General features: G+C 41.6%; 53 protein-coding genes, 1 pseudogene and 2 riboswitches (2 of these 56 cut by a window edge). Of the genes and pseudogenes, 34 read left to right on the top strand and 20 right to left on the bottom strand.

Features of this window, described 5'->3' with window-relative positions; translation table 11 throughout:
• A protein-coding gene (locus ABWV72_RS00545) for an aldehyde dehydrogenase family protein (RefSeq protein WP_353368321.1) crosses the window boundary here: on the top strand, nucleotides 1-545 show its 3' end. Its footprint begins 886 nt before the window's first position; 545 of the gene's 1,431 nt are visible here — the last part of the coding sequence; the start codon falls outside the window, past its left edge; it ends in the stop codon at nucleotides 543-545.
• Between the two features lie 39 nt (nucleotides 546-584).
• On the opposite strand, the pseudogene ABWV72_RS00540 reads toward ABWV72_RS00545, so the two are convergent.
• Nucleotides 585-749, bottom strand: a pseudogene (locus ABWV72_RS00540) (IS3 family transposase); the annotation flags it as partial.
• A 208-nt stretch (nucleotides 750-957) separates the two neighbouring features.
• A riboswitch (TPP riboswitch) is annotated at nucleotides 958-1,080 on the top strand.
• A gap of 169 nt (nucleotides 1,081-1,249) precedes the next feature.
• Here ABWV72_RS00540 and thiC point away from each other — a divergent pair.
• Genes thiC through thiH form a run of 6 tightly spaced genes read left to right on the top strand, consistent with a single transcriptional unit; the run spans nucleotide 1,250 to nucleotide 7,881 of the window.
• Nucleotides 1,250-3,214, top strand: coding sequence for a phosphomethylpyrimidine synthase ThiC (gene thiC / locus ABWV72_RS00535; protein WP_353368320.1), 1,965 nt, complete (start codon nucleotides 1,250-1,252; stop codon nucleotides 3,212-3,214).
• A 3-nt stretch (nucleotides 3,215-3,217) separates the two neighbouring features.
• Entirely contained in the window at nucleotides 3,218-4,903 is a 1,686-nt protein-coding gene (gene thiE, locus ABWV72_RS00530) for a thiamine phosphate synthase (protein ID WP_353368319.1), read from the top strand.
• Nucleotides 4,903-5,793, top strand: a complete 891-nt coding sequence (locus ABWV72_RS00525; RefSeq protein ID WP_353368318.1) for a HesA/MoeB/ThiF family protein — start codon at nucleotides 4,903-4,905, stop codon at nucleotides 5,791-5,793. The genes thiE and ABWV72_RS00525 overlap by 1 nt, the downstream gene beginning before the upstream one ends.
• Nucleotides 5,790-6,005, top strand: coding sequence for a sulfur carrier protein ThiS (thiS, locus tag ABWV72_RS00520; protein WP_353368317.1), 216 nt, complete (start codon nucleotides 5,790-5,792; stop codon nucleotides 6,003-6,005). Before ABWV72_RS00525 ends, thiS begins: the two co-directional genes overlap by 4 nt.
• Before the next feature lie 3 nt (nucleotides 6,006-6,008).
• The gene (locus ABWV72_RS00515; RefSeq protein ID WP_353368316.1) at nucleotides 6,009-6,779 is read left to right on the top strand and encodes a thiazole synthase; all 771 of its coding nucleotides are present in this window, start codon (nucleotides 6,009-6,011) and stop codon (nucleotides 6,777-6,779) included.
• Nucleotides 6,766-7,881 (top strand): 2-iminoacetate synthase ThiH, encoded by a 1,116-nt coding sequence (thiH, locus tag ABWV72_RS00510; protein ID WP_353368315.1) that lies wholly within the window; start codon nucleotides 6,766-6,768, stop codon nucleotides 7,879-7,881. The genes ABWV72_RS00515 and thiH overlap by 14 nt, the downstream gene beginning before the upstream one ends.
• Nucleotides 7,882-8,294: 413 nt before the next feature.
• Here the strand turns inward: thiH and mutH are convergent, their stop codons facing one another.
• The gene (gene mutH / locus ABWV72_RS00505; protein WP_342808319.1) at nucleotides 8,295-8,978 is read right to left on the bottom strand and encodes a DNA mismatch repair endonuclease MutH; all 684 of its coding nucleotides are present in this window, start codon (nucleotides 8,976-8,978) and stop codon (nucleotides 8,295-8,297) included.
• Nucleotides 8,979-9,107: 129 nt separating this feature from the next.
• Between mutH and rppH the strand changes: the two genes are divergently transcribed.
• The 7 genes from rppH to ABWV72_RS00470 are packed head-to-tail and all read left to right on the top strand — an operon-like array spanning nucleotide 9,108 to nucleotide 16,421.
• Nucleotides 9,108-9,629 (top strand): RNA pyrophosphohydrolase, encoded by a 522-nt coding sequence (rppH, locus tag ABWV72_RS00500; protein ID WP_216049032.1) that lies wholly within the window; start codon nucleotides 9,108-9,110, stop codon nucleotides 9,627-9,629.
• A gap of 13 nt (nucleotides 9,630-9,642) precedes the next feature.
• Nucleotides 9,643-11,931 (top strand): phosphoenolpyruvate--protein phosphotransferase, encoded by a 2,289-nt coding sequence (ptsP, locus tag ABWV72_RS00495; protein ID WP_216049031.1) that lies wholly within the window; start codon nucleotides 9,643-9,645, stop codon nucleotides 11,929-11,931.
• Complete coding sequence (locus ABWV72_RS00490; protein WP_216049030.1) at nucleotides 11,932-12,732, top strand: sulfite exporter TauE/SafE family protein; 801 nt, start codon at nucleotides 11,932-11,934, stop codon at nucleotides 12,730-12,732.
• Nucleotides 12,733-12,740: 8 nt separating this feature from the next.
• The gene (lgt, locus tag ABWV72_RS00485; protein ID WP_216049029.1) at nucleotides 12,741-13,571 is read left to right on the top strand and encodes a prolipoprotein diacylglyceryl transferase; all 831 of its coding nucleotides are present in this window, start codon (nucleotides 12,741-12,743) and stop codon (nucleotides 13,569-13,571) included.
• Nucleotides 13,572-14,405 (top strand): thymidylate synthase, encoded by an 834-nt coding sequence (locus ABWV72_RS00480; protein ID WP_353368314.1) that lies wholly within the window; start codon nucleotides 13,572-13,574, stop codon nucleotides 14,403-14,405.
• Between the two features lie 12 nt (nucleotides 14,406-14,417).
• Entirely contained in the window at nucleotides 14,418-15,461 is a 1,044-nt protein-coding gene (locus ABWV72_RS00475; RefSeq protein ID WP_353368313.1) for a response regulator, read from the top strand.
• A 6-nt stretch (nucleotides 15,462-15,467) separates the two neighbouring features.
• Complete coding sequence (locus tag ABWV72_RS00470) at nucleotides 15,468-16,421, top strand: sensor domain-containing diguanylate cyclase (protein WP_216049026.1); 954 nt, start codon at nucleotides 15,468-15,470, stop codon at nucleotides 16,419-16,421.
• Between the two features lie 67 nt (nucleotides 16,422-16,488).
• Here ABWV72_RS00470 and ABWV72_RS00465 read toward each other — a convergent pair whose 3' ends face one another.
• The 5 genes from ABWV72_RS00465 to rapA all read right to left on the bottom strand — a co-directional run bounded on the left by ABWV72_RS00465 (nucleotide 16,489) and on the right by rapA (nucleotide 22,928).
• Complete coding sequence (locus ABWV72_RS00465; RefSeq protein ID WP_216049025.1) at nucleotides 16,489-17,844, bottom strand: AmpG family muropeptide MFS transporter; 1,356 nt, start codon at nucleotides 17,842-17,844, stop codon at nucleotides 16,489-16,491.
• 99 nt (nucleotides 17,845-17,943) lie between these two features.
• Nucleotides 17,944-18,267: a hypothetical protein gene (locus ABWV72_RS00460; protein ID WP_216049024.1), complete on the bottom strand. Its 324-nt coding sequence runs from the start codon at nucleotides 18,265-18,267 to the stop codon at nucleotides 17,944-17,946.
• A gap of 172 nt (nucleotides 18,268-18,439) precedes the next feature.
• On the bottom strand, nucleotides 18,440-19,330 hold the full coding sequence (locus ABWV72_RS00455; protein WP_353368312.1) for a DUF3530 family protein: 891 nt from the start codon (nucleotides 19,328-19,330) through the stop codon (nucleotides 18,440-18,442).
• 23 nt (nucleotides 19,331-19,353) lie between these two features.
• Complete coding sequence (locus tag ABWV72_RS00450) at nucleotides 19,354-20,052, bottom strand: RluA family pseudouridine synthase (RefSeq protein ID WP_353368311.1); 699 nt, start codon at nucleotides 20,050-20,052, stop codon at nucleotides 19,354-19,356.
• 35 nt (nucleotides 20,053-20,087) lie between these two features.
• Entirely contained in the window at nucleotides 20,088-22,928 is a 2,841-nt protein-coding gene (gene rapA / locus ABWV72_RS00445) for an RNA polymerase-associated protein RapA (protein WP_353368310.1), read from the bottom strand.
• A 396-nt stretch (nucleotides 22,929-23,324) separates the two neighbouring features.
• Between rapA and ABWV72_RS00440 the strand changes: the two genes are divergently transcribed.
• Nucleotides 23,325-24,722 carry a PhoH family protein gene (locus tag ABWV72_RS00440; RefSeq protein ID WP_353368309.1) on the top strand — a complete coding sequence of 466 codons (1,398 nt, stop codon included), beginning with the start codon at nucleotides 23,325-23,327 and terminating at the stop codon, nucleotides 24,720-24,722.
• Between the two features lie 187 nt (nucleotides 24,723-24,909).
• On the opposite strand, the gene ABWV72_RS00435 is transcribed toward ABWV72_RS00440, so the two are convergent.
• The 3 genes from ABWV72_RS00435 to ABWV72_RS00425 form a co-directional block, all read right to left on the bottom strand.
• Nucleotides 24,910-25,863 (bottom strand): transglutaminase-like domain-containing protein, encoded by a 954-nt coding sequence (locus ABWV72_RS00435; protein ID WP_353368308.1) that lies wholly within the window; start codon nucleotides 25,861-25,863, stop codon nucleotides 24,910-24,912.
• 81 nt (nucleotides 25,864-25,944) lie between these two features.
• Nucleotides 25,945-27,342, bottom strand: coding sequence for a siroheme synthase CysG (gene cysG / locus ABWV72_RS00430; protein ID WP_216048984.1), 1,398 nt, complete (start codon nucleotides 27,340-27,342; stop codon nucleotides 25,945-25,947).
• A 142-nt stretch (nucleotides 27,343-27,484) separates the two neighbouring features.
• A complete protein-coding gene (locus ABWV72_RS00425; protein WP_216048983.1) occupies nucleotides 27,485-29,212 on the bottom strand; it encodes a DEAD/DEAH box helicase in 1,728 nt (575 codons plus the stop codon).
• Between the two features lie 319 nt (nucleotides 29,213-29,531).
• Between ABWV72_RS00425 and prsT the strand changes: the two genes are divergently transcribed.
• The gene (prsT, locus tag ABWV72_RS00420) at nucleotides 29,532-32,273 is read left to right on the top strand and encodes an XrtA/PEP-CTERM system TPR-repeat protein PrsT (RefSeq protein ID WP_353368307.1); all 2,742 of its coding nucleotides are present in this window, start codon (nucleotides 29,532-29,534) and stop codon (nucleotides 32,271-32,273) included.
• Nucleotides 32,274-32,984: 711 nt separating this feature from the next.
• Here the strand turns inward: prsT and ABWV72_RS00415 are convergent.
• Together ABWV72_RS00415 and tolC are read right to left on the bottom strand one after the other, a co-directional pair.
• A complete protein-coding gene (locus ABWV72_RS00415) occupies nucleotides 32,985-33,818 on the bottom strand; it encodes an ion transporter (protein WP_353368306.1) in 834 nt (277 codons plus the stop codon).
• Between the two features lie 125 nt (nucleotides 33,819-33,943).
• On the bottom strand, nucleotides 33,944-35,281 hold the full coding sequence (tolC, locus tag ABWV72_RS00410) for an outer membrane channel protein TolC (RefSeq protein WP_216048980.1): 1,338 nt from the start codon (nucleotides 35,279-35,281) through the stop codon (nucleotides 33,944-33,946).
• A 365-nt stretch (nucleotides 35,282-35,646) separates the two neighbouring features.
• Between tolC and nudF the strand changes: the two genes are divergently transcribed.
• The 7 genes from nudF to ABWV72_RS00375 all read left to right on the top strand — a co-directional run bounded on the left by nudF (nucleotide 35,647) and on the right by ABWV72_RS00375 (nucleotide 42,211).
• Nucleotides 35,647-36,273: an ADP-ribose diphosphatase gene (gene nudF, locus ABWV72_RS00405; protein ID WP_502902100.1), complete on the top strand. Its 627-nt coding sequence runs from the start codon at nucleotides 35,647-35,649 to the stop codon at nucleotides 36,271-36,273.
• Nucleotides 36,260-36,706, top strand: a complete 447-nt coding sequence (locus ABWV72_RS00400; RefSeq protein ID WP_216048978.1) for a DUF1249 domain-containing protein — start codon at nucleotides 36,260-36,262, stop codon at nucleotides 36,704-36,706. Before nudF ends, ABWV72_RS00400 begins: the two co-directional genes overlap by 14 nt.
• Nucleotides 36,707-36,717: 11 nt before the next feature.
• Entirely contained in the window at nucleotides 36,718-37,473 is a 756-nt protein-coding gene (locus ABWV72_RS00395) for a metallophosphoesterase family protein (protein WP_353368304.1), read from the top strand.
• Nucleotides 37,474-38,049, top strand: a complete 576-nt coding sequence (locus ABWV72_RS00390; RefSeq protein WP_353368303.1) for a YqiA/YcfP family alpha/beta fold hydrolase — start codon at nucleotides 37,474-37,476, stop codon at nucleotides 38,047-38,049.
• 178 nt (nucleotides 38,050-38,227) lie between these two features.
• Nucleotides 38,228-40,117: a DNA topoisomerase IV subunit B gene (gene parE / locus ABWV72_RS00385; RefSeq protein ID WP_216048975.1), complete on the top strand. Its 1,890-nt coding sequence runs from the start codon at nucleotides 38,228-38,230 to the stop codon at nucleotides 40,115-40,117.
• A 59-nt stretch (nucleotides 40,118-40,176) separates the two neighbouring features.
• Complete coding sequence (locus ABWV72_RS00380; protein WP_342805285.1) at nucleotides 40,177-40,686, top strand: prepilin-type N-terminal cleavage/methylation domain-containing protein; 510 nt, start codon at nucleotides 40,177-40,179, stop codon at nucleotides 40,684-40,686.
• A 205-nt stretch (nucleotides 40,687-40,891) separates the two neighbouring features.
• On the top strand, nucleotides 40,892-42,211 hold the full coding sequence (locus ABWV72_RS00375; RefSeq protein ID WP_353368302.1) for a hypothetical protein: 1,320 nt from the start codon (nucleotides 40,892-40,894) through the stop codon (nucleotides 42,209-42,211).
• On the opposite strand, the gene ABWV72_RS00370 is transcribed toward ABWV72_RS00375, so the two are convergent.
• Nucleotides 42,206-42,541: a hypothetical protein gene (locus ABWV72_RS00370; protein WP_353368301.1), complete on the bottom strand. Its 336-nt coding sequence runs from the start codon at nucleotides 42,539-42,541 to the stop codon at nucleotides 42,206-42,208. The genes ABWV72_RS00375 and ABWV72_RS00370 overlap by 6 nt on opposite strands.
• Before the next feature lie 190 nt (nucleotides 42,542-42,731).
• The gene (locus tag ABWV72_RS00365; RefSeq protein ID WP_216048971.1) at nucleotides 42,732-43,061 is read right to left on the bottom strand and encodes a hypothetical protein; all 330 of its coding nucleotides are present in this window, start codon (nucleotides 43,059-43,061) and stop codon (nucleotides 42,732-42,734) included.
• 122 nt (nucleotides 43,062-43,183) lie between these two features.
• Here ABWV72_RS00365 and ABWV72_RS00360 point away from each other — a divergent pair, with 122 nt between their 5' ends.
• The gene (locus ABWV72_RS00360) at nucleotides 43,184-43,372 is read left to right on the top strand and encodes a hypothetical protein (protein ID WP_216048970.1); all 189 of its coding nucleotides are present in this window, start codon (nucleotides 43,184-43,186) and stop codon (nucleotides 43,370-43,372) included.
• Here the strand turns inward: ABWV72_RS00360 and epmB are convergent, their stop codons facing one another.
• The gene (gene epmB / locus ABWV72_RS00355; protein WP_353368300.1) at nucleotides 43,373-44,398 is read right to left on the bottom strand and encodes an EF-P beta-lysylation protein EpmB; all 1,026 of its coding nucleotides are present in this window, start codon (nucleotides 44,396-44,398) and stop codon (nucleotides 43,373-43,375) included.
• Between the two features lie 32 nt (nucleotides 44,399-44,430).
• On the opposite strand from epmB, the gene efp reads away from it, so the two are divergent.
• The 4 genes from efp (at nucleotide 44,431) to ABWV72_RS00335 (ending at nucleotide 47,859) form a co-directional block, all read left to right on the top strand.
• A complete protein-coding gene (gene efp / locus ABWV72_RS00350) occupies nucleotides 44,431-45,000 on the top strand; it encodes an elongation factor P (RefSeq protein WP_216048968.1) in 570 nt (189 codons plus the stop codon).
• Between the two features lie 52 nt (nucleotides 45,001-45,052).
• Nucleotides 45,053-46,030: an elongation factor P--(R)-beta-lysine ligase gene (epmA, locus tag ABWV72_RS00345; protein ID WP_353368299.1), complete on the top strand. Its 978-nt coding sequence runs from the start codon at nucleotides 45,053-45,055 to the stop codon at nucleotides 46,028-46,030.
• A gap of 174 nt (nucleotides 46,031-46,204) precedes the next feature.
• Nucleotides 46,205-47,344, top strand: coding sequence for a GGDEF domain-containing protein (locus tag ABWV72_RS00340; protein WP_353368298.1), 1,140 nt, complete (start codon nucleotides 46,205-46,207; stop codon nucleotides 47,342-47,344).
• Nucleotides 47,341-47,859: a GNAT family N-acetyltransferase gene (locus ABWV72_RS00335; protein WP_353368297.1), complete on the top strand. Its 519-nt coding sequence runs from the start codon at nucleotides 47,341-47,343 to the stop codon at nucleotides 47,857-47,859. The genes ABWV72_RS00340 and ABWV72_RS00335 overlap by 4 nt, the downstream gene beginning before the upstream one ends.
• A 23-nt stretch (nucleotides 47,860-47,882) precedes the next feature.
• Here the strand turns inward: ABWV72_RS00335 and ABWV72_RS00330 are convergent, their stop codons facing one another.
• A complete protein-coding gene (locus tag ABWV72_RS00330; RefSeq protein WP_216048964.1) occupies nucleotides 47,883-48,482 on the bottom strand; it encodes a peptidylprolyl isomerase in 600 nt (199 codons plus the stop codon).
• A 12-nt stretch (nucleotides 48,483-48,494) separates the two neighbouring features.
• Nucleotides 48,495-49,634: a methyltransferase gene (locus ABWV72_RS00325; RefSeq protein WP_353368296.1), complete on the bottom strand. Its 1,140-nt coding sequence runs from the start codon at nucleotides 49,632-49,634 to the stop codon at nucleotides 48,495-48,497.
• Between the two features lie 24 nt (nucleotides 49,635-49,658).
• On the opposite strand from ABWV72_RS00325, the gene ABWV72_RS00320 reads away from it, so the two are divergent.
• Both ABWV72_RS00320 and ABWV72_RS00315 read left to right on the top strand, forming a co-directional pair.
• Nucleotides 49,659-50,279 (top strand): alpha-ketoglutarate-dependent dioxygenase AlkB family protein, encoded by a 621-nt coding sequence (locus ABWV72_RS00320; protein ID WP_216049205.1) that lies wholly within the window; start codon nucleotides 49,659-49,661, stop codon nucleotides 50,277-50,279.
• 140 nt (nucleotides 50,280-50,419) lie between these two features.
• Nucleotides 50,420-50,743: a BolA family protein gene (locus ABWV72_RS00315; RefSeq protein ID WP_216048962.1), complete on the top strand. Its 324-nt coding sequence runs from the start codon at nucleotides 50,420-50,422 to the stop codon at nucleotides 50,741-50,743.
• A gap of 67 nt (nucleotides 50,744-50,810) precedes the next feature.
• Here ABWV72_RS00315 and ABWV72_RS00310 read toward each other — a convergent pair whose 3' ends face one another.
• Genes ABWV72_RS00310 through ABWV72_RS00300 form a run of 3 tightly spaced genes read right to left on the bottom strand, consistent with a single transcriptional unit; the run spans nucleotide 50,811 to nucleotide 53,582 of the window.
• Nucleotides 50,811-51,719, bottom strand: coding sequence for a cobalamin-binding protein (locus ABWV72_RS00310; RefSeq protein WP_353368295.1), 909 nt, complete (start codon nucleotides 51,717-51,719; stop codon nucleotides 50,811-50,813).
• Between the two features lie 2 nt (nucleotides 51,720-51,721).
• Nucleotides 51,722-52,750, bottom strand: a complete 1,029-nt coding sequence (locus ABWV72_RS00305) for a FecCD family ABC transporter permease (protein ID WP_303499165.1) — start codon at nucleotides 52,748-52,750, stop codon at nucleotides 51,722-51,724.
• Nucleotides 52,743-53,582: an ABC transporter ATP-binding protein gene (locus ABWV72_RS00300; RefSeq protein WP_353368294.1), complete on the bottom strand. Its 840-nt coding sequence runs from the start codon at nucleotides 53,580-53,582 to the stop codon at nucleotides 52,743-52,745. Before ABWV72_RS00300 ends, ABWV72_RS00305 begins: the two co-directional genes overlap by 8 nt.
• Before the next feature lie 127 nt (nucleotides 53,583-53,709).
• Nucleotides 53,710-53,862, bottom strand: a riboswitch (cobalamin riboswitch).
• A 113-nt stretch (nucleotides 53,863-53,975) separates the two neighbouring features.
• Here ABWV72_RS00300 and ABWV72_RS00295 point away from each other — a divergent pair.
• The 4 genes from ABWV72_RS00295 to fabV all read left to right on the top strand — a co-directional run.
• Nucleotides 53,976-54,515 carry a TRAP transporter small permease subunit gene (locus ABWV72_RS00295; protein ID WP_342805271.1) on the top strand — a complete coding sequence of 180 codons (540 nt, stop codon included), beginning with the start codon at nucleotides 53,976-53,978 and terminating at the stop codon, nucleotides 54,513-54,515.
• The gene (locus ABWV72_RS00290; protein ID WP_342805270.1) at nucleotides 54,515-55,873 is read left to right on the top strand and encodes a TRAP transporter large permease; all 1,359 of its coding nucleotides are present in this window, start codon (nucleotides 54,515-54,517) and stop codon (nucleotides 55,871-55,873) included. Before ABWV72_RS00295 ends, ABWV72_RS00290 begins: the two co-directional genes overlap by 1 nt.
• A gap of 19 nt (nucleotides 55,874-55,892) precedes the next feature.
• Nucleotides 55,893-56,990, top strand: coding sequence for a TRAP transporter substrate-binding protein (locus tag ABWV72_RS00285; RefSeq protein ID WP_216048959.1), 1,098 nt, complete (start codon nucleotides 55,893-55,895; stop codon nucleotides 56,988-56,990).
• Between the two features lie 160 nt (nucleotides 56,991-57,150).
• Nucleotides 57,151-57,671 carry the 5' end (the start) of an enoyl-ACP reductase FabV gene (gene fabV, locus ABWV72_RS00280; RefSeq protein ID WP_216048958.1) on the top strand. 658 nt of this gene lie beyond the right edge of the window, so only the first 521 of its 1,179 coding nucleotides appear in the window; the start codon lies at nucleotides 57,151-57,153; its stop codon lies off the right edge, out of view.

Below are 57,671 nucleotides of genomic sequence, written 5' to 3'. Positions count from 1 at the left end.
ATGCTGATTTTAAAAAGCGTTACGTCGAAAAAGTCGCGAATTTGGTGCATGGCGATCCGCTAAGTGAAGATACATTTATCGGCCCTATGATTTCAGAATCTGAAGCAACTCGTCTTGATGACTGGATTGCCGAAGCCAAATCTAAAGGTGCTAGTGTATTATGTGGTGGCAAACGTGACGGAGCTATGCTGCAGGCAACTGTCTTAGAAAACGTACCAAGCGATGCCAGCATTAGCGCTGATGAAGCCTTTGGCCCAGTGTCAATTATCGCTCCTTTTAGTGATTATGACGATGCTCTAGAAGAAATTAACAATAGCCAATTTGGCCTGCAAGCGGGTGTTTTCACGCGAGATATCTATAAAGCGCATAAAGCATGGGATGTGTTAGATGTTGGTGGTGTCGTAATTGGTGATGTTCCAAGTTGGCGAGTAGACAACATGCCATATGGTGGTGTTAAAGAGTCTGGATTAGGTCGTGAAGGTATTCGCTTTGCTATTGAAGACATGACAGAGCTACGTTTGATGGTATTGAGAACGCCTCAATAATTGTATAATTAAGTGACTAGTCCTGAAATAGGTTGATTCTTATTTCATTTGAAACGCCCGGTGAATTTCATCGGGCGTTTTGTATTTAACGGCCAAGTGTCGTCGTCGACTATGCTATGTCTCAACAAGTTCAGCCAGCATAACCTTTGCTTGCTCGAGATTTTGTGGTTTGTAGAGTAATAATTCGCCTTTCCCATTTGGTCGACAACCGCCAATTTAAAACCGCGGAAATAGTCACCTCGAGTAGTCTTAACGGAAATTTCATTGCACTGTCCCAAACCAATTTGAAAAGTGTCAACAGTATTTAGGACGGCTCACACAGCGTAACCCTAACTTCGCCGTTGTTTTTGGGAGGGAAGTTTATTGCTCACTGGTTCTACTTGTTAAATCAAATGAATGTGTTTATATTACTGCACTCTTGTCGGAGTGCTAGCACGATTTAGTTGACTAAGTTGTGTGGGCTGAGACCGTTTATTCGGGATCCGTTGAACCTGATCGGGCTAGTACCCGCGAAGGAAACAAGCGTAACGCTGTAACCATTAAGGCGCTTTTATTGCGGCTTAATCTTACCGCTTATTTTGCCAATTGGGGAGCTATTCTAGGTTGTTAGACGCAATCTGCCCTTATTAAGATAATTGGCGCTTTTCAACACCAAACCTCTCCAGACAAGCAACTTCATTTTTTAACAATATGAGAGATTGCTAATGTCAAATCGTCGTCAAACTCGCGCTAATGCGAAACAATTTATAGATAACTTTACACCTTTTTCCTACCCCAATTCGAACAAAATACATTTATCAGGCAAGCAACACGATATTCGTGTGGGTATGCGCGCAATAACACAAACAGATACGATTTTAGGTGGTAGTAAAGAGGCCCCTATCACCCAACAAAATCCGGATATTCTGGTGTATGACTGCACAGGGCCCTATTCGGATCCTAAGGCTCAAATCAATTTACACCAAGGTTTAAACAAACTGCGTCGCGACTGGATCCTGCAACGGCAAGACGTTGAACAGTTAAAGCAAGTCAGCTCTGAGTTCAGTCAAGAGCGCATCGCCGACGATGGTTTCGAGCACTTGAGGTTCAACCGCTCAGTGAAACCATTAAAAGCCAAATTTGGCAAACGTGTAACTCAAATGCACTATGCCAAAGCGGGAATCATTACTCCAGAAATGGAATATATTGCAATCCGTGAAAATATGGCCAGAGAAGATGTAACAGACCCTGTTTTGCGTCAAAAAGCCCAAGGTAATGCCTTCGGTGCTCTAGTGGGACAACCTATCACCGCAGAATTTGTGCGCCAAGAAGTAGCACGAGGACGTGCCATTATCCCAGCCAATATTAACCATCCTGAATCCGAACCTATGATCATTGGACGTAATTTTTTAGTTAAAGTGAATGCCAATATTGGAAACTCTGCGGTTACTTCTTCCATCGAAGAAGAAGTTGAAAAATTAGTTTGGTCAACACGCTGGGGAGCTGACACAGTAATGGACTTATCCACGGGACGCTATATCCACGAAACCCGTGAATGGATTATTCGTAATTCCCCTGTCCCTATTGGCACAGTTCCTATTTACCAAGCGCTGGAAAAAGTAAATGGCGTGGCCGAAGACCTCACATGGGAAGTCTTCCGTGACACATTGATAGAACAGGCTGAGCAAGGAGTAGACTACTTTACTATCCACGCTGGGGTATTGCTGCGTTACGTACCAATGACCGCGAAGCGCTTGACGGGCATAGTGTCACGGGGCGGTTCGATTATGGCGAAATGGTGTTTATTCCATCACCAAGAAAGCTTTTTATATGAGCATTTTCAGGAAATCTGCGAAATATGCGCCGCCTATGATGTCTCTCTGTCATTAGGCGATGGTATGCGCCCTGGGTGTATCGCCGATGCTAACGATGAAGCACAATTTTCCGAGTTAGAAACCTTAGGCGAGTTAGTCAAAATAGCTTGGCAATATGACGTGCAAACCATAGTTGAAGGCCCAGGCCACATTCCAATGCAATTGATCAAAGAGAACATGGACAAACAATTGCAAATTTGTAGCGAAGCGCCTTTTTATACCCTTGGCCCGCAAACAACCGACATAGCTCCAGGCTACGATCACTTTACCTCTGGCATTGGCGCAGCGATGATAGGTTGGTATGGGGTAGCCATGTTGTGTTATGTCACTCCTAAAGAGCATTTAGGGTTACCCAATAAGGAAGATGTTAAACAGGGTTTGATTGCCTATAAAATTGCTGCTCATGCGGCTGATGTGGCCAAGGGCCACTTAGGCGCACAAATCCGCGACAATGCGCTATCGAAAGCTCGTTTCGAATTCCGTTGGGAAGACCAATACAACCTTGGTTTAGATCCCGATACTGCAAGACGTTATCACGACGAAAGCTTACCCCAAGAGTCTGCCAAGGTGGCACATTTTTGTTCCATGTGCGGGCCTAAATTCTGCTCCATGAAAATTACTCAAGACGTGCGCGAATATGCCGCCAAACAACAAGTTCAGATAGAGCAAGATGCCTCACGTTTGCAATTGAGCAAAGCTGGATTGAGTCCGCAGGAAATAGCATCTGCAATGCTTCAAAAATCGAAAGAATTTAAAGCCCAAGGTGCTCAGGTCTATACCCCCATCAATGAACAAACCGTTCGGGAGTCTGAATAAATCATGGGTGTTTATGTAAGCACGAACATCGACTCGAATAAGTTGCAGTCTGCTACTCGCCCCATTGTTTGGTCTATTGCTGGCTCAGATAGTGGCGGTGGCGCTGGCATTCAGGCTGATAGTCTAACCATTAACGACTTGGGAGGGCATGCATGCACAGTTGTGAGTGCCATCACCGCTCAAAACTCACAACACGTTCAAGGGATCACCGCTACCCAAACAGCCATGCTCATAAAGCAACTGGATTGCTTATTGGAAGATATTCCTCCGGCGGCAATTAAGATTGGTATGTTAGCCAACGCTGAGCAAATTCGATGTATCAGTGAATGGCTTGCCAGCAAGTTGGCATCCTATGAACAAACCAATAATTTGCAAATTCCAGTGATTTGGGATCCTGTGATGGTATCTACTAGCGGTCAAACTTTATCAAGGTATAAGCAACCAAGTTCGTACTCCGCTTATTTGCAGCTGGCAAAATACGTTACTCTGATAACCCCTAATCGATATGAGTTAGGCGTATTACTGGAACTAAGCCAGTTACCTAATCACGCTCAACAGGAGGAACTAACAAATCTCGACAATCTCGCCAACTTTCTTGGCTGTAACATACTGTACACCGGTGGAGACGTTCGAAATAGTGAGTTACATAACGCCGCTTTAGCAATCAGTGCAACAAAAGAAAGTGCTTTGTACAGTAGCGCTTTAGATCACGGCAGTGCAATTGATTGGTTAGCGGCTAAAGCGATTCCATTTACCTCACCTGAGCACCAACATCAGCGAATTGGCTTTAGTAGCCCTCGTGTCGTAACCCAACATAATCACGGCACCGGCTGTACCTTATCCAGCGCCATAGCCACGGCCATGGCCGTTGGCTATCCATTATTAGATGCGATTGTGGTTGCCAAAGCATATGTGCATCAAGGACTAACCTATGCATACCCGGTAGGCAAAGGACCGGGAGTTTTAGCGCGTAAAGGCTGGCCGCAAAATCTGGAGCACTTTGCCAAGATCATTGTGCCTAAATATCCAAACATAAACCAAGCCAATGAGCTTAGTTTTGCCAACGTCCAGCAGCCCTTGCAGGTCTATCCAGTGACCCAGTCCATAAATATACTCAAAGACGTATTAAAAGGCGGGGCACGGACCGTGCAATTACGTTTGAAAAACTCATCTAGTGTTGTTTACTCTGAACAGCAACTTGAACAGGCCATACAAGCGGCAGTTGCGTTAGGTCGGCAATATCAAGCGCAGGTATTTATTAATGACCATTGGCAATTGGCGATTAAACATGGGGCATTTGGCGTGCATTTGGGCCAAGAAGATTTATTGCAAGCAGACTTGTCGAAAATCGCAGAGGCCGGTTTAGCATTGGGATTGTCCTCCCATGGATATTTTGAATTGTTGCTGGCGCAACAAATGTCGCCCAGTTATTTGGCCATCGGCCATATCTTTAGCACGCCAACCAAATCAATGCCTTCTCAACCTCAAGGACTGAAGAAACTCGAAAAGTATTGCACCTTGATGGGGGATCGCATGCCCCTTGTCGCCATTGGTGGCATAGATCACACTAATCTTCGAGCATTAAAACAAACTCAAGTGGCCGACGTCGCCGTTGTGCGCGCCATCGAAAAAGCAAGTGAGCCAGGAAAGAGCTGGCAAAAACTGCAACAAATATGGCAGGCAAAGTAATGACAAACAAAAACATAAACGTCAGCACAAACAAAGATACGATTGATACCTTGAGCGATAATCAGTTTATTCAATATTACCGACAAATATTGTTGTCTCAAGTTGGCGAGCATGGTCAGCAGAATTTGCTCAATCAACATGTTATTGTGGTGGGCATGGGGGGACTAGGCTGTCATGTCAGCCAGCAATTAAGTGCTGCGGGAATCGGGCATCTTTACCTCATTGATGACGATGTGGTTGAATTGTCAAACCTGCCTAGACAAATTCTGTTTGATGCAAGCTCCATTGGCAAACATAAAGTCGATTGTGCGGCTGAAAAAATCACCGCAATAAATCGTGACACACAAGTACGTTACTATCGTCAAAAGTTTACCCACAACTTTGCTCAGCATATCTTACATAGCAATGTTGACCTGCAACAAGCCCACCAAACTGGTCAGTTAAGCATACTTGATTGTTCAGACAACATGCCCACGCGGCAATTAATTAATGCTTGGTGTGCAGCTCAGTTTGTCCCATTGATTAGCGCATCAGTAGCAGGTTTTTCCGGTCAACTATTAGTGATTGATGGCCAAGTCGCTCCGCAAAGAGGCTGTTACAACTGCTTTTTCACCAGCAATTCAAGCACCCAAGGCTGTGCTAATTTAGGGGTACTTGGTCCTAGTGTTGGCATCATGGCCAGTATGCAGGCTCTGGCGAGTATCAAACATATGTTAAAGCTTGATACAGAGCTTAAATATATGCACATTTTTGATGGCTTACAACTAAGCTGGCGTCAGCTAATTCGACATCGAGATCCACATTGCAAAACCTGTGGACACTGGCCAAAGCGTCCACTAAATCAACCTTCCCCGCCTCTTCAAACCACTCAATGCGAGGTAACCTTATGATCAACCTTTATCTAAATGAACGCCCTTTACAGGTCGAAAAAAATAGTAATTTACAACAGGTTTTAGAGCTTGGCATGCCATCATTTGCTGCTAAATTAGACAACATTGCGGCAGTTCACAATCAACATTTGGTGCCGCAAAGCCAGTGGCAGATAACGATTTGTCATGAAAATGATCACATTGAAATATTTAGCGCTGTGGCGGGAGGTTGAGGAATGTTAACAATAGCAGGACAGCGTTTTTCTTCGCGTTTATTTAGTGGCACCGGAAAATTTTCCAGTAGCCAGGTGATGTTAGATGCATTGCACGCTTCAGGAACAGAGTTAGTCACTCTGGCGATGAAACGTATTGATTTAGAACATGGCACCGACAATCTAATAGAACCCTTAACAAAGATGGGAGTGAAGTTATTACCCAATACATCGGGGGCCCGAAATGCACAAGAAGCCATTTTTGCCGCTCAACTTGCCCGTGAGATGTTACACACCCACTGGATAAAATTGGAAATTCATCCAGACCCCAAATATTTAATGCCCGATCCCATAGAAACCTTAAAAGCCGCAGAAACCTTGGTGAAACAGGGTTTTGTTGTGATGCCTTACGTACACGCAGACCCCGTGTTGTGTCAGCGTCTAGAGGAAGTTGGCTGTGCAGCGGTAATGCCACTAGCAAGTCCCATCGGTAGTAATCAAGGTTTACTAACCAAAGCATTCTTACAGATTATTATTGAACAAGCTAAGGTACCTGTGGTCATCGATGCAGGCCTAGGTAGTCCTTCAGATGCCACTGCGGCAATGGAAATGGGCGCCGATGCCGTATTAGTTAATACCGCGATTGCTTCAAGCCAACAACCTGTCACTATCGCCCAGTGTTTTCGTCACGCCGTTATCACTGGACGCAAAACTTATCATGCGGGGTTAGCACGGGTTTCGAACCAAGCCAGCCACACCAGTCCATTAACGGGGTTTTTAAATGAGCTTTGTTGATATATATAAACAATTAGATTTAACCGCCTTACAACTGGCGTTACATAGCGCCACCACCAGAGATGTTGAGCGAGCATTGCAACATCCAAGGGGAAATCTTCATGCTTTAATGGTGTTATTGTCGCCAGCAGCCACTCCCTATCTGGAACAAATGGCGCAGCAAGCCAAAGCAATTACCTTACAACGCTTTGGTCATAATATTCAGCTGTTTGCGCCCATGTATCTGTCTAACTTGTGTGCAAATGAATGCGATTACTGTGGTTTTACCCTAAGCAATAAAATCAAACGAAAAGTGTTATCTACCCAAGAGATAGCGCAAGAAATCAATATTCTTAAAGATCGCGGTTTCGATTCTCTATTGTTGGTTACAGGAGAACATGAAAGTAAAGTAGGCATAGACTATTTCGCGCAGGTATTACCTCAATGTAAACGTCAATTCAGCCATGTTTCAATAGAAGTGCAACCTTTGCAAACCGAGCAATACAAACAACTGGTTGGCCTAGGATTAGATGGCGTCTTGCTGTACCAAGAAACCTATCACCCCGTTACCTACGCAAAACATCATACTCGAGGCAAAAAGTCGGATTTTTTGTACCGTTTAGATAGTCCGGATAGAGTCGCTCAGGGGAATGTGGATAAAATAGGCTTAGGGGTGTTGTTAGGCTTAGACGACTGGCGTGTCGACGCACTACTAATGGGGCATCATCTAGCCTATCTAGAAAACCGCTATTGGCGCAGCAAATATAGTATTTCATTGCCACGGTTACGACCTTGTACGGGCGGAATTGAGGCTAAAATGCCAATATCCGACACAGGACTAGTTCAATTAGTCTGTGCATTTAGATTATTCAGTGAAACTTTAGAAATCAGCTTATCCACCCGTGAAACAAAGCAATTTCGAAATAATCTCATGCCACTGGGCATTACCCATATGAGTGCCGGTAGTTCTACTGCGCCCGGTGGTTATGGGAAACCAGCGGATCAATTAGAACAGTTTGATATCAGCGATGAACGCTCGGTAAGGGAAGTTGCCGAGACTATAAAAAACAACGGATATACCCCGGTTTATAAAGATTGGCAAGGAGACTGGATTGCGACTTAGTCAGTTAAGCGACAGGGATTCAAGCTGGCTAAGTTCATTCTCCAATTGGTAAATAAGCGGTTATTAAGGCAGGCATTGTTGCTAATGACATCCTAAACAACGCTAATAACATCCTAAACAACTATTTCAGTTGTTGTAGCACAAACTAAGTATGCAGACCATGCAGCCTTAGTTTGGAGAAACTGGCAGCTAAATGAGTGACTGGTCTTGGAATAGTATGGCTCTTATTTTAAGACTAAACACTGAAACGGATTCATCGCCGAAAAAGCGAATGTACTTGCGGAACTGATACTGGAGAAACAGAGTGCTGATATACAAACCGGTTATTAATTTTTTGAATTGTCAGTTATTTTCACTGTTTGTGTAAAAAACGGATACTTTTTTGAGGGAATCAAAATATCGTTATCGCTTTTTCAGTCTATGTCTGAAAACGCGTTTATTAATATTTGGTGGGTGAACTGTTTACGCAAATAAAAGCCTCTTGGCCGGGTTTTTATTATTGTTCCTTGGGCGCCTACTGCTTCTGTTAGCGCTTTTCCATCTGCAGCTTTGGGGCGAATTTGTAATGCCTGTCCATGTTTTGCAGTGATGTTTTCGACCTCACCTAATACAATCATATCCATTAATTCTTCCCAATCTTGCTTAAGCAAGTCTAATTGAGCGAGGCTTGGTTGCCAAAGAACTGGGGAGGCTACTCTTCGTTCTGCGGGCATTAACTCTCGACTGCCTTCGACAGGCACCCATAAAACACAATTAAGCTTATTTCTTACGTTGCTGGTTTCCCAAGTAATACCGGAAACATTTAGCAAATGCGCAAAACAAACATAGGTAGTTTCTAGGGGCATTCCCATTGAATCTATGGGTAAGGTTTTTAACTCTACCCCTAAATCCGGAAAATCTTGCTCAGGATTGGAACCAGCGTGTGCCCCCAAAAATAGTTCTAATAACTGTCCAGTCCAACCTTTATCACGTTTGAAATTGGCTGGTACTTGAACATTCGCGTACTTGGCTAACTCTCCTAAAGTCAGGCCCGCTAGTGCTTGAGCGCGAGAAACGAGTTCTTCGATTGTGTCTGGTGGGGCGGTAGCCGGTGTGATCAAGATGAACCTTACCTCAATATTATTTATTACCACTTAACATAGTTGGCGATGATATTTCTTTGCTTGACCCTTAGTTTATGGAAGAATGGCAAAATATTAAAGAAATCAATCCCCCCGGGAGTCAAAGTGATTGATGCCGAAGGATTCCGCGCGAATGTCGGTATAGTGATTTGCAATAGAATGGGGCAAGTATTTTGGGCAAAACGCTATGGACAACATTCATGGCAGTTTCCACAAGGCGGAATAGATCAAGGTGAAACTGCTGAACAGGCTATGTATCGAGAGTTAAATGAGGAAGTTGGACTAAAACCAGAAAACGTAAAAATACTCGGAGTTACCAAAAATTGGGTTAGATATAAATTACCCAAGAGGCTGATTAGACAAGGTACTAATCCAGTTTGCATCGGGCAAAAACAGAAATGGTTTTTGTTGCAATTAGAGTGCAAAGAATCAGATGTCGATGTGTTAAGTTCAGGGCATCCTGAATTTGATGATTGGCGTTGGGTTAGTTTTTGGTATCCAGTAAGAAACGTTGTTTCATTTAAACGAGATGTGTATCGACGAGTAATGAAAGAGTTTGTGTCTTTTGCGATGCCTATTTACAGCAAAAACACGCAGCCTCAACGCAACCGAAGGCGACGGAGATAGTTTTAAAAGGCCCATGATAACTAGCTTAAAACGGATAGTTCAGGAAGTCAGTAAAATCCCCGTACTGGAGGAGGCGCTGAAGCACCTGACTAGCAGCATTAAAGAAGCTATTGGCGTGGACTCTTGCTCGGTTTACCTTGCTAACTACGAAAAACAACATTTTATGCTGATGGCAACTGATGGTCTCGATTCTGCGGCTGTCGGTAAAGTGGCAATTGGCTTTTCCGAGGGCTTGATTGGTTTAATCGGTCAACGTGAAGAGCCGTTAAATATTCTTGATGCTCAGTCGCACCCGCGCTTCAAACACTATCCCGAAGTCAAAGAAGAAAAATATCACGCGTTTCTTGGAACTCCCATAATACATCAACGAAAAGTCTTGGGTGTTCTTACGTTACAACAGAAAAAGAAACGCCGTTTCAGTGAAGATGAAGAAGCCTTTTTAGTTACCCTTTCTACGCAAATTGCGTTAGAAATCGTGCATGCAGAAACCCGTGGTTTTCTGTCTTTTATGGACGACAATAATCGAGATAAATGGCAACGAAAAATATCCGGTGTGCCTGGCTCTGCCGGCTTGGGAATGGGGATTGGTTTTGTACCTCACTTTAAAGTCAGTCTGTCCAGTCATGTTGCCAAACGATCAGACAACAAAGAGCTAGAAATCGCTCGCTATCGTGAGGCGGTGAATGTTACACGTAGCCAAGTCGAGGAGCTATCTTCACGGATTGAGGGACAAGTCCCCAGTGATGTTCAGGCTATTTTCCAAATTTACAGTCACCTTTTAGACGCCAATAGTCTTGGTCATGAGGTAGAAGCACGAATTAAAGACGGCTGGGATGCTGCCAGTTCACTAAAATATATCATTGAAAATTACATTCAACAGTTTCGCAACATGAGCGATCCTTACATGCAAGAGCGAGCTGTTGATATTGAAGATCTTTCCAACCGTATATTGGCTAATATATTGGGAGGTGACAGCCCAGATCAGCGACCACTGGATGTCAATCAAAATGCGATTTTGGTTGCTGATGAAGTTACCGCGCCTATGCTTGCTGAATTTTCTACAATGAAGTTATGCGGCATTATATCTGTGCGAGGTTCTAGCAACTCTCACGCCGCTATTTTGGCTCGAGCAATGGGTTTACCTGCGGTGATGGGGTTATCTGATGCGCCACTTTCTTTACTCGATGGTAAAAAATTGTTGGTCGACGGTTACTCTGGTGAAGTCATCGTTTCGCCCTCAGAAAGTGTTCGACAAGAATTCAATATATTGGTTAACGAAGAGCAAGAACTCTCTGACCGTATTCTGGAGAAAGCTCATCTTCCCTGTGTTACTGAGGATAACTACCCTGTATCTCTGTTTATCAACGCTGGTCTTTCGGCGGAGATGGAGAACACCAATTTCACTTATGGTGAAGGAGTTGGCCTGTATCGCACCGAAGTGCCTTTTATGTTGCGAGAGCGTTTTCCGTCTGAACAAGAGCAGATGACCTTATACCGGGAAATGCTCGAATCTGCTCCAGATAAACCCATTACTATGCGTACCTTGGATGTTGGGGGAGATAAGCCTCTGCCCTATTTCCCGATCAGTGAAGAAAATCCATTTTTGGGCTGGCGTGGAGTGAGACTGACCCTTGATCATCCGGAAATTTTTCTGGTTCAGATACGCGCTATGCTGCGCGCAAATATTGGCTTGGGTAACCTGCAAATTATGTTACCAATGGTCACGTCCGTTTCAGAAGTTAACGAATCTAAACGCTTAATCAAGCAAGCTTACCATGAAGTATCAGAAGAAATTTTAGACACTGGTACTGTATTAGAGATGCCTAAAATTGGGGTGATGCTGGAAGTCCCTGCAGTTATTTATCAAATTCCACAATTGGCTAAAAAAGTCGATTTTTTCTCAGTTGGTAGCAATGATTTGACTCAGTATCTACTTGCTGTAGATCGCAATAACGCCCGTGTTTCAGGATTATACGACAGTTATCATCCAGCAGTACTGGCAGCGCTGTTGAGCATAGTAGAGCAGGCCAATGAGCATAATGTGCCTATTACTGTTTGCGGCGAATTAGCCGGCGAACCAGGTGGTATTATTTTATTGTTAGCCATGGGCTACAATAAATTCAGTATGAATAGTCACAACTTGTTGAAGATTAAATGGGTTGTTAGAAGCGTCACCGTAAAACAATCTAAAATATTATTACAAAGTGTTCTTGCTTGTGACGACCCTTTGGAAGTACGTGAACAGATTAATCAATATCTTGAGTCAATCGGGTTAGGCGGTTTAGTTCGAGCAGGTATTTAATTGTTTGAGATACCTACACTTTTTGCCGTTTATTTAGCGCTTGGTGCGGTTGTTGGTTTTCTAGCCGGTTTACTAGGAATCGGCGGCGGGCTGATTATTGTACCTGTATTGATGTATGTATTTGAACGACAGTTGGGCTTGCCCTTGTTACATGCATTGCCGATGGCCATAGCGACTTCTTTATCGACCATCATTCTAACGGGTTTATCCTCCACTCTATCCCATTTTAGGTTGCGTCATATCAACTCAAACATTGTCATCTGGTGTGCACTTGGTATCATTCTCGGCGCTTTGGCTGGTCCTCAGATAGCGGTGCGAATACCAGCCGAAAGTCTAAAACTAATCTTTGCTTTTATGGTCCTATTTATTGCCTTGCAAATGATTTTTTTAAAGCCGAAAAGTGTCAAAAGCGCAATTTCAAAGCCGATGTTAATCACTATTGGTTGTGTGACTGGGATTATTTCCGCGTTTATGGGCATTGGCGGCGGAGCAATCATGGTTCCTGCTTTGGTTTGGTTTCGAATTGATATTAAACAAGCCATTGGTTGTGCAGCTTTTTGTGGAATGGTCATTGCGATATTTGGTTCTTTTAGTTTTGTCTTGGCTGGTTGGGAAGTGCAAGATCTACCATCAGCTTCATTTGGTTATATTTATTTACCTGCGGTATTGGGCATTGTAATGACATCAATATTTACCGCTCAATTGGGGGCTAAAATTAGCCACCGTTTAAATACACAACGTTTAAAACAAATATTTGCGGCATTCTTGGTCATAGTTAGCCTGCAAATGTTTTTAGGATAATTGAAATTATGTCGCAAAGTTATTACACCCTCCCTGAAATAGATCCTGCTATTTTTAATTTGGGTTTCCTGAGTCCCAAGTGGTATGGAATGATGTATTTGGTCGGTTTTGTTGCAGCTTGGTGGTTAGCTAATCGTCGCCTTGCTCGCACAGGCTGGAGCAAAGAACAGCTTAGCGATATGTTATTTTGGGGATTTTTAGGGGTTATTATTGGTGGTCGCGTTGGCTACGTGATGTTTTATCAGTTTGCTTTGTTTATTGATAACCCTCTGTATCTGTTTAAAATTAATGAAGGTGGGATGTCGTTTCATGGCGGACTACTTGGCGTTTTAACGGCATTATGGCTCAGTGCTCGACGCTTAAAAGTGCCATTTTTAGTGGTGGGGGATTTTATCGCTCCGCTAGTCCCCATCGGCCTGGGCGCTGGGCGCATAGGCAATTTCATTAATTCTGAACTTTGGGGACGCACGACAGACGTGCCTTGGGCTATCATTTTTCCGAATGCCGGCAGTGAACCTCGTCACCCTTCGCAACTTTATGAATTTGCGCTTGAAGGGGTTTTGTTGTTTATTATTTTGTGGTTATATTCTAAAAAGCCGCGCCCAATCGGTGCTGTTAGTGGCATATTCTTATTAGGTTACGGTTGTTTCAGATTCTTTGTGGAGTTTTTCCGTCAATGGGATGGCCATTTAGACTTATATTTAGGTTTCCTCAGCCGTGGTCAAATGTTGTCATTGCCGATGATAATTGCCGGCGTATTAATGATTGTTTGGGCTTACAAACAAAACAAAATATACCAACCTCAAAGCACTAATCAAAAGAAAGGTAAGAAAGTTTAAATGCAGCAATATTTATCATTAATGCGCCATGTTTTAGAAAATGGCAGCAAAAAAGAAGATCGTACCGGTACTGGCACATTAAGTATCTTCGGCCATCAAATGCGCTTTAATCTGGCCGAAGGTTTTCCATTAATCACCACAAAAAAATGTCATATGCGCTCGATAATCCACGAATTATTGTGGTTTATAAAAGGTGAAACCAATATCGCCTATCTCAAGGATAACGGTGTTAGCATCTGGGATGAATGGGCCACGGATGAAGGTGAGCTTGGCCCAGTATATGGGAAACAATGGCGCAGTTGGCAAGGCACAGATGGCAAAGTAGTTGATCAACTTAGCGACTTGCTTGAACAAATAAAAAGTAATCCTGATTCTCGGCGATTATTGTTAAGTGCTTGGAACCCAACGGTATTGCCAGATAGCAAATTATCTCCTAAAGAGAACGCCAAACAAGGTAAACAGGCGCTTCCGCCATGCCATACTATGTTCCAGTTTTACGTCATTGATAACAAGTTGTCCTGTCAGCTTTATCAACGCAGCGGTGATATTTTTCTGGGCGTTCCTTTTAATATTGCTAGTTATGCTTTATTAACCATGATGGTTGCACAGGTGTGCGATTTAGAATTAGGTGATTTCATCCATACTTTTGGCGATGCTCACCTTTATACTAATCATCTGCAACAAGCTGAATTACAGTTAAGTAGAGAGCCTTTGCCATTGCCGAAAATGAAGCTGAATCCAAACATCAAAAGTTTGTTCGATTTTACGATTGATGATTTTGAGTTAGTCGACTATCAATGTTATCCACATATCAAAGCACCGGTCGCCATCTAATGAGTTTTTTGCGTGTCTACTAAAATACTCATTTGTGACGACTCTGGTTTCGCTCGCAAGCAAATGGCGCGCGCTTTACCGCGCGGTTGGGATGTCAGTATCAGTTTTGCCGAAAACGGCGAGCAAGCGATTAAGATGATCAAAGCGGGTAAAGCTGATTTGGTCTTCTTAGATCTAAATATGCCGGTTATGGACGGTTATCAGACCATGCAGGTGATTAAAGAGCAGGACTTACCCTCTTTAGTGATTGTGGTGTCAGGTGATGTTCAACAACAAGCGCGCTCTCGAATGCAACAAATGGGAGCGTTGGATTTCATTAGAAAGCCGGTAGATAGTCAAAAGCTGGCTGCGATTTTAACCCAATACGGTATTTATTCAGGAAGTGATTTACGCCCAGATACTACCAGTAACCAAGGCACCACCCCAAGTGCTCCAACACGCCTATTGAAAACACAGCAATTTTCTGTAGCGGAAAAACTGGACGTTTATCGTGAAATGGCCAATGTTGCTATGGGACAAGCCGGTGAAAAGTTAGCACAGTTGCTGAATATATTTATCGATTTACCCATACCCAATGTCAATTTGATTGAAACCACAGAATTGCACATGGCAATGGCTGAAATTAACAATAATGACAGTGTGTCGGCCATTTCTCAGGGGTTCATTAGTGCCGGCATCAATGGCGAAGCTATACTGATTTTTAATGATGGTAATTTTGCAAATATGGTGGATTTGCTAAATTACAAGAAAGCTAAGCTTGATGAATCCATGGAATTAGAAGCATTGATGGATGTCGCCAATATTGTGGTAAGTGCATGTTTGAGGGCTTTATCAGACCAGTTGAATGTGACTTTTACCCATAATCATCCCATAGTGTTAGGACAACATTGTGGTTTGGATGAGCTGTTACAAAATAATGTGTCTAGATGGAATAGGGTGCTTGCTATAGAAATTGCATATGCCATTAAAGCTAAATCTATTCACTTTGATTTACTCTTACTGTTTCCAGATAAATCAATCGACCTAATGTTTGAAAAACTGGTAGAAGGTAACTAATAACTAATGAGTGATGACTTCTCTGACATAAATGCACTTCATTGGCAGTTTGATTTGCTTGGCTCAATTGAAGTGGGAATCACCGTACTTGACCGTGACTTTAATGTGCTGGTGTGGAATCAGTTCATGGAAAATAACAGCGGTATTTTACCTAGTCAAATCAAGTACAAAAACCTTTTTGAATTTTTTCCTGAAATAGATAAAGAATGGTTCTTAGTCAAAACAGAGCCGGTACTGAGGCTCAAGAGTTCAGCATTTATTATTTGGGAACAACGACCATTCTTGTTTAAATTTGAAACCAGTCGCCCAATTACCTCTGCTTCAGACTTCATGTATCAAAATGTCACCATATTTCCACTGACCTCGTTAGAAGGAAGGGTAGAGCAGATTTGTATCGTTGTTTACGATGTAACTGATGAAGCATTAAACAAAAAAGGCATCGAATCTCTTAATCAGCAATTAGAACAGATTAGCCGTGTTGACGGATTGACAGGCGTATTTAATCGGCGCTATTGGGAAGAACAGTTTTCACTGGAGCACAAGCGGATTGTACGTAATGGCTCCCCGGCATCAGTACTGATGTTAGACATCGATCACTTTAAAAAAGTCAACGATACCTATGGTCACCCGGCAGGTGATTATATTATAAAAACCTTGGCTAAGGTTGTGCAACAATCCATCCGAGAAACTGATCTTGCTGGGCGTTATGGAGGAGAGGAGTTTGCGGTGCTACTACCAGAAACCAATGCCGAAAATTCTATGATTGTTGCCGAGCGGATCCGCACTAGTTGCGAAAACTTATTGCCGGTTTACGAGGGCAATGAAATTCCCTTTAGTGTGAGTATTGGCATCGCTGAATTCCGAGTTACTTATCAAGATCATATGGCTTGGTTAGAAAAAGCCGACCAAGCTTTATACACATCTAAAAAAGAGGGACGGAATCGGGTTAGTAAATATTAACCAACTGACAGCGTTCCTAGTTTGATAAGATTTAAGATGTTGGTTCTGCCAATGTGGCGAATTGACATCAGCGCAGGTCACGTTTTTCCAACGCATATATATGATCCTTTATCATCCATAATATGACCAAGCTTGGCAGAACCATTACTGCTGTTAGTATGAAAAAGAAAGCCCAATTTCCATCCATCCAATCAACTAAGAAGCCACTGGCAGATGCCATTAGGGTTCGACTTAAGGTGCCCAAAGACGCCATAAGCGCATATTGAGAAGCAGAAAACGCTTGGTTACAAAGAAGGGAAATAAATGCAACCAGTGCCACTGAACTCCAAGCTGCAGTAAAGCCGTCTACAAAAATAGTGGCTGCAAATAAGGCTTTATCGGGCCCGACAACTGACATAAGTGCAAACATCAGATTACTTGCTGCCATGGCTATTCCACCTGTCATTAACCCTCTATAGATACCATATCGAACATTGACCATTCCGCCTAAAACAGCAAATACAATTGTTACCCACCAATTAAGTATTTTGGAATAACTGCCAATGTCGCTATTGGTAAAGCCCAGTTCTTTATAAAAAACAATACTCATGCGACCTAAAAAAGCTTCGCCGATTTTGAATAAAAAGATAAAGGCTAAAATAGACAGCGCTAGTTTTACGGTATTGCGGCTGAAAAAATCTCGAAAAGGTTCAATTAAAGTCACCATTAACCAATTTGTCACCCGTTGAGAGCGATTTAACTGCAGATCGCCGACCATGGCTTTGGCATATCGTGCACTCGCAGCGACTTGCTGTTCTAAGCGGCTAGTGACAGGCTCATCACTAAAGAAAACCAACAGCATTAGTCCAGCCATGATTGCCGCTAAAACAAAATAGATATCCGACCATTGCCAACCTGCCATATCGGCAATGAAAAAGGGAATTGAGCCTAAGCCCCCATAGCCTGTCCACCAACCCGCGGTCGCCATAGAGGATGCGGCGGCGAGCTTGTCTTTTTCATAGGGTTTAATAATATCGATTCGATAAGCATCAATGGCAATGTCTTGGGTTGCAGAAAATATCGCAATTGAAAATCCCACTAAACCAATCACTAACAGGTTTTCCTCTGCCGGAACCACAGCCATACCGACGCAGGCAATGATAATCATTAATTGTGTTGTCACAATCCAGCCTCGGCGTTGACCAAGTACCGGTGGTTGGACTCTATCCAGTAACGGAGACCATAGGAAGTTGATTGAATAAGCAATTGTTATTGAACCAATTAAACCTATTGACGAGCGGCTAAGACCGCTTTCTTGCAGCCAAGCCGATAGCGCAGAACCGATCATCACCCAAGGGAAACCGCTGGCGATACCGAATAAAAAGACAAAAAGAAGACGCTTATCTTTATAACAAAGAAGTGTATTTTTTAATGTTTCAGACACAAATTTTCAATAGCTTAGGAAAAGAGCTATTGGATCACGTATAACTTAACAGTTCAATATCTAATTCAATTTTGCAGCACAAAGGGCGGTTGTTGAGGGTTACGGTCGGATACCGATGCAATCTAAGGGGTATTGCCCTTCACCTTCTAAATAGTTTAAGCAGGTTTCAAGTTCTGAACGAAGATATTGATCATGTAACAATTTTTGTTCTGGCCAATAATTTAGCTGATGTAGCAAGTGCCAGAAAACACGCTCTTTTTGCGAGTAGGGTTCATCCACTCTTTTTTTAACATGCGCCCACTCTTCAAGAGTGTCCCAAAAATATAGGTCTAACTCTATGTAGGGGATTTTGTAAGACCAATATCCCCGAACAAAAAAAGCTAGTTGACCAGCTTTATTATTTATAAAGTTTTCAATATTCACGGCTATTTTGAGTGACTCCGTTTGGTAGAATACTATGAAGTATAGACCGCAAACTTAACGAATGTTCCCTAGGATTGGAATAAAATTTTCATCCAATTGATATATTGAGAAATTAACTACGCAAAAAAAACGGCTAAGGGTAAATTTGTGGGCAAGGTGGAGCTTGGCTTTTTTACCAACCCATATGGGTCAACCAACCATAAATTTCTTTGCCTAAGCGGGCAAACTGTTGGTTGTCCATAGTTTGACCTATTAACTCTCTTTGCCGATACATCATTTTCAACGATTTTATCGATTGTATTTTCCGTTGACTCACTGTCGCTTTTGCCCAAGAGGTATCCCACGCTGAATAAACATCAAGGTAAGGCATTTGCGTTTCAGCTACCCATTTAGGGAGTTGTTGATTGTAACTACGGTCTGGCCATTGCGGACTAATTGACACCATGCCGTCAGGTTGATCTAATTTATTTTCAGCATATATTTTGGTTAGCCATGCGGCACTTGTTCCTTGCGCAATGACTAGGAAAAAACCATTATATTGACGTGTTTTACCTGTAACTGCCTGCATCTGTTGAATAATCTGCTGTTCATGTAGTTCAAATGCGGGCTGTTCAATTTGACTTGTTGCCGCTTTTGTTAAGGTCTCTTGCACGGCGCTAGAAGTGGGTGTATCTGGAGTTTGGCTGCTAGTGTCAGCGGCTTGATTATTAGTTGTTGTCTCATCAAGGGCAGGCCAAAAACCACTGATTGGCGCAGGCATTATCATCGTCACCCAGCCAACATTATTGAGCGACGTAGACAGTTGAGATAATCCATGTTCACTAAATGGGTTTCTGCCTGACTCACTGATCAAAACAGCGACGCCACGGGTTATCGCCGTATTTGATTCCGATATAACAAGTGGAATTTGTTTTTCACCTACCAAAAGGACATCATATTGATCGTCAAATTGACTGTGTTGAATGTCATTCAGAGCCGCTTCAGGTGATTGCATGCCATGCGCAGCAAAGCCGATCATTAATATGATCAGGCCGAGTATTTTGCCTAACGATGACTTACCCACAATTGCTCACAATTCATTTAACGCTAATTATTATCTATATCGGTAGCAACGCTTTGAGACTTGAATGAAAACGGCACTGGGCATTCAAATGCCATGGGCTCATCCGTTAATGGATGGTTTAATTTGAGAGATTTGGCGTGCAGTTGCAAACGATTCGCCCCTTGCAGGGCTTGCTCATGGGCGTAAAGTCGATCGCCTAATATTGGATGACCGATACTAAGCATATGTACCCTTAGTTGATGAGATCGTCCAGTAATAGGAGTGAGTTCAACTAATGATTCATCATTATCACAGGCTAATCGTTTCCAATGGGTCAACGCTTTTTTGCCGCGTTCGTGATCAACCATTTGTTTTGGCCGATTAGGCCAGTCACAAATCAGTGGTAAATCAATGCTACCTTGTTCTTCACTTAACTTACCAAATACCCTGGCAATATAAGATTTAGCCGTTTGCCGTAACTCAAATGCTTTGGATATTTTACGGTGGCTATCCATATCCAATGCCAATACGATAAGTCCCGATGTTGCCATGTCCAAGCGATGCACAATAGTTGCTGTTGGAAAGGATCGCTGGACTCTGAGCTGCAAACTATCTTTATGTTCAGGAGCTTTTCCAGGCACAGTTAATAGTCCACTGGGCTTATTTAGCACCAGCATGCTCTCATCTTGATAAACGATATCGAAATAGGGATATCGGCTGGGGGCATAATTTAAAATTGCCATTTACGCTGCTTTTCCAGTGTGGTTATAGTTCTTCATTAATGATTATTAACCACTAACCTAACCGCTTCTAAATGTACTTCAGCATTTCTTAAAGCATTATTTAAAGCGTCCAATTGATTGCGGATAAAATCTAATTCTTCTTCTCGAATAGATTTATTTACTTTGCTTAAACTTTGCAAACGCTGGAGTTCTTCGTGCAAGTTACTTTGCATACTATCTATGCATTGCTGTTTAATCTTGTCGGCGTCTTCCCCTGCAATGTCGGTGGCTTGTTGGATAGCTCTTTCAATTTGTGATTGCAGTGCATTCACTAACTGAGCTGACATCTTTTGATTCACACTATCGAGCATATGAAATACTTTATCGGTTTGCTGACCTTTTGGATCTACGGTTACTTTAATCGGAGTGGCGGGCATATAACGATTAACTTGCAAATGCTTTTCAGCTTTGGTCGAGAGCACGAACAAACACTCTAACCAATAATAGCCAGGTGGAAGTGATTTATCCCTATTCATTGCAATTGCACTTTTACCTTGCACATCAGTAGTGATGGTGTCCATTGCATGTTGCACCATGGGGTGATCCCAACTGAAAAAATGAACGTGTTCTAGCTTCGTCGCTGTTTGCCGTTCATAAGTGATAGTCATGCCTTCTTCTTCTAACCCTGGAAGTTGTGTATGCATCGACTCCGTTTGTTTTAACAAATAACAGTCGTCATCCTTTTCTTCTTGCAATACTCCAATGGTATCAAATAACTGGGTCATGAAACGTTCAAGTTTGGGTGAGTTATCGGAGTCTTCAATACCCTGAATAAGTTGCTGAATTTTCCCTTTACCGGATGAGTTAATCTCTAATAATTTGTCTCTGCCTTGCTCTAATTTACTTTTTAGCTGGGCATAAATGGTTTGCGTGTCTTCGATGAGTTTGCGCTTTGCCAACTCATCATGGGGGTTTTGCAACGAAGTGAGTAGCATCTCTTCAACTTCTTCGTAAACGCTGGTGCCTGCAGGACAGGTTAATTCGAAGGCATTGAGTCCATCATGATACCACTCAAGCATAACCTGCTGGGCCGAGTTTACAAAAAACGGTACATGCAATTTAACGTCATGTTTTTGTCCAATACGATCCAGTCTGCCTATGCGTTGTTCTAATAAATCTGGAACTTGTGGTAAATCAAATAACACCAAATGATGAGCGAATTGGAAATTTCGACCTTCACTGCCAATCTCACTGCAAATAAGTACCTGTGCGCCTTCTTCCGATTGAGCAAAGTAATTGGCTGTGCGATCTCGCTCTACAATACTTAACCCTTCATGGAAAACTCCGGCTCTGATCCCTGATTTTCGGCGAATTGCTTCGGCTAACATTAAGGCAGTAGATGCTTTGGCACAAATTGTTAGCACTTTTTCACCGCGCAGTCGCTGTAGATGGTCGATAAACCAATCTATTCTAGGATCGAAATCTGTCCAACTATCGACTAATTCTGGAATGCGTTCTGGCGAGAGCAAGCGACTTGAATCTAGCTCTACTTCAAGATATTGTTCATACTCTTCAGGCATCTGCAGCGGGTAGGAAAGCAACTCTCGGGCTGGAAAACCTGTGACACCAGAACGGCTGTTTCGGAAAAGCACTCGGCCCGTACCGTGCCTATCTAATAGTTGATGAATGAACTTATCTCTGCTTGCTGCATCAGCAATTTCAAGATTCGACACGAGATCTTCACCTGCAAATTCTTGGATTGCCTGAATCGCGCTTTCGTCCAAGGCTATTTCTTGATTGTCTCTAGCTAGCAAGGGTTCAATGGCTTTAGCAAGTTTGCTGTATTGTTGTTCTTCATGCACAAATTCTTGGTAACTATGGAATCGCGCAGGATCTAATATGCGTAAACGGGCAAAATGACTTTCATGACCTAACTGGTCTGGAGTGGCGGTTAATAACAGAACGCCTTTAGTCACTCGTGCCAGTTGTTCTACTACTTCATATTCTTGGGAAGGTTGCCCTTGTGACCAAGTTAAATGGTGGGCTTCATCCACTACCATTAGGTCCCAAGGTGCTTCACAGGCTTGTTGGAAATAGCGACTGTTGTGGGTAAGGAAGTCGAGACTACAAAGAATTAACTGTTCCGCTTCAAATGGGTTACCTGCTTCTTCGGCCATGGCTTGACAGCGCTCTTCATCAAAGATGGAAAAAGCTAAGTTAACCCGTCTTAACATTTCCACTAACCATTGGTGAACCAGGCTATTTGGCACTACGATCAATATTCTTTGCGCCCGTCCAGTTAACAATTGTTGATGAATAATCAGCGCCGCTTCAATGGTTTTCCCTAAACCTACTTCGTCCGCTAATAACACTCGTGGGGCATGTCGGCGACCAACTTCTGAGGCAATGTGTAATTGATGGGGGATAATGTCGACTCGAGCGCCCAAAAAGCCTAACAAATCAGAGGTATCATGCTGATATTGGTGAGTGATGCATTTTTCTCGCATTTCGAACCATTTGGGCTCATCTACCTGACCAGCTAATAGACGTTTTTGCGGTTGGTTCAATTGAAAATGGTGGTCTACAAACGTTTCTTTTAGATCAACATCTTCGCCAGTGTCTAAACGCTTGCCGTGGTAGGTAAGCATATTTTCTCGTTGGCTGATTTTTTCTACTATGAATTGCCAATTAGCATGACTCGTTACTTTATCACCAACCTCAAATGTTACTCTGGTTAAAGGCGCTGAAGCTGGGGCATATGTGCGTGTTTCGCCTATCGCAGGGAAGAGTATTTCAACGGTTCTATTGTTTACGGCAATGATAGTGCCTAGGCCAAGTTCTGACTCAGTATTGCTAAGCCAACGTTGCCCTAAAGCAAAGTTGTTTGTTTGTATCATAGTAGAAAATCTCTTGGGCTGTACAGGCTAAATTTTAGCTTGCCTTTGAGCCAATTAAGGGCTTTCGCCAAATCATAAAGAGCGCGATTATAACGTTTATAACGGACTTTTGCAGTGTGTTATCTGTCTACCTCAAGTAAATAGCTTAACAACTCAATAAGGGGAGTAAAAACACACAGTGTAGGAACTCGTAAGGTGCGCATTAGGCTGTTGAAATTATCGATTGAATATCTGCCGTATCTTGACAAGATATTGATGTATAAGCTGTTTTTTAGAGATCTAAAAGTCTTTTGTAAAAGTTAATGAAAGTGGCGAAAAAGTGGTTTATGGTAATGATGAATTTAGTTAAAACCATGCGCCTATTTTTTCTATGCGGGCAGTTAAACGGAGTAGCGGATGCCAGAAAAAGCTGAAATGAATATCAAACTTTATGTGCTCGACACCAATATCCTCTTACATGAACCCCTCGCTTTTCTCTCTTTCAAAGAACATGACGTTGTCGTACCTATGACGGTTCTAGAAGAACTGGATTATATTAAAGATAGTAAAAAAGATGTTGCGCGGGATGCTAGAGTCTCTATTCGCGCAATGGAAGATCTGCTGCACGAGGCGACACCTGAACAAATGATTGAAGGGGTTGCCATGTCGGGGCTGGGCTCAGGGGAGTCAGCGCCTACAGGTCTATTATCTATCTTTGCTGACCATGGGTTACCTTTTGAGCAGCAGGTCTTTACCAGTAACGATAACGACAATCGAATTATTAATGCTGCTCTACATTTGCAAAAGATTAAACTGCCTAGACAAGTAGTCTTGGTAACCAAAGATATCAACATGCGTTTAAAAGCTAAGGGTGCTGGATTAGCCCATGTTGAGGACTATCGAACAGACCAATTGATCAGTGATATCAAGTATTTATCCAAGGGGTACCACACCTTCAATGGCGATTTTTGGCAATGCGTAAAAACCGTTGACAGCCGAACTGAAGGCCGAGATACGATTCATACTATTGATAAAAAAGCGTTGCCTGAAGCCTATATCAACGAGTTTTTGATTGATGATGAAGAGCAATTTGCCGGCTTAGTGGAAAACATAACCGAGGATACACTTGAGGTACTCGATTTAGGCTACGATCGTCTTATGGGACGCAATGCGTGGGGAATATCACCGAAAAATATCGGCCAAGCTATGGCATTCCATGCGCTACTTGACCCACATATTGATTTGGTTATTCTCACCGGACCTGCCGGCAGTGGTAAAACCTTACTCGCACTTGCTGCAGCGTTGGAAATGGTTATCGAAAAAAATATGTACGATAAAATTATCGTGACACGTAGCACACCAGAAATTGCTGAATCCATCGGCTTTTTGCCCGGAACCGAAGAGGAAAAGATGGCGCCTTGGTTAGCAGCTATTACCGACTCTTTGGAAGTTTTGCATAAAAATGATGAGAACGTAAAAGGCTCGATGAGTTACATCATGGAAAAAGCCAATATACAATTCAAATCAGTAAACTTTATGCGTGGTCGTAGTATTCAAAATGCCATTGTAATTTTAGATGAGTCACAAAATTTAACCGCTTCTCAGCTCAAAACCATCATAACTCGATGTGGTGAAGGGACTAAGCTCATTTGTGGCGGGAACTTGGCACAAATCGATAGTAATTACCTAAGCGCGGTGACTTCTGGATTAACGTATTTAGTTGAGAAATTTAAAGATTTCTCAGGTAGCGCTACTATCAACTTAGACGGCGTAGTGCGTAGCCGTTTGGCTGAATTTGCGGAAGAAAATTTATAAAACCAGTTTACTCAAATAGTCACTAGATTAATTAAAAAGAGATTTTTTCACATCTCTTTTTTATTCGTTTTTATTTATCACGTTTACCTGCAACTTAAAGAGCCAAGTAAATCTCGTATTGGTATAGATTATTGGGTTTCAATAATAAGCCGAATGTGTGCTTGAGTGGTTTCTAACTGATTCACAGCTAAGGGATTGGCACAACCCGAAAAGTGCCATTTGCAATATGTCTGGCGGTGTCATCTGAAATTTTTCCAATGCTCACCATTGCAGGCCCTGTCGGTTCAATTAAAACATGTTGGGCACCACGAATATCGATGGCTTTTTCGTCTGGACGCTCACCCAAGTTTACGGCTAGAAGAGCATGATTGGGCAGGTAGACCATTGCCATGCTGAGATCTGGCAGCAAAGAGCGCATCAAGGAGGCTGTTAATGTGGCTTTGCTATCGCAATCTCCTTTATTGTTATTGAGCACCTCTATCGGTGTGAAGAATCCCGCGCCGTTGGAATCTATGCGACTAGTCAATTCGTTGTAGGGAATTGTTTGAATCCAGCCTAGCATCAAGTTCACGTATGTTCGCGTGTCACTTCCTTGTTCTAATTGTTCGTATATAGCTTGAGCTGCGGGCAGTAAAATTTCTCTGCTTTCCTGGATATAACGAATATGGTCGGGAATGACGCCTTCTTGTCCCAAATGGTTGACGAAGCGAGTGTAGTGGTTTGCAAATAAATAATCATCAAATGCACTATCTTGCTTTTCAGACATAAGTGATTTCCACTTGTCTAGCATTTCTTGATATCGGCTAGTCACTTCAATCTCTAAACGATTACCGCGTTGCTGAATGAGGACGCGGGCTTCTTTAGGATCGACCCTTTGGGCTTGTTTCATCAGTTCAATGTAAACATAGCGCTGAGCAATTTCTGGTTTAAATACGGTTTGATTTTGATACTGATCTTGGGCTGCGGATTTGTCGAGTGAAAATTCCAACGTCTTAGTTTGGTTTGACTGGTCAATCCATTGATAGTTGAAAACGACGTTTTCTCCATCAGAAGATTGGTTAAATTGTAACTGTTGCGCGTCAACCGCAAATATCGAGGCTGCAGAAAATAATACACACAAACTTATGAATAATCGTTTCATTGGAATTCACCGTCTCTTTGTCTTAAGCATAGTAGCGAATTTCAGAGTTGAGGTTAAATTTATGGGCAACGAATTCTGAAATTATTTTGTTGTTTGTTCAGTAAGAAACCAATTTAGTTTGTCTCGCAGGGTAACTACTGTGCCAATAATGATAAGTGAAGGTGGTTTAATGTCAGCTGCTGCGGCAAGCTCTTGAATGGTAGCTAAACTGCCTGTCACAACTTTTTGTTTATCAGTGGTGGCAGATTGCACCATCGCTATTGGCATATCTTTGGGCATACCATGTTCAATGAGCTTGTCACGGATAATAGTTAGGCCAGTTATCCCCATATAAAAAACGATAGTTTGATTTTTTTGTACTAAAGCAGGCCAATCTAAATCAATAGTATTGTCTTTTAAATGGCCGGTTGCGAATACTACTGATTGCGCATGGTCGCGATGGGTTAACGGGATTCCTGCATAACTTGCCGCCCCTGTTGCTGCGGTGATCCCCGGCACCACTTGGAATGCAATATTACGACTCACTAGGGTCTCAATCTCTTCTCCACCACGTCCAAAAATAAAAGGGTCTCCGCCTTTGAGTCGAACCACTCGTTTTCCTTCTGCGGCTAAATCGGCAAGTAAAACGTTTATGTCTTGCTGGGGCAGAGTATGTTGGCTTTTAGCTTTCCCCACATAAATCTTTTCAGCATCTCGACGCACCAACTCTAGAACTTCTTTGGACACCAATCTATCGTAGACCACAACATCCGCTTTTTGCATTAACCGCAGGGCTTTGAAGGTAAGCAAATCTGGATCACCAGGACCCGCACCTACTAAGTAAACTTCACCATGGACTTTCTTTTGCTGGTGGTTTTCCAATGACTCGGCAAATAACGCCTCTGCTTTTTGTTGATTACCGTTAAACACCTGCTCTGCTACAGGACCATCAAGGATATCTTCCCAAAAAAACCTACGGGCAGTAACCGTCGATAATTTCTGCTTTACCAACTCTCTAAACTTTTCTGAGAATTGCCCTAGGCGAGCTGTTTTCTGCGGGATGTAAGATTCTAACTTTTGGCGTAAATAGCGTAATAAAACCGGTGCAACGCCACCACTGCTCATGGCGATCACAATTGGCGAACGGTCGATAATTGACGGGGTGATAAACTTGCACAAAGGTGTGTTATCAACCACATTAACTAAAATATTGGCATCACTAGCCAGCTTATGAACTTGTTGGTTCACTTCGCTGCTATCGGTTGCCACAAAAATCAGGTCTCGCTGCGTAATATCGTCATGGCTAAATTCTCTTGAAATGACGGTGATTAAGCCTTGTTCTGCAAACTGCGCTACTGTGTTACACATCCAAGGTGCTACTACTGTAATTTTTGCTTCGCTTTTAAGTAGCAATTCTATTTTACGGGCAGCCACTTCCCCTGCTCCTACTACTAAGCAGTTTAACTTTTGAGTATCAATAAAAATGGGGAAATAACGCATATCGGTTGCCTATAGTAGTAGTTGAGAAATAGATTCTGCGTGAAAATCCATATAGAACAAAAGTATTAAAAGCTAATTGATAGTTCTTTTGGTTATTTAGAATTTGAATCAAAAAACCCGCCTTGTGAGCGGGTTTGATATTTTATCGTTTATCGAATTTCCGTGATTTACGTTTCGGTGGCTCTTCGCTCCACTCACGAATGGCTAAACGCTGTCCTGCTACACGTGTCTTTTCAAGTACACCAAAAGTGTTAGCCGGCATGCCTTTTGGCAAATCAACGGTACTGAAGTTATCAAATATTTCAATAGCACCAATATTTTTACTGCTAATATTTGCTTCGTTAGCTATAGCTCCAACGATATTACCAGGCTTGGCACCGTGTGTATGACCAACATCAATTCTATAACGTTGCATACCTTCATCGGGTTTGCTGCTGCGGCTACGTTTTGGTCCACGATCATCTCTTGAACCACGTTCTCTGCCGCCGCTACGAGGTGCTCTTTCCCGATCATTATAAGCAGGTTTTGCATTTAAGTCAGGGCGGTCGCCTTCTTTAAGAATTAATGGCTCATCACCTTGCGCAATTTTAGCTAAAGCGGCCATGATTTTCTCTGGAGCTGCTTCAGTTTCTTTTTGAATTGATTCAACAATTGGAATTAAGCTCTCAATTGAATCATCTTGAATGGCTTCGATTACGCTGGTTTTAAAACGAGATAGTCGAGTTTCATTGATTTCTGAAATCGATGGAATCGGCATCTGTTCAATGCTTTGTTTGGTTGCTTTCTCGATAGAGAACAACATGCGCTTTTCACGATGTGAAATAAATAAAATCGCATCGCCTTGGCGTCCCGCACGACCGGTACGACCAATTCTGTGTACGTAAGATTCGGTATCATAGGGAACATCGTAGTTGATAACGTGGCTGACACGCTCAACGTCCAATCCACGGGCTACTACGTCGGTGGCCACAAGAATATCAATTTTACCTTGTTTAAGGCGATCAACCGTTCTTTCTCGTGCGTTTTGCGCGATGTCACCATTTAATGGTTCAACATCGTAACCACGGGCTGATAATTTATCAGCTAATTCTACGGTAGCGGTTTTGGTACGTACGAAAATGATGACACCATCAAATTCTTCCACTTCCATGATACGGGTTAAGGCTTCTAACTTATGATGTCCAGCAACCTGACAAAAACGCTGTCTAATGGTACTTGCGGTACTCACTTTGGACGCAATTTTTACATGTTTAGGATTATTCAAATAACGTTCAGTTATTTTCTTAATTGGCGCTGGCATGGTCGCTGAGAAAAGCGCAGTTTGGCGAGTCGCTGGCGCGTGGCTTAAAATCCATTCCACGTCGTCAATGAATCCCATACGCAACATTTCATCGGCTTCATCTAGTACCAAGAAGCGTAATTTGTCTAGTTTAAGCGTGCCGCGTTTAATATGGTCAATAACACGCCCTGGCGTACCTACCACTACCTGAACGCCACGTTTTAACTGACGAATTTGATTGTCGTAAGATTGGCCACCATAGATAGGTAAAACGCGGATTTTTTTCGAAAAGCTAGCATACACTTGAAACGCTTCTGCTACTTGGATAGCTAATTCGCGGGTAGGCGCTAAAACTAATAGTTGAGTGTAATCTGCGTCAATGTCTAGATTGGCCAACATAGGAAGTGCAAACGCACCGGTTTTACCTGTACCTGTTTGTGCTTGGCCAAGAAGGTCATGCCCTTGTAATATTAACGGTATACTCTCAGCTTGAATTGGAGAAGGCTTTTCATAGCCCACTTTTTCAATCGCTTGCAAGAGTGCTTCAGGTAGATTAAGTTCTTTAAATGTTATATCTGTCGTACTGGTCATTCATGATCCCTGGTTACCGGATAAGTAATTAACTGACATCAGCTAATTACAGCTAAACAGGCAATCTTGAAAAGTGCCTAAAGGCCGGTATTGTTTAAAGGCGTAGTATATTAGATAACCTTATTTTAAGCCAACAAAGGTCTCATTTCAGGTGATATTTTTTGGTTTTTTAACTGGTAGTTAACGGTGAATTAACATAAGAGGCATAATTTTAATAAAATCAGTGTTAGTCTAGGCGTTTTTAAACAAAACTTACTGTTAAAAAAATAACAAGCCTTGTAGCATAGAGCTAATTCGACATTAAGGAAGAGTTAACAATATGAGAACATTACTAATAGCATTTAGCGTTAGCCTCATTCTAGGATGCACTCAAAAAACAAGTGAGGAACACTTAACGTCCGCGCAAGAATTCGTTGAACAGAATAAATTTAATTCTGCAGTTATTGAACTGAAAAGTGCCGTTCAAGCTGACCCTAAAAATCCTAAAGCGCGTTTCGAACTTGGAAAAGTGTACTTAAGACAAAAACAATATGAAAGTGCAGAAAAAGAACTAAATCGAGCATTAGAATATGGTCAACCTGCTTCAGACGTCATTCCTTTATTATCTCAGGCCTATCAAAATTCCGGTGCTTATGCAGAATTGAGTGAAATTGACCACTCAGAAGCAGGGATGACACCTGAGCAAGAGATAGAAGTGGGCTTCTTTAAATTGCAGTCGCTGGCCCAATTAGGAAAAGAAGCAGATGCGAAATTATTATTAGAACAACTTAGTACCATTAACGCTGATACTGTTTATAGCGGATTAGTTGAAGTCTTTGGTTTAGTGTTAAATCAAAATATCGACGAAGCGATAAATAAAACCGATTCGTTGGCGCAAAAGTATCCTGAAAATGCCGATGTACTTAAGTTGCAAGGTCAATTGTATTTGCGTACTCAACAGGCTGATAAAGCAGCCGAGGTATATGAAAAGTACTTAGCGTTATATCCAGAAGATACACAGATTGTATTTGTCTTAGCAAAACTTTTAGTTGATAACGGAAAAATTACCCAAGCAGAACCATACATTGATCAATTATTAGCGATCAACCAAGATAATGCCTTACTTAATCAATTGAAAAGCGTCGTCAGTGCAGCCAAAAACGAGCATGAAAACGCGCAAAAATATGCTGAAAAAGCAATTCAAAGTGGTCGCGGTGACCCAGTTTTGAGATTGATTGCAGGGCATGCGGCATACGTGCTCAAAGACTATGAAGCGGCGAATACTCACTTGTCTTATATTGCCAGTTCTTTGCCAGCTAACCATCCAGCGCTAAAAATGTTGGCGGCCAGTCAATTGGAGTTGGGGTTATCTGAAGATGCGAGCAATGTATTGGAAATGTTCAGTGAAGTGACCGAGCAAGATGCTAAGCTGTTTTCCAAAGCCGGATACGAGTTAATTCGTGCTGGCAATCTAATCGATGCCAAAGAAGTCGTTGCACGCTCAGCAGAGATAAGCCGTTCTGCGGAAGACCTAACTAGATTGGGCGTATTAAGACTCTCATTAAATGATGTCAGCGGCATCATAGACTTAGAAAATGCGCTTGAACAAAGTCCAGATATGGATGTAACAAGAGCAACCTTAGCAAATGCGTACCTTGCAACTCGACAATTCGATAAGGCACAAGAACTTGCTGACGAATGGATTGCCTCTAATCCAGAAGACTTTAAAGCCTATATGCTTGCCGGAGAACTGGCGATTAAGCAAAGTGATTTTGATAGTGCATTGGCTATGTATAAGAAGGCCGAAGCGCTAGATCCTGAAAATGGTTTGATAAAGCTAGCTATTGCCAACTTAGACATAGCCAAAGGTAATCGTGATTCCGGGCATGAAAAATTACTGGCTATTTTATCTAAGAAACCAAGCTTTATACCCGCTTTAGCATCCTATTACCTTTCTCATCGTCAATTGAAAGAAAGTGCCAAAGGTATGCAGCCGGCGTTAACAGCTCTACAAAATGAACCGCAAAATACAGACTTGAAGCTGGTAGTAGCTCGAATGTATTTAACTGAACAAGATTGGAATCAGGTTTTAACAACCCTTGAGAGTATCCCTGAGAATGATTCTATACCTTCATCTTTTTGGAATTTAAAAGGTAAAGCTTTGCTTGGAATTGGCGGTATAGCAGATGCCAATCAACATTATGATAAATGGCTTGCCAGTTATCCAAATAGTAGAGATGCCAACTTAGGTAAAATGCTATTGCTTGATGCCAAAGGAGATTTCGCCGAAGGTGCCAAACTAAGCAGTCGTTTTCTTGAAGCTCGTGATGATTTAAGTGTAGAGGTGTTGAGAACACATTTCTTAGTTATGTCCAGACAGTTTGAAGAAGCTAAGGCCGCGCTTGCAAAGTTACCAGAAGCCACTCAACAATTGCCTGTAGTCAAAGGCTTCAAAGCCCGCATTCAAATGTCCGACCAAGAATATGCCGATGCTCTGGTTAATTCTGAAGCCGTATATGAAGCAATACCCAATAGTCGAAATGCAGTGTTGCTTGCGGTGAATCTAGAACGACTTGATCAAAAATCTCAAGCGCTCGCGCTGCTGCAAAAACATGCTGAAAAGTATCCCAATGATATTGCGGTGAAAATGATGGTTGCAGAACGTCAAATAAGCGGTGATGAAGAAAAAGCCATCGCCACTTATGAGAAAACCTTAGAGTTAAACCCAAATAACTTTGTTGTACTGAATAACTTGGCTTATTTGTATGCGCAAAATGGACGTTTAAAAGAAGCCGAAAAATATGCGAAGCAGGCGGTTGAACAACATCCTAACAACCCTGATGCGGTGGACACCTTGGCGCAAGCTTTGATGAAACAGGAAAAGTATGAGGAAGCCTTAAAATATTATGACCGTGTGATAAATGATTCGATGGAGAATAACGAGATCTATCTTAATTATGTAGAAGTATTACTGGCAAGTGGTAACAACAGCTTAGCGAGAAGAAAGCTTGTGGAGCGTACTTTTACGGATGAAAATACCATCGCACGAGTCAAAAGCCTAAAAACCCAGTATGGAATTTAATGAGTGCAACATGCTCACCTCAATGAAGTGGCTGTGCGCTTGGTAAATTGAAATTAGCAAATTGAGACATAAAAATGGGAGCGAATGCTCCCATTTTTATGTCGGTTCAGAAGGTTAGGAAAAAGTTCTAATCCTTTTTGAAATTCTTACACTTTTGGGAAATAGGAAAATTCACCACATTGTTCAATGGCACTGTGGGTTTTTGGTTTGAACTTTCCTTATTCAAATCTATACAAACTAACTTAAAAGACTTACCAGCCAAGTGCTTAAATGGTTCTGAGACTCTTTTAATACGCATAATTTTATTCCATTTGAGATTTTAACCGTGGTCAAATTAATTTCGGCCACTGGTACAATCATTGTTAGCTATCATTTTGGTTTCGCTGCTTTTATTATTACTAAGCGAAAACAATGCCAGCTTTTAAAAATTGAATAATACAACTTTTACTGTCTTTACGGTTATTTAATTTACCTAATAGTTATGGTTAGCTATACTTTTGACGCTTTATCCCTTAAAAAACGTCCAAACGTCAATAATTTTTTGACGCTATACCTTTATAGTGCAATTAGAGCGGCTTTACTCTCATTTGAGATGAATAAATTAACAAAGCAGTGAGCATAAATGTTTACATTCGTGGGGGAAGTTGACCAATCCGCTGGCTGCACTCTGCGCCTTTTGCCAACACAACGGATTGGTGATGTTCAGTTACCTTATGATTTTACAGATATTTTTTGTTGATTGTTTTTATTAAGTTGTTGAATCTGCTCGTGAATGTCATTTAATTGTTTGGATAAGTCAGTAATTGTAGGTTCGCCTAACTCCAACATCTTATCATTTCGTGCTTTTTGGTTTTCCTGTTCCATGACATTAACCACAATACCAATCACCATGTTTAGGAAAGCAAAGGCACTTAAAAATATGAAGGTTAAATAAAATATCCAGCTAAGTGGATAAACCTCCATGGTTTCATACATCACGTCAGTCCAATCTTCAAACGTCATGACCCTAAATAGAGTTAACATGGAAATTGTAATATCACCCCATAGCACAGGGTTAATTTCTTCAAATAAGGTGCTTCCAATTGCTCCATAAATATAAAAGATTATAAACATTAATAACATGACATAGCCGAGTTGGGGCATGGCTTTGACCAATGATGTTAACAGTAGGCGCAGTTCAGGAATAATAGAAACCATTCTGAGCACCCTAAAAACCCTAACCAAACGGGCTATTATTGCCATGTCGGTGTTGTCTGCAGGAATAATACTTACCAATACAATTAAGGTGTCAAATATATTCCAAAGACTTTTAAAAAAGTCTCGTTTACGAGGTTCCGCAAAAAAACGAATGGTTATTTCAGCGAAAAAGAAAAAGGTAATAAACCAATCCAAAAAGGTGGTGACCGATATTAGAGTCGGTGACATTTCATAAGTTTTCGCGCCAACTAGTAAGGCCGAAAAAATAATTACCGAAATAACCACAAGTTCGAAAATTTTGTTAGACCGAATCTTTATAAATTTAGCTTTTATTGCAGACGCATTCATGTCAGTTGGAGTCCAAAGAAAGAGTTAAACAAAGCGCCGATATATTATCAAACAGCATGACAAGGTGAACATAAAAAATCCGCTAGCGGCAAAGCCGGTAACGGATTTTTTGCACGTTAATGGGGTTAAGAAGCGGGTCTTAACCCTCGGTTAATATCTTCTAAGTCTTGTTCTGTTAGGTTACCTGCAGAACGTTTCAAGGTCATAACTGCGGAGATAAAATCATAACGTGCGCTGGCAAGATTCCGACGCGCATCAAACAGGTTACGAGTGCTGTTAAGCACATCAACTATGGTGCGCGTACCTACGTCAAATCCTGCTTCAGTGGCTTGGAGCGCACTTTGTGCTGAAATAACCGCTTGTTCAAAAGCGCGAATCGTTGACGTTGCTGCCACTACATCATTATAAGAACTGCGAATAGAGCGAACAGTCGAACGATGGGTCAACTCTAAATTTTCACTGGCTGCAATGAAATTGTATTTTGCTTGGGCCGTTTGCGAGCTCACACTGCCACCTGAGTAAATAGGCACATTTAAGCTTAGGCCAATCGAATCATTGTCTCGTGCCGGTAAGTCAATACCAAGAACTTCGGTATCATCACTGCCAATTGAGGCCGTGAGGCTAACTGTTGGATAATGGCCAGCTCGAGCGTGTTTAATGTCATCTTTGGCTATTTCAGTTGCCAATTTACTCACCATTAAATCCAGATTCTTTTCTTCGGCGATGGAAAGCCAGCCATCTACTCGCTCTGGAATGGGTCTTGAAGCTGAAAAGCTTTCAGTATTGAGTACCGACAAGTTATCGTGATACTTACCAGTGATTTCTCGCAATTCTTCTAATCTAAGTTCAACTAAATTTTCAGCCACAATTTCTTGTGCAACCGTATTATCGAAATTAGCTTGAGCTTCATGCACATCAGTAATTGCAGTTAATCCAACTTCAAAGCGTTGTTTAGTTTGTTCTAACTGACGTTCAATCGCGCGCTTTTCTGCTTGCACAAATTCTAAGCCATCTTTGGCACGAAGTACTGCCAAATAGGCAATCGTGGTTCTAACAATAAGCTCTTGTTTGGCCAATGCAAAAGTGGTGTCACTTTGCTGAGCAATTTTTTCTGCTCGATTTAGACCAACCCAATTCTTATGGTCATATACCGACAACGAAAGGTTGATATCCCAACCCAAATTGGTTGTGTCAGTGGTAATTATTGATGGCGACGAACTGTCGTTTGAATAATTAAGTGATTCCTGAGAACTTTTACTATAACTAATAACACCAGAAACTTGAGGCAATAAGTTCGCCCGACTGATTGATATGCCTTCAAAGGCTGCGTCGCGATCAGCTTTCGCTTTATTGATCGTGGGATCTTGTTCCAGTGCGCGTTGATACACCTGATAAAGATCATCTGCATAGGCTTGAGTGGCCACGCTAAAGCCAATAAGCAGAGACAGAATTGATTTTTTCATTTGCTTTCCTATTTATGTTCCGTAGTGTATTGCATGATGCTAGTTTATTCGATTATTTTTATTTCGATTCAAAGTGTAAGTAAATCAAGCGTTAACCGAAATCGATAAGTGGTAACAGTATCCCTTGAAGTGTAACAGAATATGTTAGCTAGAACCTATGCTCTGTTGCCATTTTACTTCGCTTTTGTACTTTGCTAAGCAAGCTCGCGTATTTTCCCCAATGTTTTGTGCAAAATATTGGTACTTTCTCGGGAAGCAAAGCAGCGGCGAAATTAATAATGCTATTAGGCTATGGGATAGGTTGTATATCAAGGTAATTGAACTGATAAATTAGCAGATCTGTATTAAATTTGGGGATGAATAAATTGAAGCCTTTTCCAACGTTTACTAAAAACGATGTAAAACTAACTAAAACTGCACCACTTTATAGTGGCTTTTTCAAACTGATCGATTATCAATTTAGCCATCGTTTATTTGATGGCGGGTGGAGTAGTTCAGTTAAGCGTGAAGTGTTAGAGCGAGGACATGCCGTTGCTGTCTTATTGTTTGACCCAATTCTAGATGAATTTGTTTTTATCGAACAATTTCGTATTGGGGCTTATGCCACTAGTGAATCGCCGTGGTTGATTGAGATTGTTGCTGGCATGATTGAGAAAGATGAAGCCATCGAAGAGGTATGTCGTCGTGAAGCTTTCGAAGAAGCGGGTGTTACCATAAAACGTCTACACAAAGCATTGAGTTACCTTTCAAGCCCCGGTGGGACCACAGAGCGGATTCATATTTATGTAGGTGAAGTGGACGCGTCAACTGCCCATGGTGTACACGGACTCGATCATGAAAGTGAAGATATTTTGGTACGTCGCGCGACTAAGTTAGAAGCAATTGATTGGCTAAACGAAGGGAAAATCGATAACGCTGCTACGCTTATCGCGTTACAATGGTTTCTTATTAACGAACAAAAAGTACGTAATACTTGGTATGAAAACACTTAGTCGACAACGCAAATATGTTCCAAACCTACCGTCATTGCTGGCGGTGTGTGAGGCTAATTATGCGCGTTTGCTGCGTTTGTTACCTGACTGTGACACTGTGACACTAAGTTATACTTTTGAAATTAACGATGGTTTGTATTATCGCGTAAAAATTATTGATAGTAGTCGTTATACCAGTACTGTTGAGTTAGCCCAGCTGGCGGATGGCGTGCCTGCTTTTTTACGTCCAGTGATGCAGATTCGACTATATCATGACGCCAATGTAGCGGAAGTACTCAGTGCGCAACACATTGGCTCACTCAAACCCAGCTATGCCTACCCCAATACTAATATGCACCAGCCCAACGAAAAAGAAATGACCAACCGATTTCTTGCTGAATGGTTATCGTTTTGTTTGCGTCACGCTGAATCAATAGGCTCTTCAGAGATTTAGCGTAAATTATCATGGCAAAGATAGTCCAACTAAGTGATTGCCATTTGTTTAAAGACAAAAACAAATCTGGCTACAATAATATTAATCCCTACCAAACCCTCAAGTTATTGTTGTTACGGGTTGAGCAACTCAATCCCGACGGGATAATAGTAACCGGTGACATTTCAGGTGACGATAGCGAGCAAAGTTACCTGCACTTTTTGGATTTGATGGAACAGTTTAACCTATCCCACAACCTAAAGGTTATTGCTGGTAACCACGATCAATCTGGCTTATTTGATAGCCTGTTAGGCCAATTCGATTTAGCAAAGGGGCAACCTTGGCGACAAGACAACTGGTTTATTCATGGTTTAGACACTCGTCATCAAGGGACTTTGGGACAGGTTGGTGCTGCAGATTTACAAAATTTGTTAAATAAGTTGCAGAATCACCCTGACGATTTTCATATGATTGTTTGTCACCATCACCCGATTGAGTGTGGTGGTTGGATGGATAAACATGAATGGCTCAACCGTCACCAATTTGTTCATCAAATAAAGCAACTGCCGCAAGTGAAGTTAGTCGCATACGGACACATTCATAATGATATACAACAAAATCTGCATGGCTGTTGTTTTCAATCTAGTCCGTCTACTTGTTGGCAATTTGCGAATATGGCTGATTTTGCATTAAGCGAGGAAATGCCGGGTTTCAAGGTTTATCAATTGCATAACGATGGGACTTTCGATAATCAAACTATCCGCTTGCAACAGGAGCAATTAGGTTAAATGGAAAATGTACTAATTTATATTCACGGTTTTATGAGTTCGCCGCAATCTGTTAAAGCTCAACAAACTCTAGCTTATGTGCGTCAACACCATCCAGAATTGACAATGGAAGTACCGCAAGTACCCAACTATCCGCTAGATGCAGCTCAAATGTTGGAAGCCTTGGCACGCAAATATGAAGGTAAAAAGCTAGGTTTTATTGGCAGTTCTATGGGCGGGTTTATGTCCACTCATTTGGTTGAAATGTTTGGTGGCAAAGCCGTGCTGATCAATCCTGCGGTGCGCCCCTTTGAGTTATTGAAGGGATTTTTAGGCACTCATATCAATCCCTACACTGCTCAAGAATTTACCTTACAAGAACCGCATATTCAGCAGCTTGTTGATTTAAACACAACTGAATTAAAGAATCCGCAGGCGTATTGGGCACTATTGCAAACTAATGATGAAACCTTAGATTATCGTCAAGCAGAACAAAAATATGCGAATAGTCGCCTGACCATTGAACAGGGAGGCGATCATAGTTTCCAAAACTACGGCGATCATTTGCCAGAAATATTTGAATTTTTGCTGACATAACTTAATTCATCTGCCCCTAGTCTTTCTTTGTCTTATTGGGAGGAAAAATTGAATGTTATTTTTGCCTAAAGAAAAACACAATATGTTGATTGCTCAGTGCATCTTGAGTTGGTAACATCAGTAGCAGTACAGGTGTGACCAATCACCTCCTTTTGGCAACAAAAATCGAATAAAAAGCATGTCAAACCAATATAATTCTGATGCAATTGAAGTCCTTAACGGATTAGATCCAGTTAAACGTCGTCCGGGGATGTATACGGACACCACTCGCCCTAACCACCTTAGTCAGGAAGTTATCGATAATAGTGTCGATGAGGCCTTGGCTGGATTCGCCAGTAATATCAAAGTCACTTTGTTTGAAGACCAATCAGTGGAAGTGGTTGATGATGGTCGTGGTATGCCGGTGGATATTCACCCTGAAGAAGGGATTTCAGGTGTCGAGCTGATCATGACTAAATTGCATGCCGGTGGCAAATTTTCCAACAAGAACTATCAGTTCTCTGGTGGTTTGCATGGTGTGGGAATATCGGTTGTGAACGCATTATCTACCCGTGTAGAGGTAGTGATTCGACGAGACGGTAATGTTTACAGCATGGCGTTCGAAAATGGCGAAAAGGTCGAAGATCTCAAAATAGTGGATACCTGTGGTAAACGTAATACGGGAACTGGCCTAAAGTTCTGGCCTGATCCAGTGTATTTTGATTCCGCTAAATTTTCAGTTACCAAGTTATTGCATATCTTGCGTGCCAAAGCGGTTTTATGCCCAGGCCTTAAAATTAAGTTCGACAATAAAATCAGTAAAGAAAGCCATGAATGGCATTATGAGGACGGCTTACGGGACTATTTATACCAGTCAGTCAGTGAATATATCTCATTACCTGAAGATGCACCTTTCGTAGGTAAACTGGCAGGTAATCATGAAGCCGCAGATTGGGCGGTGATGTGGTTGCCAGAAGGTGGCGAGTTAGTGACTGAAAGTTACGTGAACTTGATTCCAACAGCGCAAGGAGGTACTCACGTAAACGGACTGCGACAGGGGCTGCTTGAATCCATGCGAGAGTTTTGTGAATACCGAAACTTATTGCCTCGTGGTGTGAAATTATCACCAGAAGATATCTGGGATAGATGTGCGTATATCTTGTCAACAAAAATGCAGGACCCGCAATTTGCTGGACAAACTAAAGAGCGATTGTCCTCACGGCAAGCCGCAGCCTTTGTTTCAGGGGTGGTTAAAGATGCCTTTAGCTTGTGGCTGAATCAACATACTGACGTGGCTGAATTGCTGGCTGATATGTGTATTAACAATGCCCAACGTCGTTTACGTCAAAGTAAAAAGGTCGCTCGTAAAAAGGTCACTCAAGGGCCAGCGTTACCGGGTAAGTTAACCGACTGTACCAACCAAGATATTGAGCGCTCAGAATTGTTTTTAGTGGAAGGTGATTCCGCTGGTGGTTCAGCTAAGCAGGCTCGAGATCGGGTTTTCCAAGCTATCATGCCGCTGCGCGGGAAAATATTAAATAGCTGGGAAGTTGATTCTTCACAAGTGCTGGCATCCCAAGAGATCCACGACATTTCGGTTGCTTTAGGCATAGATCCAGACTCAGAAGATTTAAGTGGACTACGTTACGGCAAAATTTGCATACTTGCCGACGCAGACTCCGATGGATTGCATATTGCAACACTACTGTGCGCATTATTTGTGCGTCACTTTAGAACGCTAGTTAATCGCGGGCACGTGTATGTTGCAATGCCGCCGTTGTTTAGGATAGATGTGGGTAAAGAAGTTTATTACGCCCTCGATGAAGGTGAGAAGCAGGGGATATTGGACCGTATCGAGGCTGAAAAGAAACGCGGTAAGGTTAATGTGCAACGATTTAAGGGGCTGGGTGAAATGAACCCTATGCAACTTAGAGAAACAACAATGGACCCCAATACTCGTCGTTTAGTCCAACTTACTGAAGGCGATGCTGGTCAAATGATGGAGCTAATGGATATGTTGCTTTCTAAAAAGCGCGCGCCAGATCGGAAGGTATGGTTGGAATCTAAAGGCAATATGGCTGAGGTTTAGTTGTGTTGTCATCAAACATAATTTAAAAATAATAATAATAAATCGATAAAGGGGAATGTGTGGTTTCTAAACAACGCGGGTTTACACTCATTGAGTTAATTATAGTAATAGTTATTTTAGGCATTTTGACAGTAGTCGCAGCGCCAAGATTTATTGATATTTCTAGTGATGCGAAAATTTCTGTTTTGAATGGTATTGCAGGCAACATTCGTTCGACTGTTAGCCTAGTTCAACACAAGGCTAGAATAAAAGGGCTTACGACAACTAGCACAAATCCAGGTACGGGTCAGTCTGAACTGATCGTTGATTTTGGGTTCGCAGAGACCGAACTCTATTTCGGTAATCTTTGTCCGGAGGCTGAATCTGAGTTAGGCGATGCCGTTGATTTCTTCGAATTTATGGAAATTTCGTCCGATGAGAATTTACTCAGACGCACCGATAATCAATATGCGTTAATTGGTTACGATGTGCCAAGTTCAGGCGTACCTACTGATCAGGGATGTTATGTGATCTATGATTCATTCGCCGAACCAAATTGCACGGTCGAAGTAGTCGATATAGACTGTTAAACTAGTTGCTGCTGTTTCGACATCGTTGTTGCAGTGTAGTGCTTTATCCCATAACAATTAAGTAATAACGGGTAGTTTAATCGAGTTACCAAGGCATTTTGTGACCTGGAAAATGTTATTTACTAGCCATTAAATGATGCTGAGTTAGTGCAATAACTGTGTTTTTTAAGCCGTTTGTCGTGACAAATTGTCTGGACTAATTTTAATGTCTAAAGTATTTAAATTATTTAAACTCGCATTAATCAGTTTGTTGGTCGTCACGCTTTTATTAATCGTGTTGATTATTGAAACAAAACCATTAGTAGTGGTGGATGCTACGGCTCAAGTTGATGATGCAGACACCATAAATTTATTGCTTTCCCAGGCACGACAAGTAACTCGAAAACGTTATATTCCGCAGACCATAATCATTTCCAATCCGCAAATGAATAGCATAGTCGGATTTTTACAACGAGCAATCCCCGAGTTCTCAGGTGAAATTACCACAACTGAAGAAAAACTCAGTGCTAAATTCAGCTATAAAATTCCAATTAATTGGTTCTCAGCCTATGTGAATTTAGAAGGTGATTTAATCTCTTCGGCCGGTATTAAGGTCGATAATATCAAACTCGGTGACTTACCTATTTCGGGTAAATGGGCGCTCTCAGTGATGACCTATATCGTCAATTGGCGAACTGAAAGCGACTTGGGAAATTTGGCCCTAAAACAAGTCTCTGAAGTAAAAACATCTAATGCGGGTGTACAAATTAAATTAATTCCAATACATGAATTTCTGGTTAGCCTAAACGAAATAAGGAATGGACTATCTGGCACCGATAATGAGGAGCTTAAACAAAGAGTCACTTATTATTTGGCCTTTTTAGATGCCCTAAGTTTCTCACAACATAGGGGGGGCTTGCCGTTAGCTGATTTTATTAACCCGTTGTTTAAGAAAGTGAAGTCTAAAACAATTAACTCATCAGCTGTACTTGAAAATGAGGCGGCATTGTTGGCGTTAGCGATTTACGTTGGGCATCATCGAATGGCCAATTTTATTGGTAAGGTGCAGCCATACCAAAATAAGGTGGTTATGCCTTACTATCGTCCGCTACTGCGCGGTCGCAGTGATTTAACGCAGCACTTTGTGATTTCCGCAGCGATTAAGATTTTATCTCAGCAGGGGATAAGTAATGCTGTGGGAGAGTTTAAGGAACTGATGGATCGAGCTGAAGGTGGATCTGGTTTTAGTTTTGCAGATTTAGCCGCTGATTTGGCCGGTATTAAGTTGGCAGTTATGGCGATAGATCCCCTATATGCGGAAGCATTGCAAGATGCTTTGGCACAAGTCCAAAGTGAAGATCAGTTCTTCCCTATCATTGATAACTTACCCGAGGGATTGAGTAAGGACGTTTTCAGCCGGCAATATGGCAATGTCGAAAGTGAGGAATACAAGGAGGTTGTGCGCAGTATTAACCGGCAGATCGAAAATCTTCCCCTGTACCAAGATCTTACTATCAAAGAAAGTGACAGTAATAACCTGCTATAGAAGATCTTGAATAGAGCGGTAGACTTCTGTGGCTTTTTCGGTAGTCAGATTATTGCGAGCAGCTGAACCAACGCTACTGGAAACGCGAATAAATTCAGTACCAGAAAGTGCCTCGGTTTGGTTACTTTGACTGTTCATTTGGGCATTTTGGTTTCGTTCATTTTGTGTTTGCTCGTTTTGTTGTAAAATCCGAGCCTGAGCTGACAGTTCAACTTCAGGTTTGTTGGCATTCCCAATGCCAAATGCATTCACACTAGACTCTCTACCGTTAGCAGCACTAGAAAGAGATTTAGATAGATTATTCAGGCTGTTACCTGCTGTAATTTCCATACTCATACCTCCAAATATTAAACATGCAAAACATTTATGCTCAGTTTATTTAATTTGCTTTTTATTGGTGAGAGATCCCTTTATTAATTATGGTCTAATTTGCTCAAAAAACAACCTATCTTGTTGGTTGTCAGTTACGCCATTTTGATAGGGGGCTCGGTGATTATTAAGCTATGGGAATAACCAGCACTTACAAGGTGGTTTTTAATTGGCTCAAGGTGCTCAATAATAATTCCATTTTTTTGACAATCTCAGGCAGCGAACTTTCAAATTGCGCTTGATCCGCGGTTTCCAAGCTGGCTACCTCAGCGGCGAGTTCTTTAACGTAGGGCATGAAACGTTTGCTTTGAACTGCAAAGCCGGCATCTTCAGCAAAGATATGATTAAACTTGCCTTTTCCAGATTGTTGCAATTTAGATAATGCTTCATCTGCATCTATCGACTTACGATAAATGAGCTGCATATTTTCGGTTAATTTTTCAAATAACGGGCGAAGTGTACTGTTCGATTGTGCGGACATGAAAAATGATCTCAATAAAGTGAAAAAAAATACTCAAGGAAGTTTTTTGTGGGCCGATAACGACCGTGGACGGGTAATTTTGCCTGTTTTTTTAAATTGCTACAAGCAATGAGGTAATTGGTATGGAACTTCAGGGTGTAAATACATCTGGAACTACCGGTGCGTCCCTTGAAACAAAAGCCTTGCAACTCGCGAAATCAAATCAAGAGACACAAGGCCAGGCGACGCTTCAGTTGTTGGAATCAGCGGCTGACGTACCAAAAGTTTCTTCAAATCCTGCACTTGGGTCGAACGTAAATACATTCGCCTAATTAAGGATGAAGATGTAAGTCTAGAGGTGTCTTGCCAGGTTGTCCGCCAATTTCTCTAACGAGTTTTGGGACAAGAAATCCTGGCAAGCGCTTTATCATTTCAGCCATGATTTCCCTTGCCTGATTTTCGCTCACATCAAAATGCGAAGCACCTTTTACTTTATCTAGCATGTGCAGATAATAGGGCATCACCCCTGCTTCAAATAGGCGTTCACTTAACCCTATTTGACTCTCCGCAGTGTCATTCACCCCTGCGAGCAAAACGGATTGATTCAGCAGTGTTACCTGTTTTTCCCGGAGTATATTTAATTTTGCAATCAAATTTGAGTCTATTTCATTAGCATGGTTAACATGCAGTACCATAATTACTTTTAAACGAGACTGTGAAATCCAACTGGTCAATTGAGAGTCTATTCTATTGGGAATCACCACGGGTAAGCGTGTGTGTAATCTTAGTCGTGTAATATGGGGAATTTGTTCAATTTGATTGGTAAGCCAAGCCAAAAAGTCATCTTTAGCCATTAACGGATCACCACCGGAGTATATAATTTCATTTAATTTTGAATCTTGCGCAATATAATCCAAGGCTTCCAACCATCCTTGTTTATTTAAACTATTTTGCTGATATGGAAAATGCCGGCGAAAACAATAACGACAATTGACTGCACAGCCACCACGCACCATCAGCAGAGCTCTGGTTTGATATTTGTGTAGTATCCCTTGCTGTGGCGTTTCTTGCTCTTGCAACGGATCCACAGTGTATCTGGGGTCTTCAAGGAATTCCTCATATAATGGGAAGACCTGCTTAAACAACGGATCTTGGGGATCTCCTTTGCTCATTAAACGAGCAAAGTGTTGTGGGACACGCATGGGAAAAAGTGATCTAGCCTTAATATTTTCGATCTGTTTTTCCACTGGAATATCAAGATATTCCAGCAGTTTTTGCGGATCATTAAAACTAGTTGCCAGTTCTTTTTGCCAGTTACTCTCTACAGAGATGGATTTTTTAGGTATTATCAGCGCCAAACGAGTACTCAATCGATTAATTTAGAGGATTTATGGCTAATTACAGCACAAATGAATTCAAAGCGGGCTTAAAGATAATGCTCGACGGCGAACCTTGCAACGTTCTTGAGAACGAATATGTTAAACCAGGTAAAGGTCAGGCCTTTAACCGCGTTAAAATTCGTAAACTTATTTCCGGTAAAGTGTTAGAAAAAACATTCAGATCCGGTGATAGCGTCGAAGGTGCAGACGTAATGGACACGGAACTTACGTATTTGTATAACGATGGCGAATTCTATCATTTTATGAACAACGAAACTTTCGAACAGATTGCCGCTGACGAAAAAGCAGTTGGTGAAAATGTGAAATGGCTAGTCGAGAACGACAATTGCACAATCACCTTGTGGAATGGTAGCCCAATTGTTGTTACGCCTCCAAACTTCGTTGAACTAGAGATCACAGAAACTGATCCTGGTTTGAAAGGTGATACTGCAGGTACAGGTGGTAAACCAGCCACTTTGGTCACCGGTGCAGTCGTTAGGGTACCTTTGTTTGTACAAACTGGCGAAGTGATAAAAGTTGACACTCGCAGCGGTGAATACGTTTCACGGGCTCAAAAGTAGTCTACCTTTCTAGAGCCCAATCTCAATTGGGCTCGCAATTTATCTGGTTTTTATGAATTCATCAGTTAACTGGCGACCAACCGCGTCTATTCAAACTTTGAAAAAACGGGCTGAGATTAACGCTCAGATCCGCCAATTTTTTGCACAACGTGATGTATTAGAGGTGGAAACGCCTGCGTTAGCCCACGCCGGTGTCACTGATATACATTTGCACGCATTTAACACTCAATTCAATAGCCCTCTGAACCCAGAACCCGCAAATTTATTTTTGCAGACATCCCCAGAATTTGCCATGAAACGACTTTTGTGTGCAGGTAGCGGCTGTATATTTCAATTGTGTAAATCTTTCCGCAATGAAGAGGCTGGCAAGCAGCATAATCCAGAATTTACCATGTTAGAGTGGTATCGAGTGGGTTTTAACCATTTGCAGTTAATCGACGAAGTCGATGCGCTATTACAACTCGTACTCAAAACAGAACCACTTGACAGGTTAAGCTATCAGCAGGCGTTTCTTACATACTGTGATATCGATCCCTTGACCTGCAGTTTAGCGGAGTTAAAACGCAAAGCAGAATATTTTGGCTTTGCTAATATCGCCCAAGTAGAGAATTCGAAAGATGTGTTGTTGCAACTGCTTTGTAGCCAAGTTGTCGAACCTAAAATTGGATGTTTAAGACCTGTGGCATTAACCCAGTTTCCCGCATCACAAGCTGCATTAGCGCGGTTGAATAAAGATGATCCACGAGTTGCTGAGCGTTTTGAAATTTATTTCAAAGGATTAGAACTTGCCAATGGCTACCATGAACTGGCCGATGTGAAGGAGCAACAAACACGATTTGAACGGGACAATCAAGCTCGTATACAAAATGGATTAGGAAAGATTTCTTTAGACCCGCACTTTATGGCTGCTATGGAAAGTGGTTTACCTGATTGTTCAGGCGTCGCGCTGGGAGTTGATAGGCTAATTATGCTTGCGTGTGAGCTCAATAATATTGAACAGGTAATGAGTTTTTCCATTAATAACGCCTGATTCAGGAATCTGAACTTATATTTAGTGGTTTGGATCGACAAAATACGTGGTATGCCATCCAATTTTTGTTAAACTAGAAGTGATGGATTTTTAATCGACGCACTAACAAGTATTGCTTTGTTTGTTCTCCAATAAAATGAAGTACACATAGGTTTCGATTTTACGAGTGGATTGATGTCACGACTTTTTCCCAAACCAAAACCTGCTTTTCTGGCAGATTATTTGGTTCACAGTAATTCCAATAACATTCAGTATGCCATTTACTTTTCTTGTTTGGCATCTGTGGTTTTCGGTATTCAATTATTAAATCACCTTCGCCTTGGTGGTGATATGCTCTTTGCCGCCAACATGCCATATACCCTGTTATATATGGTTTCTTTTGTTTTCGCAGCGTGTAATGTTTTGATGTTACGCAAGTTAAAAGCACTCCCTAGGTTGTCATCATTTGTCAACGCCATTGAAATTCTGTTTACTGTGTTTTTTGCCAGTGTAGGTGTTTTCTGGTCGCTACTGAGTGTCAATGATGGACATGGCATAGCGCCCTTTATTGTTATCATGATGCTACTGTGCTTTTCGCTGCAAGGGCACCTAAGTTATTTGTTGAGCATTCTCGGTTTTGCCTTTCTAGGGCTTATTATCGGATTGCTTGTATCTAGTCTAAGCCGTGATATTTGGTTCGATATAAGTCTCGGTTTTAGCAGTACGCTAGTGTGTTTTGCAGTAGCTCATTTAATTGAAAAAAGTAGATTGAAAAGCTTTGAAGAGATTTCTAAATTAAGCAGTACAAACCGGCAATTACGCACCCTTACTCAACAGGATCATCTGACTAAATTGCTTAATCGCAGAGCCATTGATAGCGCGCTAAAAAGGGAAATGGCCAGAAGTGAACGTTTTGATCATCCGTTGTCTCTGTTAATGATTGATGTGGATAACTTTAAACAAATTAATGATGGGTTTGGTCATGTTTTTGGTGACCAGATACTTATAGATATCTCAAGAAGCATCAAAAAACACGTCCGTGATGTTGATTATGTAGGAAGAATGGGGGGCGACGAATTTTTGGTTATCTTGATAGAAACTAACCCAAACAATGCGTTGCAAATTGCAGATAGAATGCGTAACGAAGTGCGATCGATAAATAACCAAATATTAGAGTGTAATATTTCAATCAGTGTAGGTCTTACGGCTATGCAGGGGGAGAGTGTTGTCGCCTTGCTGGAAAAAGCCGACAAAGCACTGTATTTAGCTAAAAAAGCCGGTAAAAATAAAGTCCGTAGTGTTTTCTCGCAAACCAATGAAATGACTAATTTATGAATTGTAAAGGTACCCTAGTTGCGCAGACTGAACGTTTAAATATACGCAAAGTCACTTTAGCAGAAGCTTTCTTTATTTTAGAATTAGTGAATGACCCAGATTGGATTCGGCACATCGGTGACCGCAACATTCACAATCAAGCCGATGCCCGCGAATTCATTGAAAATGGCCCTTTTGTGTCTTATCAGCAAAATGGCTACGGTTTGTACGTATTCTGTGATAATCGAAAAAACCGGCCTATGGGAATTTGCGGTATGTTAAAAAGACCCTTCCTAGACCACCCTAACATTGGCTATGCAATTTTGCCCGCGTTTAGGCGCAGAGGCTTGACACTAGAAGCTTGTAACGGTGTATTACAAGCCGATTGTAAACGCTTAGGCTTAAAAACCGTGCACGCTATGATTTCAGCAGAAAATACACAGTCAATCAATCTAATTGAACGCTTGGGTTTTAAGTACACCAAGATCGTTCAACACCAAGCAGAAGACACTATGCTGTTTACCTATTCAAAATAGCGCTTAACTCTAAATTTGAATAACTACAGTGGTGGTAAAATTGTCACTTTGTTTAATATTACCGGTTCTATTGGTACATCGGCCCAACCTATAATGGCGTCATATTGGGTTTCTACCTGAGAAATAGCATCTAAAATATCTGTGCCTTCAGTGACATAACCAAATACGGCATACCCCCACTTCCTACCAGGATCTAAGCTCTCATTGTCACTGAGATTAAAATAAAATTGACGATTTGCCGAGTGAGGATCATTCGAACGCGCCATAGCTATGGTATAGGTTTGATTTTTTAGACCGTTTCCAGCTTCGTTATAAATATCTGGAAACTTGGACAAATCTTTGAAGTCTTTATCATAACCTCCACCTTGCACAACAAAGTCGGCGATGACTCTGTGAAAGATAGTCCCTTCAAAGCTGCGTTTATCCACGTAGCGTAAAAAATTGTTCACTGTGATGGGGGCTCTAGATCTATCAAGCTCAACGACAAAGTCGCCCATGGTCGTATGCATCATCACTCTTGGGTAATAATTATCAGGTTGAATTTGTGAACCATCGTCTTTGGGTTTTGCGTGGGATAAAAACGTGACTAAGATGAATGTCAGCGTTAACAAACAGTTTTTCATGATAATTACTCTCTACTTCAACGAAGATAAAATACTAAATTTTTTGTCACTTGAAATAACATTATAGCCACCAAATAAGCGCTTTAATTTTTGCGGATATTCTAAATGCCTATTGCCGATTATCCGTAACTCACCACCCTTTTTGAGTTTTAAGTGCGCCTCTTCAAACATTTGGGTCGCAATGTGATCAGTAATGGTATTCAGTTGATGAAACGGTGGATTACAAATTACCATATCAATTTGTGTTTGATTTTCCAATTGTTCAAGGCAGTTGCTAACGATAAAACGTGCTCGGTGCATCTGTGTCGGCAAGTTATTTTGCACATTGAGTTTAGCTGATGCGACAGCCATGTATGATTCATCTATAAAAATGACTTCTGCATTGTCATATCGTTTTAATATGCATAAGCCTAAAACGCCGTTTCCACAACCCAAATCAACTACGGTTTTAGCTGTACAATCCGGTAAATTATCAATTAATAAACGAGCGCCAATATCAATTTGTTGACGAGCAAACACATTTGCATGATTGTTAATGGTAAAAGGTTCTTGGTCCATTTTCCAAACAGTAGGATAGGGTGACGGCTTTTGCTGTAATCCAAGATTAGGTTCACAAAAGACTAAGCGAGCCTTTTTCTTAGCTAAGGATGTATGAGTTTTTCCGAGGTACTTTTCAAACAGTGATAAGGTCGATTTTTGTATCATCTTAGCTTTAGCTGCAGCCACTATTTTAGTATTTGCTGAAACCACGCTTTGTAACTGAATTAACTGATGTTCTAGCAGCGCTAGCGTTTTGGGTATTTTGATGATTACCCAGTCTGGCTGTTGCGGCATTTGCGCTAAACTATCAATATAGGTGATCTGGGTATTGTCTAAGTTATTTAGACTAATATTTTGTTTACATGCCATCTGGGAAACTAGAGAATCACTCACATGGTGAATGTTGGCGTAGTGCAACCAGCAGCTTAGCGCGCCAAAATCATCATTCAGGATAACAATATTGGTTTGATCGATATTGTCTTGGTTTTGTTGAATATGATCGAGGATCAATTCGTCTGCGGCATCCCATGCTTGCCAACTAGGGTGAGTAAATCGCTTTGGATAGCGGTATAATTGCAGGGACTTTCCTAAAAAGTTAAAGCTAGTGTTCATTTCAGCAGGATTCACGTGAGTTATATGCAACAGGATTTATTTTCATCCCACCAAGCAGGCCTTACTCAAATGCCGATGAAAGATGCAGATGTGCATTATCAGGCAGATTTTTTGGAGCAGGACACTGCCACTGAATTGTATCAGAAATTACAGACTAAATTAGCTTGGCAACAAGATTCAATTCAAATCTATGGACGAACGGTGGCGATTCCGCGTTTACAGGCATGGTACGGAGATCAAGAGGCTACTTATCAGTATTCAGGTTTGAGTATGCAACCTAATCCTTGGATCAGCGAGTTGCAACAGCTTAAAAAGACTTTAGAGCAAGTTTGTGAAACCCATTTCAATTCTGTTTTGGCAAATTGGTATCGCAACGGGCAAGACAGCATGGGTTGGCATGCCGATAACGAAATAGAACTAGGTAGACAACCGATTATTGCCTCATTAACTTTAGGTCAAACTCGTGATTTCGATTTTAAACATATGCAAAGCGGTCAGAAAGTGAGATTTCCACTGCACAATGGCAGTTTGTTAATAATGGCTGGAAATACCCAACAATTTTGGCAACACAGCCTTCCTAAACGCAGTCAATTAATGGCAGGACGCATAAATCTGACATTTCGCAAGATATTTCAACAAATTTAGTCGTTATAAGAATAGCCGAGTCATCGACCGGAAATTATATCTATCAGACTCAATCACTTAGTCGAAAACATGAAAAAATAGTTTCTTAATTTTTCCCGAACAGGCTAAATTTATAGTTAGACACACAGAGGGACCACATCATGAATATCCAAAATAATATTGAAAAGAAGTTGCTGTCGCATTTCAATCCAGCACATTTGGAGGTTATCAACGAAAGCTTTATGCACAATGTACCTAATGGCGCTGAAACCCACTTTAAAGTGGTTTTGGTCACGCCTGAATTTGCTGGTAAGCGTTTAATTAATCGCCACAGAGCGGTAAACGCAGTCCTTAAAGAAGAGCTTGCGGAGCAAATACACGCTTTGGCGTTACATACTTACACTGGTGAAGAGTGGCAGAGTTTGTACGGTAACTCCCCCGATTCACCTAATTGTTTAGGCGGCTCGAAACAAGCGGCATCTTAATCTGAGATAACTTAAGGAGTGTCTCTTAATTATAGGAGCGCTCCATTTTCTAAAATTATGGATTACTTCAGCTTTGCTGCTGTTGATAGTATCTCCTAGCCAGTTGAATCTGCTCACAGATAACCTGAACTTCATCCAATACTCGTGTCGTCATTCGATATAGCCTGTCTGCATCAGGGCGAAATACAAAATCGTTTTTTACCGCCGGCAAAAAATCAAATTTCTGCCAATCATAAAGTCTACTTGCTAATTGTTTATTTGCTTTAGGTTGAATAATAACCTGCGGCATTTTACTAATTACTTGCTCTAGCGACACGGAAGGGTAGTCATTCGATAAATCAGCAAAGATGTTTTGTGCGCCGCAAATATTTAAGTGTTGCTGTGGCCATGCATTTCCCGCAATGGTTTGTAGTGGCGCTGACCATATTTCGAAAAAGACTGAAATTGGAATTTGATTGGCATATTGCTCGCGCAATTTTTTCAAGCCCATTACATAGGTGTCGGCTCGCAACCGGGCTACCGTTTGTCTACCCGTCATTTCGCCAAACATGAGGAGTTCTTTAGCGACATCTTCTAATTTTTTGGGGTCAGAATAAATAACGGGAATGCCAAACTGTTCTAGTCTGGCTAAATCTTCCAGTGGGTTTCCACTTCTCCAAGCAATCACGATATCGGCTTTCAACTTCAATATTTTTTCGATTTGCAAACGACTATGATCACCCACTCTGGGCAGTGTTTTAGCTTGCTCTGGATAGTCGGCATATGAACCAGTAGCTATTATTTGCTTGCCAGCACCTATGTCAAATAGCAGCTCTACAATATGTGGTGCCAAGGCTATTATTTTTAAATTTTGTTTATCCGTTTGTAATGACTGCTCAGTGCCTTGCGACGCTAAACAAATCGAAGTAGAGAGTAGGGCGCAGGCTAAGGCAAAGAGCCCATTAATAAACCTGACTTTGATGATTTGAAAAGACAACTTTAACGTCCTCGGTTTTTTTGTAGGGCAAATAAGAAAAATAGGCTGCCAATTGCGGAGGTGATAATCCCAATGGGGATTTCTTGGTTGTCGACTATCACTCTGGCGACAACATCGACCCAAATTAAAAAACTACCGCCAACTAGTACACAGCCAATTATTAAATTTCGGCTAGTTACCCCAAACCAACCTCGGACAATATGCGGGATCATTAATCCAACAAAACCAATTCCGCCGCAATAGGCCACTATGCATGAGGTGAGTGCTGCGCAAATGACTAAAACCATTAGACGCAATGAGTCTACTTTAATTCCTAATGTTTGCGCATTTTCATCACCTAACAACATTGCGTCTATGTGACGACCGAAAAGCCACAATAAAACAACACTAATAGTGACGATGGGGAGCATAATCCACACGAACCACATTTGTGCATTGGCTAAACTTCCGAGTAACCAAAAAATGACTTTATTGGCAGCAAAGGGCTCAGCCATGAATAATAAAAAATGACTTAAAGCGCTTAGCATAAACGAAACGGCCACACCGGCTAAGAGTAGATGCTCGGTGCGATTTCCAAATAATTTACGGGATAGTATCTGAACAATAGTGACAGCTAGAAAAGCCCCTAAAAAGGCAGCTAAAGGCAATGCATAAGTAAAGGGGATTTGCGCTAGAAAAGCAAAAGTTGAAGAGTATGAAGCTAAGCTACCATTGAATAGTAGGGTTGCAATACTTGCTCCTAACCCCGCTCCTGAAACCACTCCGAATAAATAGGGATCCGCCAATGGATTGCGATAGACATTTTGTAATGTTGCCCCGGCGACAGCTAAACCTGCTCCAACTAAAAAACCAACAAGCACGCGAGGTAGTCGAACTTGCCAAAATATAACGTCATCAACCTTAGCTGGGCAATTATTTAGCACACATTGAAATACGGTGAGCACATCAAGGTCTGCTGCGCCAAAAAACAATCCACAGAAAATACTCAGTAAGCTGAGGCTGGTAAGAATCCCCCATTTACTCTTAGACATCGACTGAGCCTCTATTCTTCTCATAATCGTCAAAATCAATATCAGGAGGATAAAACTCGATTCTTATTTTATTCGCACCTGGCTTTTCAATAATTTGACAGGGGGTTTTGAAAACCTGCTGCAATCGCTGTTGGGTCAACACATCTTTAGGATAGCCAAAGGCTAATAACTGACCTTGAGCTAAAAGCGCGATTTTGTCACAGTAATCGGCCGCGTGATTTAAGTCGTGCAGGCTCATGACTATAGTGACTTTGTTTTGTTTCGCTATTTTGCGCAATAAGGATAATATTTGATGTTCATAATACACATCTAAGTGGTTTATCGGCTCATCTAACACAAACAGTCCTGCACCTTGAACTAACGCTCTGGCAATTTGCCCTCGCTGTTGTTCTCCCCCCGACAACGAACTAAATAGTTGATGACTTTTTTCCCTTAAACCAACCTGTGCGATTGCTTCAGTAACCCTTGCTTTTTGTTCTGAGGATACCTTGGAAAATATAGATTGATGAGGAAGTAAGCCCATACTAACTATTTGTTCAAGGTTTAGGTTGAAAACACTAGCATTGAATTGATTCACTACTGCTATTTGTTTAGCTCGGGTAATTGCGGAAAGGTTTTCGAGCGCTTTTGAGTGCCAAAATACCTGTTGCTCAGAAGGATATTGACCAGAAATTAATTTTAGTAATGTGGTTTTACCCGCACCGTTTGGCCCTACCACAGCAATTAGCGCTCCCTCTTCTACCTGAAACCCAATATCAGATAATATTTGCGTATCAGCAATATAGTAATTGAGCTTATTTAGTTTGAGCATTGGTGTGACAGTCTTTTCCATTTTGTTTTATCGAAGTGATGTTAAGCGATGTAACAACCTATTCGATGTTTAAAATTATTGGTATTTAGGGAAATCGCAACGAAATGATTATGCAAGTCGATCGTGTATTCCCGCACGCTAGAAAAAAGGTATAAGTAAAGATTAGGCTGGTATCTGACTCTCAATCGGCAAGAATGCCAATTAATTACAGTTGCGGGTACAGTTTTGGATTTACACCAAATTCCCATTTTGTTTTCACTGGGGCGCAGGAAATAAAACTACCCTGTGCGTAACTTGGAGTGAAAAACCGAATCTATTATATAGCCAAAATATAGCAATCTTTGTCCTTGTGCCCTAGCGTTATTTGCTAAAAAAACGTTTAATATCGTACAAATAGAATAATAAGACAGGTATATGGGAATGTTTAACGCCGCTTCGCTATCGCGGACCATTGACGTTATTAACGATAATATATGCAAATTAGTTAGCTGGTTTACTTTGTTTATGGCGTTAATCACATTGCTTATCGTGATATTAAGGTATGGCTTCGATATTGGCTGGATTGCGATGCAAGAATCTGTAATGTATTTGCACGCTTGTGTGTTTTTGTTAGGTAGTGCCCATACGTTGCGGGTTAATGAGCACGTCAGAGTCGACATATTTTACAGTCGATTCGATACTGTTAAAAAAGCTAAAATAGATACTTTTGGTACATTATTTTTTATGCTGCCGGTTAACTTATTTATTTTTATTATTTGTTGGGATTACGTGGCATCTTCTTGGAATATTATGGAAGACTCACAAGCAGCTGGTGGCTTACCAGCGGTGTTTCTACTCAAAACCTTCATACTTTTATTTGCCGCGCTCATGGTTTTGCAGGGAATTTCAGAATTAATTCGCAATATCAGCGTTTGTTTAAATCACCCTAAAAACGTGATTACTGAGGATAAATAATGGAATACCTCTCTCTGATCATGTTCTTAGTTGTTTGTTGCACGTTATTACTGGGTTATCCAGTGGCATATACGTTAGCTGGAACCGCTTTAATTTTTGCGGGTGTGGGTGCATTATTTGGTGTTTTTGATACCGCTTATTTGCAAGCTGTACCTAGCCGACTTTATGGCATAGTGACAAATCAAACTTTAATCGCCGTGCCCCTGTTTGTTTTTATGGGGATCATGTTAGAAAAATCCAAAGTCGCTGAAAATTTATTAATTGCCATGGGTCAAGTATTTGGACGGTTGAACTCCGGTTTGGCAATTTCAGTGGTGTTGGTTGGTATGTTACTGGCCGCGAGCACCGGTATTGTAGGCGCTACAGTGGTCACTATGGGCCTGTTGTCACTACCGACAATGTTGAAACAAGGATATTCTCCTTCATTTGCCACCGGAGCAATTTGTGCCACAGGCACATTAGGGCAGATTATACCGCCTTCCATCGCGCTGGTTTTGTTAGGTGATGTGTTATCTAGTGCGTTTCAACAGGCACAGCTTAATATGGGGATATTTTCACCTGAGTCTGTATCGGTAGGGGATTTGTTTGTTGGAGCCTTAGTACCCGGTATGATTTTAGTGGCGATGTACCTGCTATACGTGGTGGTGTTTGCCAATAGACACATCGATAAAACGGTCCGAAACGAACAACGAGAAACACAAGCTGAGGTCAGTCTTGCAGGCGCTTTATTGCCACCTTTGATCTTAATATTTGTGGTGCTAGGGTCTATTTTAGGTGGCTTCGCAACACCCACTGAAGCTGCTGGGGTTGGAGCTGCTGGAGCTCTGGTACTGGGTTTGGCCAAGAAACAGTTTAGTTTAGAAAAATTGAAAGAAGTGATGTTGGGTACTACTCGTGTCACTGCGATGGTCTTTTTGATTCTTATTGGTGCTTCGATATTTTCATTGGTTTTCCGGGGCTTTGGTGGTGAAGAGTTGATTGAACACTTCTTTGAACAGCTCCCCGGTGGTGCTTTTAGTGCGGTTTTACTGGTCATGGTTGTTATCTTTTTACTCGGATTTATTCTTGATTTTATTGAAATTACTTTTGTTGTAGTGCCAATAGTCGCGCCGGTTCTACTGGCTATGGGGGTAGATCCAATCTGGCTCGGTATTATGATTGCCGTCAATTTGCAAACTTCGTTTCTGACACCGCCTTTCGGATTTGCTCTGTTTTACTTGCGAGGTGTAGCGCCAGCAAATGTTCAGACCACTCAAATATACAAAGGCGTGATACCCTTTATAATTATTCAATTACTATTATTAATAGGCTTGGCTATTTGGCCGGATCTGGTAACGTGGCTGCCTTCGATTTTGTGACCCCTATGGATTCAATTAAATGAAAACCTTTAAGTTTGTATCTTTATTTTTTTCGATTGCTCTTCTTGCTTCCTGTGGTGGCAAGTCATCGTCCGATTCTAATGCCACTGAATCGCAACAAACCTATCAGTGGAAACTGGTTACTTCGTGGCCGAAGAACTTTCCAGGTTTAGGAAGAGCCCCAGAGACATTTGCTAAACAAGTAGAGCGCATGTCTAACGGCCGCTTAAAAATTAAAGTGTTTGGCGCAGGTCAAATGGTCCCTGGATTTGAAGTCTTTGATACTGTTTCTAGTGGTGCCGCTGAAATGGGCCATTCAGGATCATATTATTGGAAGGGGAAAGCCCCAGCGGCACAAATATTTACCGCTATTCCGTTTGGCATGAATGCCACTGAGTTTAATGCTTGGCTGCACTACGGTGGCGGCATAGAAATGTGGCGTGAATTATATGCCCCATTTAATTTAATCCCCTTTGCAGGTGGCAATACCGGCGTACAAACTGCGGGTTGGTTTAAAAAAGAAATTAATAGCGTTGAAGATTTGCAAGGCTTAAAAATGCGGATTCCAGGGCTGGGAGCTGAAGTTCTTAAAAAATTGGGTGGTATCCCTGTGGCGTTAACTGGAGGGGAATTATTCACTTCATTGCAATCTGGTGCCATTGACGCAACTGAATGGGTTGGGCCTTACAACGATTTATCTTTTGGTTTATACAAAGCCGCGAAATATTATTATCACTCTGGCTGGCATGAACCTGGCGCTAGTTTAGAGTTCATTGTTAATAAAAGTGCCTATGAAGCTTTGCCTGATGATTTACAGGCCATTATCGAGGTGGCTACAAGAGCTGTGAATCAAGACATGTGGGATGAGTATACCGCGGCTAATAATGATGCCGTTCAAGCGCTTGTTGAAACCCATGGTGTTGACATGCGCCCTCTTCCTAAAGATGTTATTGCTGCTTTACATGCTGCTAGTATTGAAGTCATGCAAGAACAATCCGCTGCGGATCCTACGTTTGCTAAAATTTACGCGTCTTATCAAAAGTTCCAAGAAGGCGTATCTAAGTATCACCAAATTTCTGAGATGGAATACTATATTAATCGACAACAAAAAAAATAAACTAGCTGTTCAGATTTGTTGTTGTTGCAATGGCTATTACAATAGGCCTTTATAGTGTAAAAGCTATTCTGAAACCTATTGAAAATTTTTTTTATAATGCGGTTTTAATAGATGACTGGCTGTTTAAAATGTTCGGTAAAATTTTTGAGGAAAATAGACTATGGTAATTAAGCCCAAGGTACGCGGCTTTATCTGCACTAACGCCCACCCAGTAGGTTGCGCTGCAAGTGTTGAAGAACAAATCGAGTATGTTAAAAGTCAGGGAGATTTAGGAGATGGTCCCAAAAACGTTTTAGTTTTGGGGTGCTCAACAGGTTACGGCCTTGCGTCTCGAATCGTATCTACTTTTGGTTATGGGGCAAAAACCCTTGGTGTTTGTTTTGAAAAGCCACCTTCGGAAAGAAAAACGGCGACGGCCGGCTGGTACAATACTGCTGCATTTCATCAGCAAGCAAAAGACGCTGGTATTTATGCGAAAACCATAAACGGTGATGCATTTTCCAATGAAATCAAACAACAAGTGATTGAAACTCTTAAAGCCGACATAGGTAAGGTTGATTTGGTTATTTATAGTTTGGCTTCTCCTCGCAGAACCGACCCAGAAACTGGTGAAGTGTATAAGTCTACTCTTAAGCCTGTTGGACAAAACTATAAAACCAAAACCTATGACACCGACAAAGA

The sequence above is a fragment of the Aliiglaciecola sp. NS0011-25 genome (assembly GCF_040370605.1).
GTDB classification, from domain to species: domain Bacteria; phylum Pseudomonadota; class Gammaproteobacteria; order Enterobacterales; family Alteromonadaceae; genus Aliiglaciecola; species Aliiglaciecola lipolytica_A.
Note: the sequence above shows the minus strand (reverse complement) of the source record. Positions and strands in the feature narration are given on the sequence as shown.

What these genes read in the sequence shown, in the direction of transcription:
- ABWV72_RS00525 (WP_353368318.1), top strand. Translation starts at nt 4,903, where the DNA reads ATGACAAACAAAAACATAAACGTCAGCACAAACAAAGATACGATTGAT.
- lgt (WP_216049029.1), top strand. Translation starts at nt 12,741, where the DNA reads ATGTCGCAAAGTTATTACACCCTCCCTGAAATAGATCCTGCTATTTTT.
- ABWV72_RS00415 (WP_353368306.1), bottom strand. Translation starts at nt 33,818, where the DNA reads ATGAATGCGTCTGCAATAAAAGCTAAATTTATAAAGATTCGGTCTAAC.
- ABWV72_RS00390 (WP_353368303.1), top strand. Translation starts at nt 37,474, where the DNA reads ATGGAAAATGTACTAATTTATATTCACGGTTTTATGAGTTCGCCGCAA.
- ABWV72_RS00285 (WP_216048959.1), top strand. Translation starts at nt 55,893, where the DNA reads ATGAAAACCTTTAAGTTTGTATCTTTATTTTTTTCGATTGCTCTTCTT.
- ptsP (WP_216049031.1), top strand. Translation starts at nt 9,643, where the DNA reads ATGATAACTAGCTTAAAACGGATAGTTCAGGAAGTCAGTAAAATCCCC.
- ABWV72_RS00340 (WP_353368298.1), top strand. Translation starts at nt 46,205, where the DNA reads ATGTCACGACTTTTTCCCAAACCAAAACCTGCTTTTCTGGCAGATTAT.
- thiH (WP_353368315.1), top strand. Translation starts at nt 6,766, where the DNA reads ATGAGCTTTGTTGATATATATAAACAATTAGATTTAACCGCCTTACAA.
- ABWV72_RS00370 (WP_353368301.1), bottom strand. Translation starts at nt 42,541, where the DNA reads ATGGAAATTACAGCAGGTAACAGCCTGAATAATCTATCTAAATCTCTT.
- ABWV72_RS00375 (WP_353368302.1), top strand. Translation starts at nt 40,892, where the DNA reads ATGTCTAAAGTATTTAAATTATTTAAACTCGCATTAATCAGTTTGTTG.
- ABWV72_RS00440 (WP_353368309.1), top strand. Translation starts at nt 23,325, where the DNA reads ATGCCAGAAAAAGCTGAAATGAATATCAAACTTTATGTGCTCGACACC.
- ABWV72_RS00450 (WP_353368311.1), bottom strand. Translation starts at nt 20,052, where the DNA reads ATGGCAATTTTAAATTATGCCCCCAGCCGATATCCCTATTTCGATATC.
- ABWV72_RS00480 (WP_353368314.1), top strand. Translation starts at nt 13,572, where the DNA reads ATGCAGCAATATTTATCATTAATGCGCCATGTTTTAGAAAATGGCAGC.
- ABWV72_RS00435 (WP_353368308.1), bottom strand. Translation starts at nt 25,863, where the DNA reads ATGAAACGATTATTCATAAGTTTGTGTGTATTATTTTCTGCAGCCTCG.
- cysG (WP_216048984.1), bottom strand. Translation starts at nt 27,342, where the DNA reads ATGCGTTATTTCCCCATTTTTATTGATACTCAAAAGTTAAACTGCTTA.
- ABWV72_RS00300 (WP_353368294.1), bottom strand. Translation starts at nt 53,582, where the DNA reads ATGGAAAAGACTGTCACACCAATGCTCAAACTAAATAAGCTCAATTAC.
- ABWV72_RS00470 (WP_216049026.1), top strand. Translation starts at nt 15,468, where the DNA reads ATGAGTGATGACTTCTCTGACATAAATGCACTTCATTGGCAGTTTGAT.
- ABWV72_RS00305 (WP_303499165.1), bottom strand. Translation starts at nt 52,750, where the DNA reads ATGTCTAAGAGTAAATGGGGGATTCTTACCAGCCTCAGCTTACTGAGT.
- epmA (WP_353368299.1), top strand. Translation starts at nt 45,053, where the DNA reads ATGAATTCATCAGTTAACTGGCGACCAACCGCGTCTATTCAAACTTTG.
- ABWV72_RS00365 (WP_216048971.1), bottom strand. Translation starts at nt 43,061, where the DNA reads ATGTCCGCACAATCGAACAGTACACTTCGCCCGTTATTTGAAAAATTA.
- ABWV72_RS00330 (WP_216048964.1), bottom strand. Translation starts at nt 48,482, where the DNA reads ATGAAAAACTGTTTGTTAACGCTGACATTCATCTTAGTCACGTTTTTA.
- efp (WP_216048968.1), top strand. Translation starts at nt 44,431, where the DNA reads ATGGCTAATTACAGCACAAATGAATTCAAAGCGGGCTTAAAGATAATG.
- thiC (WP_353368320.1), top strand. Translation starts at nt 1,250, where the DNA reads ATGTCAAATCGTCGTCAAACTCGCGCTAATGCGAAACAATTTATAGAT.
- ABWV72_RS00295 (WP_342805271.1), top strand. Translation starts at nt 53,976, where the DNA reads ATGGGAATGTTTAACGCCGCTTCGCTATCGCGGACCATTGACGTTATT.
- ABWV72_RS00360 (WP_216048970.1), top strand. Translation starts at nt 43,184, where the DNA reads ATGGAACTTCAGGGTGTAAATACATCTGGAACTACCGGTGCGTCCCTT.
- prsT (WP_353368307.1), top strand. Translation starts at nt 29,532, where the DNA reads ATGAGAACATTACTAATAGCATTTAGCGTTAGCCTCATTCTAGGATGC.
- ABWV72_RS00325 (WP_353368296.1), bottom strand. Translation starts at nt 49,634, where the DNA reads ATGAACACTAGCTTTAACTTTTTAGGAAAGTCCCTGCAATTATACCGC.
- ABWV72_RS00315 (WP_216048962.1), top strand. Translation starts at nt 50,420, where the DNA reads ATGAATATCCAAAATAATATTGAAAAGAAGTTGCTGTCGCATTTCAAT.
- ABWV72_RS00515 (WP_353368316.1), top strand. Translation starts at nt 6,009, where the DNA reads ATGTTAACAATAGCAGGACAGCGTTTTTCTTCGCGTTTATTTAGTGGC.
- ABWV72_RS00335 (WP_353368297.1), top strand. Translation starts at nt 47,341, where the DNA reads ATGAATTGTAAAGGTACCCTAGTTGCGCAGACTGAACGTTTAAATATA.
- parE (WP_216048975.1), top strand. Translation starts at nt 38,228, where the DNA reads ATGTCAAACCAATATAATTCTGATGCAATTGAAGTCCTTAACGGATTA.
- ABWV72_RS00400 (WP_216048978.1), top strand. Translation starts at nt 36,260, where the DNA reads ATGAAAACACTTAGTCGACAACGCAAATATGTTCCAAACCTACCGTCA.
- rapA (WP_353368310.1), bottom strand. Translation starts at nt 22,928, where the DNA reads ATGATACAAACAAACAACTTTGCTTTAGGGCAACGTTGGCTTAGCAAT.
- ABWV72_RS00425 (WP_216048983.1), bottom strand. Translation starts at nt 29,212, where the DNA reads ATGACCAGTACGACAGATATAACATTTAAAGAACTTAATCTACCTGAA.
- thiE (WP_353368319.1), top strand. Translation starts at nt 3,218, where the DNA reads ATGGGTGTTTATGTAAGCACGAACATCGACTCGAATAAGTTGCAGTCT.
- ABWV72_RS00290 (WP_342805270.1), top strand. Translation starts at nt 54,515, where the DNA reads ATGGAATACCTCTCTCTGATCATGTTCTTAGTTGTTTGTTGCACGTTA.
- tolC (WP_216048980.1), bottom strand. Translation starts at nt 35,281, where the DNA reads ATGAAAAAATCAATTCTGTCTCTGCTTATTGGCTTTAGCGTGGCCACT.
- ABWV72_RS00395 (WP_353368304.1), top strand. Translation starts at nt 36,718, where the DNA reads ATGGCAAAGATAGTCCAACTAAGTGATTGCCATTTGTTTAAAGACAAA.
- thiS (WP_353368317.1), top strand. Translation starts at nt 5,790, where the DNA reads ATGATCAACCTTTATCTAAATGAACGCCCTTTACAGGTCGAAAAAAAT.
- ABWV72_RS00320 (WP_216049205.1), top strand. Translation starts at nt 49,659, where the DNA reads ATGCAACAGGATTTATTTTCATCCCACCAAGCAGGCCTTACTCAAATG.